The following is a 56223-nucleotide window of genomic DNA, read 5'->3' as shown; positions in this document are numbered from 1 at the left end:
GGCCTCGATCGCCTTCAGCGGATGCACCGGCTTGCCGGAAGCGATGATCATCGCGCAACCGGCCGTTGTGGCGATCTTGCCGGCATCGATCTTGGTGCGCATGCCGCCGCGCGACAGTTCCGAGGCCGCACCGCCGGCCATCGCCTCGATCTCCGGCGTGATTTCCGCAATCGTCTCGAGGAAGCGGGCTTCCGGATCGAGATGCGGCGGGGCCGTATAGAGCCCGTCGATGTCGGATAGCAGCACGAGCAGGTCGGCGCCGACCATGGTCGCCACGCGGGCGGCGAGCCGATCGTTGTCGCCATAGCGGATTTCGGTGGTGGCGACCGTGTCGTTCTCGTTGATGATCGGCACGGAGCCGAGCTTCAGCAACTGGTTGATCGTGGCGCGCGCATTCAGGTAGCGGCGTCGCTCCTCCGTATCGCCGAGCGTCAGCAGGATCTGGCCGGCGATGATCTGGTCGGTAGAAAGGCTTTCCGACCAGGCGCGGGCGAGGGCGATCTGGCCGACGGCGGCGGCCGCCTGGCTTTCCTCGAGCTTCAGGGCGCCGGCCGGCAGGTTCAATACGGTGCGGCCGAGCGCGATGGCGCCCGAGGAAACGACCAGCACTTCGACGCCCTTGCCCTTTAGCGCCGCGATGTCGGCGCACATGGCGTCGAGCCAGCTCTTTTTCAGCCCCGTCTGGCGGTCGACGAGCAGGGCCGAGCCGATCTTGATGACGATCCGGCGGTGCTTTTCGAGCGGTTTGCGGTTCGCGGCCATGTCAGGCTTGCTCCTCGCCGGCCTTGGCGGAGGAAATGACGTCGCGCAGTGCCCGCAGCGCCTCGGTCATGCCCTTGTTGGTCACGGCCGAGATGAGGAGCGGCGGCGCGCCGCAGGCTTTGGCGAGCGCCTTCGATTTCGCCTTCAACTCCTCGTCGGTGAGCACGTCGATTTGCGACAGCGCGACGATCTGCGGCTTGTCTTCGAGCCCGCCGCCGTAGGCCTCCAGCTCGTGCTTGACGGTCTTGTAGGCCTTGGCGACATCTTCCTCCTGAGCCGAAACCAGGTGCAGCAGCACCCGGGTGCGCTCGACATGACCGAGGAAGCGGTCGCCGATGCCGACGCCCTCATGGGCGCCCTCGATCAGCCCGGGAATGTCGGCGATGATGAATTCCTGCCCGTCGACGGTGGCGACGCCGAGATTGGGGTGCAGCGTCGTGAAAGGATAGTTGGCTATCTTCGGCCGGGCGCGCGTGCAGGCGGCAAGGAAGGTCGACTTGCCGGCATTCGGCAGGCCAACGAGGCCCGCATCGGCGATCAGCTTCAAGCGCAGCCAGATGGTCTTCTCCTCGCCCTCGAGGCCGGGATTGGCCCAGTTCGGCGCCTGGTTGGTCGAGGATTTGAAATGGGCGTTGCCGAAGCCGCCATTGCCGCCGGCCGCGAGCCGATAACGCTGGCCTTCCGCGACCATGTCGACGATCAGCGTCTCGTTGTCTTCCTCGAAAATCTGCGTGCCGACCGGCACCTTCAGCGTTACGTCGGCACCCTTCGCGCCGGTGCGGTTGCGGCCCATGCCGTGAACGCCGGTCTTGCCCTTGAAGTGCTGCTGGTAGCGGAAGTCGATGAGCGTGTTGAGGCCGTTGACCGCCTCCACCCAGACATCGCCGCCGCGGCCGCCGTCGCCGCCGTCCGGTCCGCCGAACTCGATGAATTTCTCGCGGTGGAAAGAGACGGCGCCGGCGCCGCCATCTCCGGACCGGATATAGACTTTCGCTTCATCGAGGAATTTCATCGGCTCGCCATTTCTTGCGTGTTCGGCTTCATCTGGGGTGAGGAAGGATAAAGCTGGAAGACCGCGCATCCTTGCTCTCTTGCAGTCGCCGCCATCGATATAGGCGGTTCCGGCAGAGGTCAAAGACTATCGCATGAAGGACCCGCCAAAGCTGAGCTCCGGCGGGTTCTGTTCGTCAAGCCGGCCGGCGCAGGTCCTCCGCCGTCAACCGCGTTTCGATATGCGCCACCATGGCATTGCGCGCGAGCGCATAGATCTGGCTGCAGCCGGTGATGCGGAAGCCGAGCTTCTCCTGCACCTTGAGCGAGGCCGGGTTGTCGGCAAAGACGCCCGAATGCAGCACCGCCTCCGGCATGCGGCGGAAGAAGCGTTCGACGGCGGCATGGACGGCCTCGCTGGCCAGGCCCTTGCCCCAATAGAAGCGGTTCAGCCAGTAGCCAACGTGCCATTCGCTCCGCCGGAATTCGATGCCGACGCAGCCGATATGGACGTCGTCGCCGGAGGTGACGGCGAGCATCCAGTCGGGCAGGACGCTTGCCGTCTGACGGTTCAGCCAGTCGAGCGCATCTTGCTGGTGGTAGGGCGCCGGCACCCGAGCCAGCATGCGCGCCACCTGGAAATCGCCGAGCGATTCGGCGATCGCCGCGGCATCGGAAAGCCGGTGCGGGCGCAGACGCAGCCGCTGCGTCTCGATGATGGGGCAGGGGCCGGGATCGGGGCGGGCGACCACCCGCGACCGTTCGGGAACGAGCGCGTTCATCGCATGCCTCCCCAGCTTCTGAGCGAAACCCAAGTCTTGCGGTCGAGCCGGTACCACTCGACGGCAATGGTGCCGCCGAGCGCCAGGCTGTCGACCATGCCGGAGCCCTGGAACTGGAAGCCGCACTTCTGGATGACCCGGCGCGAAGCCATGTTCATCACACGGCAGCGCGCATCGATCTGGTCGATATCGCGGGTGCGAAAGGCCATGTCGGTCAGTGCCTGCGTCGCCTCCGTCGCATAGCCTTTGTTCCAATGGGGTTCGCCCAGCCAGTAGCCGAGCTCGACCGTCTTGCCGTCGGCATGCGGCTCGATCCCGCAGCAGCCGAGGAATGCGCCATTGTCCGCTTTGGTGATCGCGTAGACGCACTTGCCAATCGTGCCGGGGCCAATCGTGCCGGCTTTGGCGCGTCGCACGAAATCGGCCGCATCCGCCGTCGTGTAGGGGTGCGGCATGCGCGAGACCATGGTGGCGATATTGGCGTTGTTGGCAAGATGGGCAAGGGCGTCGATATCATCTTCGTGGGGCGCGCGCAAAACGAGCCGGGGCGATAACAATATCGGGCAATCGGTCCTTGACCGCTGAGGCCTCAGCCTTTGTTCGGGAGACCGTGATTGGTCTTCCCTCAAGAGCTCGGTTTGCATGGTTCTTCCTCCAGAGACGTGAAAAGGGGAGCTGGGTATTGCCCCATCTCCCCTTTGAAGTCTGGCTTTTGAACCTTGCGGGTGCGTCAGCCGGGTCGATGAGACGCCGGCTGTTTTAGAGCGCTACCGGCTTATTCCGCTGCTTCGGCTTTCGGCATTACAGACACGTAGACTCGGCCGTTGGCCTTCGTACGGAAGTCCACGTTGCCCGCCGTAAGCGCAAAAATCGTATGATCCTTGCCAAGGCCGACATTGGCGCCGGCATGCCACTTCGTGCCGCGTTGGCGCACGATGATGTTGCCCGCAATGACGGCTTCGCCGCCGAACTTCTTCACGCCAAGGCGCTTGGACTCAGAATCGCGACCGTTGCGCGACGAACCGCCAGCTTTCTTGTGTGCCATTGGTGTTCTCCTTTAACCTTCGATCCCGGAACTCAGTTTGCAGCTTCAGCTTCAGCGGCGGCTTCGGTCTTCTTCGAAGACTTCTTCGCCTTGCCGCCGGCCGCAGCAATGTCCAGGATGCGGACGATCGTCTGATGCTGGCGATGGCCGCGCGAACGCTTGGAGTTCTGGCGGCGGCGCTTCTTGAAGGCGATGACCTTCTTGGCGCGGCCCTGGTCCACGACCTCGGCGCTGACGACGGCACCTTCGACAAACGGAGCACCGATGGTGGCATCGGCGCCGACGCCGACCATCAGGATCTCGGTGAATTCAATCTTGTCGCCTTGAACGCCTTCCAGCTTTTCGATGGTGATGACGTCGTCGGCTGCCACGCGGTACTGCTTACCACCGGTCTTGATGACTGCGAACATACTTTATCCTTTCATGTTCGGTCCGGCTCTTTGCCCGTGGACAAGGCCGTCTTTTTGTCAGTCGCTACGTTGAGCGGAGAGATGCGAGGAACCCCCTTGACCTCCGCCAGTGAACGGGCACAAACCATTACCCGCTGCGGTGCGGGCAGGCCACACCACTTCATGGCGCGGATTACGGGAGTCGCCCTTCCTTGTCAAGGCGAAAGCCACCGACTTGAAGATATTCTTCTTTCTGCCCCTTGTCAGCGGCCGAAACTGCCGCTATGAACCGGCCGCGCTTCAAAGCGCCAACCGGCCCCGCGGAGAGGTGGCAGAGTGGTTGAATGCACCGCACTCGAAATGCGGCATGGGTGCAAGCCCATCGGGGGTTCGAATCCCCCCCTCTCCGCCACACCATGCTGAAATTAAAGAATCAAATTTGTTTTTGGCTTGATTACCCCCGGATTATCCCCGCCTTATTCCATCTTTGTCCATAGACTTGAAAATCGACACTCACGCGCAAGACCTGGAAAGTGCGCGATGATGCATCCCGCTGCTCGTCGCGGCGAAAGGATAAAATGTTTCCCAAGCTCCTACTTACTCGAAAAAGCGGCCTCGCCCTCACTATGGGAACAGACTTCCCGCCATTTGACCGAAGTCGCCGACTATACTCGCACGACAGCCCGTGATCGCGCCGAACGTTGGCGTCAACGGTGCGCTTTTCCTTTACCGCGCTTGTTAAGGTGCGTCACCAAGGGGGCTGCGCTGCCCAGCTATGTCAATGGCCCGTCATCGTGACGAGAGGGGCTGGTGCTGTTTCGGGGGAGGGAGGGGGCTCCTTGTGCCGGTCGCCCTTCCGACATTCGTCGAGATTTTTTTCGCCTTCTTCACGGCCGCCACACTGGGCCACTGGGGGCGACACGCTGCTGCGACAGCTGACCGCTGAGTAGTTTCAACACACACACGCACTTCTCCCCCACCAAGCTGCCAACGACGCCTGTCCGGCCTTGTCGTGACAGACAGCGGCATCTTCACTTGCGCACCTGGCGCCGTCCGACCTGACTGGCCTTTGCGCTTAAGGGCAAGCTCCGACCTTGAGGGCCAGATTGGGGCCGGGAGCGGAAAGTCAATTTTAGAATATGGCGAGAGCGGACATCAGCTAAGCCGAGTGAGTGAGACGCCAATTGCTAGTGGGCCCGGAGGGAGGAAGCGACCACCTTAGCATAAGCCGAGATCAGAAACGAAAACAAAGCCTTATTGGACTTCTGGGTACGATTTCGAGCTTTTTTCTGTGTACGGAGTGCCGTCTACGATGTCAACATCCGCATCATTCGTACTGGCAGCAACACCACAGCCGCTTTCCTCTAGTTAATTATTCGTCGACGAGGCCGTACCTCCTGCCGCTGCCCATCAATCTAATTCCGCGCAATCTCGATCCGAATGCCTGCTGGAAATCGTCGGCCTCTAGTGCCACGATGGAAAATCCTTCACCAACTTCCTGAAACACCAGAACTTTTCCATCGTAGATTTCGAGGCCATGGTCCTCAGGAATTGGGAGGCTAATCTTTTCCATCATATTGTTCCCTAGCCGCAAGTTTCGTGTTACCGGCACACCACTCGGCGGCAAGAAGGTGACGGGGCCTATGATTGTGTTTGGACCAGCACCAACTGGTTGCTCAAGGCCGAATAACCGGTGCATTCCTCTCGGCATATCGATCTGATTTCCGGGCTGAAATGGGCCCCTATTGCGCGTCACATAGCCTGCTTCTATCCAAAATGCCGCGCACTGAACGTCCTCTTCCTCTTCCTCTTCCTCAGCTCCTCGCAGCGCACGCCACCGGTCTTCGTAGTCATCAATGACCAGTTCCAGTGGTGCCGAGTTGTTCCAAAGTTCAATTGCTGCGATATGGCTCAACTGAAATGAGCGTTGGAATTCGAGTTGACTAGTTGCAACAAGTGTTGTTCCGCACTCAATGTTGCGAACTAGTCCGCCAGCAGAAAAATTCCCTGAGCCTGCTACCATTCCAAACCTGTCATCAGCTTCATTCAAAAAAAATGCCGCCTTCATATGGAAGTCCTTCCTGGGTAGGAAGCTGGCACTTCCAGTCACAAAAGCTCCATCGTAAATTCTTACTTGCGAATTTTGCTTGCCAGCAATTAGGCGCAAAGCAGATGGGTCGGTACGGCCATAGTCAATGCCGAACAACCAACGCGTTTCTACAACGGGCCAAATGTTGTGGCCGAGCTTTAGGTCAAAATATGCGGCGCCTGAGTTCGTTGCGTACGCGAAGCACGAAAGCATTTGGGTTGATTGAACGCGTTCGTGGGCGTCAATCAAGCGACCGATTGTTGTATGCTGCTCACCCTGCGAGTGAATGAATGATTTCGCCCGCATCGCTCCCCCGGTGCTGGTTCAATTTGAAAAGCTTATCAAGTGCATCATCGTCCGAAATGGCGTCGCTCCAGCCATAGGCTTCCGCGACGGCAGCATCCAATTCAGAGTGGAGTTGCCGAAGCCAGGAGGGCCTGTCGTTGTAGAGTTTCGTCAATGTGCGGCCACGCAACTCTTTCTCAGCGGAAGCGTCAACCGCGTGGAGCTGAGGATTCAAGCCAAGCTCGGCTATGACAGGAGACGAGACAAGCTCTGCGGGATTCAACCAAGTTTCTCGCAGTTGATTTAAGCGTCTCGCAATTTCTGCAATCTTCTCAAATGGGTCGCTTCCCTCGTGCGTCGATGACTGACGTTTCGCATTCAACCCCTCAGGGAATGGAAATGTTTCGAAAACCGTACTCGGCGTGTACCGAGGGTCATTTCCGACCCCTAAGAAGGTGCAAAGACGAAGCGTCCACAATTCGTGAAAACGGCTACTAAGAATTCCCCAAACTGCATCTTCCTCCGACGCAATTGCGATCACCATATTATCAGGAAGTATACCGGAAGATACCCACCTGAATATCCTATGCTTGGATACACGTGGAGTGGCGATATACTTTGTCTTGTTGGCGAGTGCTTGCCGCATCTTGGGACGACCATTCCAATGCTGCCACCAGGTCTCTAGAGCTTCCCTCTGATTCATGTGTCTACGGTGCAGTCGGACTGGTTCGATGCATTTGAACGCCTCACCATAAAGCGAGGCTTCGAACTCAGATTTGCCATAAAAATCAATGATGTATCTGTCCAAAGGGCGATTTACCACTTCGTCCCCAACGATATAGGGAACCACAACATCAGAATTTGGCCTACCGTTTGGATTTCCAGCAATTCGGAGCAGGTCTCTAGCTACGCCCCCGGGAAGAACGAAGCTTGCTTCCGGTAACCCCAAGCGTTCAGCATCACGTCTGTTGATGCTCCCTCTTGGAACGACACCTTGGAAAGCTATGCCCAGATTGTCTGGCAGCTTAAGAACTGAAGAAAGATTAACGCCAACCCGTCCCGACCTGCCCGTAAGATCGGGATAAATTTCATCCACTATCTCACCATTTAGCAACACTGACTCGGATGACGAATTGGCGAAGCACACTATCGCAACCCGAACGGCAGCTCCCTCAACCGCCCACGGTTCGTCGTCCCAAGCCCGAAAAATACTCGAAGTTTCAGTAATGGATCGGAGAACACGCTGGTTCTTCCCGCCCGAAATCGAATTCGTTGCCACTAATCCTACTCGTGTGGGCCCAAAACTTAGCACCTGCTGCGCTTTGTGAAACCAAAAGCAAACGAAGTCCGCGCCGTTCGGCACAGCATTCCCATACACCGATCTGATCTTTGATATGTACTCAGCACCAAGTTCGGGCAATAGCTTTCGACCGCCCAGGAACGGTGGATTCCCGATAATAGCGTCCACCTTCGGCCAAATTGCCTCGGTGCCATCTTCATTCAGCAAGGCATCCCTGTTCTCAATTGTATTGAGCGGCTTCAAAATCGGGTTTTGGCTTGCCGAAAATCCATTCTTTAACATCCATTGGATTTCCCCTATCCAGACGGATACGCGTGCGAGTTCAGCTGCATAGGGATTGATCTCAATGCCCTGAACGACTTCGGGCCCGATACGTGGGAACCCACGCGGAAGGCCTAAGGCTTCAGCCTCAACTTGGGCCCTATGCTCAATGTCCTTCAATGATCGAAGTGCAAGATAAAGAAAGTTTCCGGAGCCGCACGCAGGATCAAGAACGCGAAAATCACCCAACCGGTTCAGGAATTGGTCTAGCAGTGTCTGGGCTCGGTTTCTGGCTTTCGTTCGTGTGCCTCCTGTTCCAATGGAGGCCTTTTCCATCAGGCTGGTAATCTCTGCCTTGGTCCTTTCCCACTCTGCCGTCAACGGCTCAACAATCACCGGATCAATGATCATCATGATCTTGTCACGGTCGGTATAGTGGGCACCTAGCTGGCTCCGCTTTTCAGGATCAAGGCCGCGCTCAAACAGAGTACCAAGTATGGACGGATCAATGTCGCCCCAATACTGTGCGGCAGCATCTCGAACGATCCCTATTTCGCTCCTTGTTAATGCTATTACAAAGTCATCATCGAACAAACCGCCGTTAAACCATGCAATACGCTCGAAACCAACGCGCCCACCTGACTTCATCGCCGCAAAGAGATCACGGGCGAATGCCTCGAATTCACCCGGCTCTTCAAGTGCTCGGTCTAGCATTCTGGAGAATATATTGTCCGGGAGAAGCTTGACGTCCTCCGCGAACATGCAAAACACGAGACGGTTGATGAAGTGCGCGACAAGTTGCGGCGCGTGTCCACGTTCACGAAGCGAACCCGCGAGCTTTGCGAACTCTGCCGCAACCTCTTCGGTCAACTGCTGCCGAGTTTTCTTGGGTCGAAGTGCCTCAGGATCAGAAAAGACGGCCTTGAGCCACGCTCTCTTTTTCGCGTCTCCGAGGTCAGAGATCGGAATTTCGTATACCTTTGAAACAGTATTCGTCCAGTTGGTGTGGATACGGATCAAGCTACCGATATCTGACACAACGAGCAGAGGCGGATTGTCGAGCGCAACGGCATATCGCTGAAGTTGAGCAAAAGCGGCGTCTAAGTTCGCTTTTGCCCCTTTATACTCCCAGGCGAAGAAGCCGCGCTTAAAGACGTCGGCGAACCCCCTGCCTCCGGTGGTTTTTGTCGCACCGACCTCAAATCCGTAGTCGACGCCTGATGGATCAACGTCTGCGGGTGTGGGCTCACCTAGCAAGCGGCAAAGGTCCAAAAAATGCGCTTGGGCAGCAGCACGCTCCTTGAGCGCGGAGTCCCGCCACTTTCGAATGAAATCTTTCGCTTCCATAGCCTCACATTGCCAAGTGAAGTCCGCAGTTAAATCAGATTCTCAATACAGCGAGAACCGCCTCGTGTGAGGGAGATACCATCAACGTCGCCATGCGCAGTAGCACGCGGGTCGCAGTAGGAACCTAACCGCGCTTGACCCTACCTACAGGTCCGCCTTGCCTTTGTTTTGATAGTCGGCAAGGATTCTTATTCGGCGGAACACGGATAGAAAAATCTTCAGCGTCTTTAGGTCGCTGCCCGTCCGACGATTAATTTCCGCAATTTGCGTCGGGGGAATTTGCAGCAACTCGGCCATTTCGAGGTTTGCGCCTCGAACAAAGTCTAGATTATGCTGAAGAAGTTCCAGCTCCTTTTTCTCAACTTCAATCCTAAGAAGCTTTCGATCTGCCAACTCCCGATGAATGTTCGAGTAGGTGTTATTTGCTGCATCGATTGACGCGCAGACACTCTTGACTACACGAGAGATCAAAAATGACACCGTTACCGCGACTGCAATTAGCTCTATCCAGCCCGGGGAGGCATATTGAAGCGATTTGATTGCAGGACGTTGCCGCTTTGGAACCGTGTATTTTAGGTGATTATAGAAATTTACCGCGCTATATCCGCCGCGCCAAGGGAAGGTTGCGTAGGCCTGATCAATTCTTGATCTAGTGTATTCGTCGTCATGCGGCATAAGAGAGAAAAAAGCAAAATATACCTGTTCATAAGCGCGAGGAAACTTGTACAGGTCTTCTAAATCCCATCTCCGATCTATCCGGATTTTATAATATCCTTCCAGTAAGTCTTCTGCCACGCCCGCCCCCCGGCATCCTGTTAGACCATTCCTTGCCCCGAATTCCAGGGGGCACAGACCCATAGATAACTCGCTGCATCTATGGTTGCAGTCAACGAACCTCTATGCCTTTCCACGGGATTTATCGCTTGCAACTCAACATGAGGTGATAACAAGGCACGTTCACGTCGAACGCACGCTCCTCCTTCGCGTACGTGTAATTTCCTTAAGCTCCAAGTCTTGCACTCGCCACCCTAGAGCAATTCCGCTCTAGTCGCGATTGCGCTTTGGAAGATGAAGGTGGTATCTTGCGCTTCGCCACACGCAAAGCACGAGACGCGACTTTGTCCAACATAAATCGCAGCGACATATTTGATAAAAACTTGAACTTTCTTCTAGGGTCAGGAGCATCCTACGGACTACTGCCGACATTAGCTGTTAAACTCAAAAAAAAGGACGCCGGGAAGTCTCATACCCTTGAAACATTAGCGACCCAATTTGAAGGTAATCGCAAGATAAAGACGCTTATCTTTTCTTGGTACGTGAAAGAGGTGATTAAGCCAGCGTCAGACTTCCAGATCGGTGATTATTCGTCGCTCAACGCAATTCAATGGGAAGTTCTGGAAAACTACGAGCGCTTTCTCAAAACCGTGTTGGCGCTGACCGCAAAGAAACGAGAGCAGAACAGAGCCAACATTTTCACAACAAATTACGATGGTTTGATTGCACACGTATCGGAAAGGATGCTGCGGCATGGCTACGCAGATTTTATTCTAAATGACGGAGGCTCTGGCTTCATAAAGCGGAATATGTACGCCAAGAATTTCAACAGATTCTTCCGAGACCAGGGTGTGTTTGACCGACACAGCAAGAGCATCCCACAGGTAAACCTCCTTCAGCTGCACGGTTCGGTGTATTGGTTTAAAGACGGCAGCGACAACATCGAAATTTCCTACGACCTCGCTCGTGCACAGGCCCGAATGTCAGAAGTGCCGTGCATCGAGAATGAACTTTTCGACGCAGTGCTGAATGATGGAGAAAAGAGCGACGCTGATATCGAATCTCTTGATGTCAACATCCCTGACGCTCAGATTGATGAATTCTGGAAGCAATACGAGCAGCTCCCAATTGTTAATCCTACAAAATGGAAATTTCACGAGACGGTTTTTGAAGAACACTACTATCAAACTCTTCGCCTTTTGAGCTACGAATTAGAGAAACCGAATTCGGTATTTGTTGTATTCGGATTTTCATTCGCTGACGAACACATTTTAAACTTGGTAAAGCGATCCCTTTCTAATCCGACTCTAAAAATGTTCGTTTGCTGCTTTAACAATAAGGAAAAATCTTCTCTTCAGCAAAAATTTGAAGGATTTGACAACGTCGAACTCATTTGCGTGGACGGGGACTTAGATTTTAGAGCTTTCAATGAGCAAGTTTTTACCGTTGAAGCACGCTCGGATGAAGCTGGATCATGACAATTACCATTGGAGAAGTGATTGCTGTTGTTGGTGTCGATGTTACATTGAGAGCGTTTGAAAATTCTAATTTGGAGACGCATTTTTACAACGGCAAACGCTACAAGGGAGTGTCGATAAGGGAATTCATTGCGATTGAGCACGGGTTTCGGGATATCGTTTGCATCATCGAAGGTGAATACCTCGATGAACGAAATGCCGAATACGACGGAGCACAGCAGCGCTACATTCGAAAGCTCAAGGTCCGGCCGATTGGCTACTTTGAAGCTGAAGACTTTAAGGATGGCATCAAGTTCCTCCCCAAAATTAGCGACTCCGCACGCCTGCTTTCAGAAGCAGAAATCGGCCGCATTTTCGAAAGCAAGTCCAGCAAAGACTTTGCCATCGGCACGCTGTTGAAGGAAGGAATCGAGGTATCTTTGCCTTGGCAGAAGGTCTTTAACACACATTTCGGGATATTCGGTAACACGGGGAGCGGAAAGTCAAATACGCTCACAAAGCTATTTACGGTACTTTTCGATAATAAATTCGATGAAATATCTGGAAAGAGTAATTTTATATTCCTCGATTTTAATGGAGAATACACTGCCGATCAGTTAACAAGTGTCGACCAAAAGAACGTCATTCGACTGTCGACCAGGAAGAATTCCGAAGACAAGTTCCATCTGCCGGATACCGAGTTTTGGGATGCAGAAACACTTGGTATATTGTTCCAAGCCACTGCAAACACCCAAAGACCCTTTCTTCGCCGCGTGATTTCGGGCAGAGCGAAATTCTTATCAATCCCCAACAGCTTGTCGCGATACATCGTTTCGAGCTTCAAGAAGGTACTTTGCTCCAAGGAACCTAAACTCGAAGCGCTGGAACTGTTGAAAGCTCTCGCCAGAAATTTGGACGCCGATCAAAGCCTGCTGAGTGATTTGAACAAAGTTTCTCTCAGAAAAGGGAAGGACATAGACTCCTTTCATTTCGTCGATAACGACAACACTTGGAAGTTTTTAAGTTCTGATGACGCTTTTTACGCAGCGCGTTTTGGAGATGCAATCAATAAAATCTCGGAAAGCAGCCCAAGCGGCTTCCAGGAACTACTAGTTCGGTCGGATTTGCAAATAATACGCGACGTGCTTCACGGGTCCGCTCAATATGAACACATCCATCCTTTGCTACGTCGTATTGACGCAATGAAAGACGACTTCGCGAAGGTAATTTCCGTATCTTCCGAAGTTATTTATACAAAGACCGTGACCGTGATCTCACTTCGGGATTGCAGGCAAGAAGTAAAGAAAATATTGCCGATCTTGATTGCTAAACATTTTTACGAATTGCACAAAGCGCGGGTTTCATCTCCACCAGACTCAACGATGCACGTGATCATAGACGAGGCGCATAATATCCTTTCACAGCAGTCGATTCGTGAAGCCGAAAGCTGGAAAGACTATCGCCTGGAGTTATTCGAGGAGATTATCAAGGAAGGGCGAAAGTTCGGCATGTTCATAACTTTAGCAAGCCAGCGTCCTGCAGACATCTCCCCAACGATCATTTCTCAGTTGCACAATTTCTTTATCCACCGCTTGGTCAATGATCGAGACTTGGCCCTTCTTGAGAATACGATTTCTACGCTGGATAGTGTTTCTCGCAGTCAAATTCCGAATTTGCCTCAAGGTGCTTGTGTGATAACCGGAACAACGTTTGATATCCCGATGTTAGTGCAGGTTAATAGGCTTCCGGATAACAAAAAACCAGACAGCAGAGATGTCGATTTAGAGGAACTGTGGAGCTAGTTTGATTCATCGGACTTAAGGAGGTCATCCAGCACACCCAGTTGATAGACATGCAAAGATTGCACTTTGTTGAACAACTCTCTAACTATCGGAATACTCGGCGCAGTAGTTACCAAATCCTCTCTAATAGGGGAAATGCGCTGGTAAATTTCTAGAGAGTAATATGGACCGTTCCATACGAAATCTTCCGGCTCAGCGTCGTACCACTCCTGCCTTTGAACCTGCTTTACGACATACCTATTCTTTTGGTGTTTGGCCTCATATGCCTTGTCCACTTTTTCATTGCTTACATCATCATATTCGTGAGTTAAATCCCATTTGATCTGCTGCTTTGAAGTAAGTTCAGTGAGCTTCGAAACGGCTCTGATCCAGTCATGTTGCGTATAAACCATTATTTTGCTTTCTCTTCCTCAATCGAGGTGCTGACGTGCAGGCTGATCTCGTTCAGCTCTCTAAAAAGCTCCCACATCGCGTCACATTCGTTGAGTAGCGTGCCTGCTGATCGATTCGCAGAAAGCCACTTTGTGACTTTTCGATTTTTGGAGATTATCGACTTCGCGAGCTTTCTGTTTTTAAAGCCGTTCAACCGCTTGAGAGCGGCGATTTGGACCGAAACTTCAGAGAATACTTGCGCACTTATAGCCTGGTCGGCGGGCAATTCGGCGATTTCCCCGAGCTGTGGAGCTAATTTATCGATTTTCCTGCGTAAATCAGGCAAGCGCATACGAGTGAAGTAGCGATCAGAAAGCCGTTTAACGCCTAGCGCAGCGTACCCTGAGAACACTAACCCCAGGTACCCGATGAAAAAACCAATCAAAGACAGCCAATCGATCAGCCGATAGGTGTCAAATTCTGGTGGCAAAGGTCTGCTGAAGTACCAGCCGATTAGAAACAGCGCTGGCGCAACCAAAAATGTAAAGATGAATGCGGTCACTGCACATCCGAAAGATTTAGCGGATCGATCTCATACACGCTACTTACAATAGAGTTGCAAGCTCGAAAAGACGGTAGGCGATCTCGCTAATCAGTGCCAACCGAAAATTGGTGGCCTCGGCAGGGGTCGCCAAAGCCGCCGATAAGCTATACCTTTTACGAACAATGTGTTCCGCGGCAATTTCGCGCCTACAGGGCTCAAATTTTGTAATTGGACAATCGACGCAGCGGGCGGAGCCCTTACGGACGCGTGCTATTCATTCGGCCTGTAGGAGAAATTCGCTGCTCCAATTCTGGAAGCTCTATCTGACTGCCGCGTGCGGCAGCTAGTGGTTAATAAGTTGGGAACCCCGAACGTCCGAAATGACGGCGCGTAACGGTCGCTAGCCTTCCTGCTTTTCGAGCGTCCCGGATCCGTCATAAGATATCTTACTTGCCGCGACGAAACGGCTGTGAACGAGGGGAAAGCGCGTGGCGGAGACAGCATCGCAATGCGACAACATGTTCGGCAAGAGGCTCTACCAGATTCGCGCGCGATGCGCGTTGCCGATCCTGGCGCGGCAAGCTGCATCGCGCAAACCGATCTATTATGAAGCGTTGGCCGTCGAGCTCGCGATGCCGAACCCTCGCAACCTTAACTACGTGCTTGGCAGCATCGGTACGACGTTGAATGAGCTGTCGCGCAAGCACGGCTGGGGCGAGATACCACAGATCCAGTCGTTGGTGATCAACCAGCACCGGCGACTGCCCGGGCATGGGTTCGAAGGCTTTCTTGCCGAGAAGATGAGCGTTTATCGCAATCTCTCGGTGATGGAGAAGCGCGCCTATCTCGACGCCTATTGGCATGAGATCTACGCCTACCCTATTGGGCCGATGTTCTCGAAGCGTGCAAGCTAACTCCCGCCTCGCCCGAGGCCCGCGACATCGTCGCGAAGGCCAAGACTGGGCGGAGCGGCGGCGGCGGTGAAGGCGAGGAACACCGGCGCCTCAAGAACCGGGTGGCGAACAGCCCGATCCTCGTGGGACTTCCTCTGACCGCACGAGCGACCAAGGAAGCACCCTTGCCCTCGGGCGACAAGATCGACGTGCTGTTCGATGCGCCAGGCCGGCTCGTCGCCGTCGAGGTCAAGTCGAGCATCTCTAATGATGTCGACCTGACGCGCGGGCTATTTCAATGCGTAAAGTACCGCGCTGTCATGGAAGCCGAGCGCGGTGTCAGTGGTGCTCGGCATTCGGTTGATGCCCTGGTGGTGGTCGGGCGACGCTTCCCCGCCGCCCTGCGCGCGTTGCAGAACAGCCTGGGCGTCCAAGTCGTGGAGATACTGGATCGCCACTGAGCCGGCGGCAGCCATCCGAGATCGTCTTACAGGGTCCCGGTGCACCTCTGCGCGAGACCGGCTCAAACGCCACAACGAACGGCCGGTTTCGGGAAGCGGCAGGCCGAGTCAGAACGACCGCGATGGGGGCGCCTTGCTGCCATTCGCGAAGCGGTGACAAGGAAGGTCACCGCTAGACAGGATAGGTCAATCGTGGCGTCCTCAAGCCGCAGTGGCAATGATCCGGTGGGTAAAGTCGGGGTTTCCTGATAAAGATTACTCTAAAGCATTGATATAAATAGGATGATGACGGTGCACATCACCGCCTAACTCTCTGTTCGTCTGTCATCCTGTTCGCCAAAAGACCAGCCACCCGTGGGCGGATCGGTTATCAAGGCACGCCGCCATCGTGGCAAGCCCTTCAAGCAGTCAGACACCTTGGTCGTGCGGTTGAAATCAGGCAAACGGGCCAAGTGCTTATTTTTCAATAACTTGCGGCTGACCACACCCGGCCCATGGCCTTAGCGCCTGGCCTGGTTGCGCCCCACCTTAAGCCGTTGTTTCTGTTCACGTTGGCCCGTTCGCCCGGTCTGTTTGCAGGTGCTGTCACCGTCAATGTAGCGTCGCCATACAGGTTCCAGCCGTTCGCGCTCGTAGCCAGAACGCTTTACCTGCGCGCCATCGAGGCGGATTTTGCGCGGGAAGACGTTGAAGGGCTTCAGAAGCCGGGACAGAGCGTGGGCCGTGATCGGCTGGCCCCTCCTAAATTCAGCCCACGGACGATCTTCGATCTCAACCAGCGCCTCCACAATCGTATCTGTCCATAGCGAATCGGCCTTCTTGCGCGCGAAGATGGCCCGTAGATCCTGAAGGAGCATTTCAGCTTCACCTTCATCGTCATCACGTGACGATAGTTGCCGGGCTGAGATTGCAGCCCGATCCGGCCAATCCCCTCCGGCGATTTCGGCGATGGCCAGGAGCGGGGTCCAGTTGTCGCGGGCGCGGTCGGAGAGCGCGTCAGGCACCTTGGGATCTGCTTCCTCCAAAAGGGTCATGTGATCTTCTGCCCATCGTGCCGCCTTTCGGCGCAATTCTTCGTAGGCATCATCACGGACAGGCACCCGCACAACGCTGACGGTCTTCAGCTTTCGACGGAGCTCGATAATGATGGAGCGATCTTCAAGCGTAGGATCAAGGCGTCCGATCGCGGCGAACGCCTTGGGGCACCATGTTGAAAAGGGCGTCGGTATATTGTTGTCGCCAACGCATCGCAGGACATGCGCCTGCGACCGCCTATGGCCGGAGTTCAATACTCCGCGCAGTTCCGATTTTTCGGATATGAAGGTGTCCGCCTCATCGATCAGCAATGTCGGTTTCCAGAGATCGATCGACCGGAAAACAGTCGCAGGCGTCACGTTGGCCGCCGACAGCGGCTTCGGCACGAGGAGCTGAAGGACCGATAGTAGGTTGGTCTTGCCGCACCGCTTCGTCGGACTTGAGATGAACAGGATGGGTGAGTGCTGAGCGGCATCGTGCGCGTGGGAGTGCATCACCCAAAGCGCCAGCGCTTCGGTCGCACCCTTCGGCAAATCCATATGGCGGTTAAATACGGCCACAATCTCATCGAGAAGCACTCTGCCGTCCACCGGCCCGTTCCACGGTTTGACGGCAGCAAGAAATGTATCTTCGTCATCATCGGCGGTGGGCTCGTAGAGCGGTGCATCTGTTAGCTGGCGCTTCAGTTCTTGATATTGTGGCATGATCTCAACTCGTCATTCCAATCATTGCCGGGTGTCACGGGTGCCGCAATCCTGACCTTGTGTCCGGCTGAGGTAAGGCGACCTGCCAATTGCTCAGCCGCTTCGATGCCCGGCTTGTCGGCATCAGCGGCGATGATGACCTCAGAGCATTTAGGCGGCGCAATCTTCGGCAAGTTCGTTGCCGACAGCGCTGCTGCTCCCGGAAAGCCGGTGATCTGCATTGCGCTGAGCACCGTCTCAATGCCCTCACCAAGAATGAACGGCTGTTCTGGATCGGCGGGCTGGAGGACGACTAGCCCGCCGGCAAGCTCGCCATATATGCGCCGGACCTTGCCGTGTATGCCGACCCCATTACTCCTTGCGTCGGCCGTCAGGTACGTCACATGGACCCCAATGATCCGGCGGTCCTTGTCGGTGATGGGTGCGATCATCGCGGGAAGCATTTTGCCGGTGATAAAGTGCATCACGCCTGCGCTGACCAGTTTCAGCACCGACGGCGACGAATTGATTCCTCGTCGTCGCAAATAGGCCTTCGGCCGTTCAGTTGACTCCTCAGCGGCATCCAGCAGTTCCCTAGCGATCTGCTCGGTGCCCGTGGTGCCAACATCCTCCGCCGGACGGATCCTGGCCCCATTCCTTTTCGTCGGCAGAAGGCCCTGTTGTTTGAGGGCGTCCATAATCGCGTCATGCGAGCAGCCAGCGTGGCAAAAGAATACAACCCTTTTCCGGCCGGCGCTGACATGCAGCGATGGCTTCCTGTCATCATGTGCCGGGCAACGACACATACCTGTTCGCTGATTGCCGCCGAGCGCGTTAATGATAGAGTTCGCTGCGGTCATCAGAGTGCGCCCTTCGTGTCTCGGGCGGAAATGCGCGCCTGCTGCCAGTCTGCGATCTCATGGGCCAACCACACCTTCCGGCGATCAGAAATCCGCACGGGTGCCGGATATAGGCCTCGCCGTATCAGTTCGGCCCTTTGGGTTTTTCGAAGCCCGTCCAAGACAGGCAATTCAGACTCGCGCAGAACGCGCTGCGGTTCGGTGGTCTCGTTCATGATGGGTTTCCTTATCAAGCATCCGCTCGACTTAACGAGCGTTGCTGTGACCCATATCGCGAGCTCGAGCAGAGTTCTTCCGCAACAAATCCGGGATTTAGAGGCAGGCTGATACGGCTTTGAGCCGTAACCTATAGCCGGCGCCCTCAGGTAGTGGAGAATTTACTGTCACCGCTTCTCTAAGCGTCGCTTGATAGTAGAAGCGTCCAGATTTCTTTTCCGGAGTTTCACAGCGGTTTCTTCAGATACTTTCCTTCGTGCCGCTCCCTTCGGCATACCTTCAGCGATGAGTTTTTTCTCCTTGTTTCGCGCCGAGCGCAGTGCAACATTTTCGTTGACTCGATCACGCCCTTTCACCGGCGGCCGTCCGCGCGGCTTCGGCGCGCACTTGGCAAGTTCCAGCAGAGCACGCGCCGCCTTGGTATTCAGGACGACCGTCTTTTCGCCAGCATCTTCCGTGTCAGCCAATATGCGCTCAACGAGTTCAAGCAGATCATCTTGATGCCAACTTCTCACGCAGCGTCCTCCTAGACCTGGATAGGGCAAGCCACTATTCCGCAGTCCTCATCGGAACCACCTTGCCAACTGGCGCAGGGTTCGCGCAAAAACGCGACCAATCGGTCATCAACCGCACGCGCTTTTCAAACAGGTCGCCACGGCGATAGGCGCGCTCAACGGCATTACCGATTGTATGTGCCAGCGCCTGCTCGACAATGTGATTTGCATAGCTGGTCAACTCCGCAGCCCAGTCGCGGAAGGTGGAGCGGAATCCATGAACGGTAACGTCATTGCGGTCCAAGCGCTTCAACACCGCCGCCATCGCCATATTGGACAAGCCGCTCGAACGCGCACCTATGAATACGAATGGATTGTCCTTCTCACGGGGAAGGGAGTTGAGAATTAGGGCGGCACGATCTGACAAGGGAACACGATGTTCCTTGGATGCTTTCATGCGGCCTGCGGGGACGGTCCAGACCTTTCCATCAAGGTCAATTTCGTCCCACGTCGCGCCAATAACCTCGCCTGTCCGTGCTGCTGTCAGGATCGTAAACTCCAGCGCCTTGGCCGCAACACCCTCCCGCTTGGCCAACTGCGCCATAAAGGTCGGAAGCTTCGAATACGGCATTGCTGGGTGATGCTCGACGCGCTGTATCTTGCCACGTGCGGGTAGCACATTTTGCAGATGACCACGCCAACGGGCCGGATTCTCACCGTCGCGATACCCGCGCGTCGTGGCCCAATCCAATACGTTCTCTATGCGACCGCGAATCCGGTTAGCGGTTTCAGGAATTGCCATCCAAACACTTTTACCGGGCCGATTGGGGTGTTCACGCTCCAAGGCTTTCAGGACAAGGCCCGTGTCTACCTGCGCAATCGATACCTTGCCGAAGACCGGGAATACATAGTCCTCCATGGTGGAGAGGAACTGTGCTGCCGCCTTACGGTTGCGCCAGCGTGGTTCGTTCTGATCGAAATATTGACGAGCTGCTTCCTCAAAGGTGACGGCCTTTGCAGCTTCAACGGCACGAGCTGCCCGCTCGGCACGCTTCACATCGATCGGGTCTATGCCATCAGCAATTTTCTGTCGTGCCGCCCGTGCACGCTCACGAGCTTCCTTGAGGCTAAAATCATCAAGCGATCCCAGTCCGTGAAAACGCTCCCGCCCGTTTAGCTCATACCGGAGCAGCCAGCTCTTGGTGCCGGTGCGACCAACCTGCAAATAGAGCCCACGTGTCTCGGGATCACGGTAACGACCCGGTGCATTCAGCTTCGCGATTCGCTTCGTATTCAGTGCCATCAATTCATACTCCCACTATTTGGCCCCCGTTTCAACCCCCGGATTGACCAGCGGAAATAGGCGAGCTCTATCGGCAGTTGCCGACGAAGACATAATGGAAAAAATCCAATGTTACAATGCCTTAGAAAGCATATAACGGCAGTTACCGGTATCTACCGAGTTAGGCGGAGGCAGCCCCCCTCTCCGCCATAAATCACGCCCAAGTTTAAACAGGTTCACCGCCGCGTCGTGCCACCGCACGCGGCCGCCACCTTGCTCCGACTCAGGGCGTCGGCAGCCCACCCCGCCCAGAGTTCCGCCGGCGGCAGCCAGATCCATCCTCCGGCCGGATCGCCGACGACCTCCGACTTGCCGGCCGCGGCGCAGGCGGCGGTCAGCAGGCAGATCCAGGCAGCGCGTCTTTCGTGGTCGGTTTCGGTGGTGATGTTCTGCAGCAAGCGGCCATTGTGCCAGCCGATGAAATCGAGGAGGCGAGCGATGACACCGGTCTCGGCCGCTTGCGCATAGAGCCAGTCGAACTTCTTGCGTTTCGCGGCTTTTGATATGGCGAAACGCTCATCGGCGAGAAGAACCCCGAGAAAGGCGTTGGGGAAGGCCTCGATGATTGCGGCGCCGGGGATGACGGCTCGGCCGATCGGTGCGGCAGCGGCCAGGTGGCCAACTTGTGCGGCGGTCTCGGCGGCGGCTTTTCTGAGAGCGAGACCGTGGCCGAAGTGACTGAGGCCCGGCTTGCAGCGTCGCTGGAAGGCGCCGCGGGTCAAGAGGCGCTCGCACAGGCGGTCGAGCCTGTCGGGGGCGTCCGGCGGCGTCAAGGGGCCGTCGATGGCGATCATTGCGAAAGACGTCGAGAGGGGGATGTGCCGCTGCCGCCGCTCCCAATCGGTGTGGGTCCTTGCGGAGCCGACGGCCTCGCCGAGGCTCCAGGCGATGCCGGTGGTCGGGCGGGACCGGGCGTAGCCGACGTCGATGCCGAGCAGCTTGTCGAAGCTCATCCTTTCCGCTCCCGTTTCCGCCCAGTCTATGCGTTTCCGCTCAGCGCCTGTTGGCGCGCAGCCATGCCTCCAAGGCGGCAATGACCGACAGTCTGAGACTGGCGCCGCGGGCGAGTGCGCCGGAAAGCGCGCGGCCCTCGGCTTCGCATCCCATCTCCTGCATCACGTCCTCAGGCGTCATGCGGCGCCGGTCCATGATCGCCTTGATCTCGGCGATGGTGGAGGCAAGCAGGTAGCGGCCGCTGGCGATGGGTGTTTGCGCCGGCCGCGGATCGGAAGACGTCGGCGCAGGGGAGGTCAGTCTCGGGGCGAGTGGCCGCGCGCCTTTGGCGGCAAGCCAGATCAGGAAGGCGTCGCGTTCGGCATCCGTCGCTTTCGCCCAGGAATTCTTGAGCTTCTCGATGCGGGTGCGCTCCGGCTCGATGCCGGCGAGGACGAAGGCCTTGCGCGCCGAGCCGATCTCACCGGCGAGCAGGGCGCGATAAATGTCCGGGAAATCGGTCTTCAGCCGCTGCAGGTGGGCGTCATCGCGCCTCGTCTTCTTCGACATCATGGACCTCGACACTCGATTTCGATGGTCCTCTACCGCGCCTGAGCGGCGAGGGCGAGGAAAAACATCGGCCAGCTGGTTGGTCGGCGTCGATTGGCGAGGTTGCGGCGGACCTCAAGCTCTGCACAAGCCGGCCCTTTCATCCTGGCGCCAACAGCCGGAATGATTCGTGGCGAAGGAAGGACGATGAATGTCTGACATTGTTGAGCACTATAGCGACCCGCAGGATGCGAGCGTGGCTCTCTACCTGATGGAAAACGACGGCGACGAACTCACCGATATTCTGGTCGCCGCGCTGGAAGATGCGTTCCGGATCCTCGATGAGGATTGGTCTTTCCAGACGATGCACTGAAGGCGGTCGGCGCTACAGCGCCGCGCGTCTTATCAGACGCGCAAAGGTCGCTGTAGCACTTTGAATTGCTGCATGGCTTTGTCCTTAAATCGAGGTCGATTTAAGGAGACATGCAGTAGCCGCCCTGCAACAATCGCTCCACGGATGCGGCCACCCGCAGCAGCGTTCCGTCGAAGCCGTTTCGAGCCATCAGCATCAGCCCCGCCGGCAAGGCAGTGCCGGGCATCGGCAGCGTGATGGCCGCCAGGTCGAACTGGTTGGCGACCTCGGTGTTGCGCAACAGCAGACCCTCGACACGGCGATATGCCTGCCTGTCCTGCTCCACGGAGGCGAACGGGACAGCGGGGATCGGCGTCGTCGGCAGCAGCACGAGGTCGAAGGGCGCGAGGCGCTCGTCCATCGCGCGGACGAGCGCACGCCGCGTCAGCAGCAGGCTTTCGATGGCCGCGTCGGGAACGGCGAGACGGCGGCGGAGCGGGGATTTGGCGCGCGCATCGACCGGCGCGTTTTCGTCGGGGAGCCAGTCCGCATGGATGCGGCTTGCCTCGAGCCCGGCGAGGGAGCCGATTGCGGTGGCTTCGGCGAAGCGGCGCAGGAGATCGTCGAGGTCGCATGCGGCAATTGTTGCGCCCGCGCGCGAAAGCCTCTGCAGGCTTGCTTCGAAGGCCGCGGCGATATCGGACGCGAGGTCGTCGAAGAGCACACCCTTCGGGATCGCGAGCTTCAGCCCGGCAATCGGCAGCGGCGTCAGCGGTTCGGATGGCTCGCCGGCCATGATCGCATCGGCCGCCGCGCAATCGGCGACGCTCAGCGCCAGCGGGCCGATTGAATCGAGGCTGGGCGACAGCGGAAAGGCACCGTCGAGCGGCACGCGGCGGGCGGTCGGCTTGAAGCCGACAAGCCCCTGCAGCGCAGCCGGAATGCGCACCGAGCCGCCGGTGTCGGAGCCGATGGCGATTTCGCTCGTGCCTTCCGTCACCGAAACACCCGCTCCCGAGGACGAGCCGCCGGGGATGAGGCTCGCGTCCCGCGCGTTGCCGGGCGGCGGATAATGCGGGTTGAGGCCGACGGCGGTGAAGGCGAATTCGGTCATATGGGTCTTGCCGATGATCACCGCGCCGGCGGCGCGCAGGCGCCGGACGATCGTCGCGTCCGCCGCTGCGGGCGGCGCGCTGCGCCGGATGATTGAACCGGCAAGCGTCGGCTCGCCGGCAACGTCGAAGAGATCCTTTATCGAGACGATGCGGCCGTCGAGCGGACCGAGACCCGTTCCTTCCCGGCCCCTGCGATCGGAGGCATCCGCTTCGGCGCGGGCGGATTCGGTATAGAGCTTCATGAAGACGCGTTCGTCGCCGAGGCGCTCTCCCAAGCGGGTGAGAATGGCTTCGAGCCGATCGCGGGACTGGGCGTTCGAACGGGTCAAGGCAAAGACCTCATAGGTGCCGCGGCCGACGCATACCGGATTTTTGGGATCAGATGGGTGCGAGCGGCAGGCGAGTGCAACCGTTTATGGAATTGCCGCATTGTTATAGAATGCAAGCGGCAAGGATTTCCAGAGACCCAGGAAGACGTCGATGCCGAACCGGAAATCTCCTGTCACTCTCGACTCTACGGCAATCCAAGCGGTGAAATACGACGCGCCGCGCCGGATGTTGAGAATCTGGTTCGTCGGCAACCACCGACCTTATCATTACCTTGACGTACCGGTGCATGTTTACGAGGAACTCCTGAGGAGGATTCGGCCGGCGGCTATTTCAACCACCACATACGCGACCATTACGATTTCCTTTTCATCCCGCTGCCGCAACCTTCCTCCCCGCAGGCGGGGCGAAGATGCCGGCAGGCAGATGAGGGGCACCGACATCGGCGGAGGTTCCCTTCGGGAACTCCGCTTCCTTCACAGAACTGTCGCCAATCCGTTCAAATAGTTTCATGCGCCTGTAAAGCCGCTGACATGCATGGCGCCAATGGTCCGCTTGCGAGAACGAGGATTCGCGGACCGGAGGCAGGATTTGGCGGCTGTTCGAGACACGCTTACCAGGCGTTCCTTTCTCCTATCGGCTGGCGCTGCCGGTCTCGTCGCTTCTTCCGGGCTTGCGACCCCCTTTTACGCTAGGGGCTACGGCCGGCCGGAGTTCGTTCACGGCGTGCAGTCCGGCGATGTCGATACACGGTCGGGAATGATCTGGACGCGGGTCGACCGGCCGGCGCGGGTCGCGGTCGAATATTCGACCACCGAGAGCTTTTCGAACGCCGCCCGGCTCCCCGACATCGATGCGACGCCGCAGACCGATTGCGCGGTCAAATCCAGCCTCGACAATCTGCTGCCCGACCAGGACATTTTTTACCGCTTCACCGCCACCGATCTCTATGACGGCAACCGCGTTTCCGAGCCGATCGTCGGCCGCTTCCGCACCGCGCCCCTGCGCCGCCGGTCGGTGCGCTTCGTCTGGTCCGGCGATACCGCCGGCCAGGGCTGGGGGATCGACGAGGTCGGCATGAAGACCTATTCGACGATGCGGCTGCACGAGCCGGATTTCTTCATCCATTCCGGCGACACGATCTATGCCGACAACCCAATCCCCGACGAGATCAAGCTGCGCGACGGCGGCATGTGGAAGAACCGCATCGTGACGCCGGAGAAGCGCGATGTCGCCCGGACGCTCGAGGAATATCGCGGCCAATGGAAATACAATCTGCTTGACAAGCACGTGCGGGAGCTCAATGCCGCCTGCCCGACCTTCTATCAATGGGACGACCACGAGGTCCTGAACAACTGGTCGGCCTCGACGGATCTTCGCGACGATCCGCGCTATCCGGAGAAGGACGTGGCGGTCTATGCATCGCGGGCGGCGCGCGCCTTCCACGAGATGACGCCTATCCGTACCCTGCCGACGCAGCCGGGGCGGATCTTCCGCAAGATCGCCTATGGGCCACTGCTCGACGTCTTCTTCGTCGATCTGCGCTCCTATCGCGGCGCCAACCAGGGCGGCGAGGCCGGCCTCCTGGGCTGGCGCCAGACGGACTGGCTGAAACGCGAACTTGCGACATCCAGCGCCACCTGGAAGGTGATCGCCTGCGACATGCCGATCGGTCTCGTCGTCTGGGACGACTATTCGAGGAAGCGCGGCTCGGACGCGATCGCTAATGGTGACGGAGGTGCGCCCAAGGGGCGCGAGACGGAATTTGCCGATCTGCTGCGCTTCATCCGCGACAATGCAATCGACAACATCGTCTGGCTGACGGCCGACGTGCATTACACGGCCGCGCATCACTATGACCCGTCGCGCGCCGCCTTCAAGGACTTTTCGCCCTTCTGGGAATTCGTCTCCGGGCCGCTCCATTCCGGCACCTATGGACCGAAGGAGCTCGACATGACCTTCGGACCGGACGTTCGGTTCATCAAGGCGTCTGGCGGTGGCATCGACAGCAACCTGCCGCCCTCGGCCGGCCTGCAATTCTTCGGCATCGTCGACATCAGCGGGCAGACGCGGCAGCTGACCGTGCGGCTCATGGACCGGCAGGACAAGGAGCTTTGGCGCGTGACGCTCGATCCGGCGGCCGTTGGGTGACTTGCTTTTTGCAAACCTGCTCCGCGCGCCGGCCCCCTTTCGCTCGTGCAAAAAAACCTGTATGAGCGCGGCAACTGAAAAAGCGGTGCCCGCCCTGACGCGCGCGCCCAGAACTTTCCGAGACAAAAAATGAGCATTCGTAACATCGCGATCATCGCGCACGTTGACCATGGGAAGACCACGCTCGTCGACGAACTTCTGAAGCAGTCGGGCTCGTTCCGCGAAAACCAGCGCGTTGCCGAACGCGTCATGGATTCCAACGATCTGGAAAAGGAACGCGGTATCACCATTCTCGCCAAGGCGACCTCGGTCGAGTGGAAGGGAACGCGCATCAATATTGTCGACACCCCCGGCCACGCCGACTTCGGCGGTGAGGTCGAGCGCATCCTGTCGATGGTGGACGGCGCGATCGTGCTGGTCGATGCCTCCGAAGGCCCGATGCCGCAGACCAAGTTCGTGGTCGGCAAGGCGCTGAAGGTCGGCCTGAAGCCGATCGTCGCGATCAACAAGATCGACCGGCCGGACGGCCGCCACGAGGAAGTCATCAACGAAGTCTTCGACCTCTTCGCCGCGCTCGACGCGACCGACGAGCAGCTCGACTTTCCGATCCTCTATGGTTCGGGCCGTGACGGCTGGATGAACGTCAATCCCGGAGGTCCGAAGGACCAGGGAATGGGCCCGCTGCTCGATCTGGTTCTGAACCATGTTCCCGAACCGACGGTGGCGGAAGGGCCGTTCCGCATGATCGGCACGATCCTCGAGGCAAACCCCTTCCTCGGCCGCATCATCACCGGTCGCGTCCACTCCGGTTCCGTCAAGCCAAACCAGGCCGTGAAGGTGCTCGGACAGGATGGCAAGCTGCTCGAATCCGGCCGTATATCGAAGATCCTCGCCTTCCGCGGCATCGAGCGTCAGCCGATCGAGGAAGCCCATGCCGGGGACATCGTCGCGATCGCCGGTCTCACCAAGGGCACCGTCGCCGACACCTTCTGCGATCCTTCGGTGGCCGAGGCTCTGACGGCCCAGCCGATCGACCCGCCGACCGTCACCATGTCCTTCATCGTCAACGATTCGCCGCTTGCCGGCACCGAGGGCGACAAGGTCACCTCGCGCGTCATTCGCGACCGACTGTTCAAGGAAGCGGAAGGCAATGTCGCGCTCAAGATTGAGGAATCGTCCGAGAAGGACTCCTTTTTCGTTTCCGGCCGCGGCGAATTGCAGCTCGCCGTTCTGATCGAAACGATGCGTCGCGAGGGCTTCGAGCTTGCCGTCTCGCGTCCCCGCGTCGTCATGCACAAGGATGACAACGGCCAGCTTCTCGAGCCGATCGAGGAAGTCGTCATCGACGTCGACGAGGAGCATTCCGGCGTCGTCGTGCAGAAAATGTCCGAGCGCAAGGCCGAAATGGTCGAACTGCGCCCGTCGGGCGGCAACCGCGTCCGCCTCGTTTTCTTCGCCCCGACCCGCGGCCTGATCGGCTACCAGTCGGAGCTCCTGACCGACACGCGCGGCACGGCGATCATGAACCGGCTGTTCCACGACTATCAGCCCTACAAGGGCGAGATCGGCGGCCGCATCAACGGCGTGCTGCTCGCGAACGAGCCGGGCGAGGCGGTCGCCTACGCGCTGTTCAACCTCGAAGACCGCGGCCCGATGGTGATCGAGCCGGGCGAGAAGGTCTATGAGGGCATGATCATCGGCATCCATACCCGCGACAACGACCTCGAAGTCAACGTGCTGAAGGGCAAGAAGCTCACCAACATGCGCGCCGCCGGCAAGGACGAGGCGGTCCGCCTGACGCCGCCGATCAAGATGACGCTCGAGCGGGCGCTCTCCTGGATCCAGGACGACGAACTGGTGGAAGTGACGCCGAAGTCGATCCGGCTTCGCAAGCTGCATCTCGATCCGCATGAGCGCAAGCGCTTCGAAAAGGCCCGCACCGCCGGCGCCGCGTAATTTCGAGAAAATCGACAGCTGCATGAGGACCCCGGAGCGATCCGGGGTTTTTTGCTGTGTGTGCCTTTCGCGGCCGGCTTGCGGATAAAGTTAAAATCACGTTAACCTTCTCATGGATGCCGCTAAAGTTGCCTGTGGGTTAAGCTTGGCCGGCAGACGGGCGGGATTCCGGTTCGCCGAGCCGTGTGTTTAGAGTCAGGTCATGAAGACTGTTTCGATCGAGGTCAGGCCCGGGGAGCCGCATGAAGCGGCGGCGATTGCCGATGTGCATCGCGCATCCTGGCTACAGGCCTATGGCGGTCTCATCCCGCACCGCCCGCTGGTGAAGATGGTCAACCGGCGCGACGAGACCTGGTGGCGAAAGGCGACGCGCGGTCCGGCGACACTGCTCGTCGTCGACGTGGCGGGAACGATAGCCGGCTATGCCACGCTTGGCCTGAGCCGGGCGCGAGCGCTGCCGCAGGAAGGCGAGATCTACGAAATCTATCTGCGCCCGGAATATCAGGGCCTCGGGCTTGGGCGGAAGCTCTTCGGCGAGGCGAAGAGCTTGTTGAAATCGCTCGGCTGCGAAGGGCTCGTCGTCTGGTGCCTGGAGGACAGCGAACTCGCCTATAACTTCTTCCTCTCGGCCGGCGGGCGCGACGTTGCCGAGGGCATGGAAGACTTCGGTGAGAAGTACCTGAAGAAGGTCGGCCTCGTCTGGAAATAACGACCTCCAGGGCAAATGCATTTCGCCGCAAGCCCTCATGCATCCCGGCGCTGCCGAAGATGATATCTGGCTGCTATTGCCAAGCGGCTCCGGGCAAGGCGTCTGGCCACCGACTTTCCTCCGGGACAAAATCCGCTCTGCCCATATTTGGCCGTGTCGCCTGCCTATGGCAATTCCGCCCGGCTGGACGAAAGTCATGTTGCATCGCCGCATGTTTCCCTTTATCCGACGGGCGACTTCTTAAACGGCCCTGGAGGTGCTCATGCGGATCGACGCGATTTCCATTGGAAAGAATCCACCCGAAGATATCAACGTGATTGTGGAAGTGCCGGTCGGCGGCCATCCGATCAAGTACGAGATGGACAAGGAAGCCGGCACGCTGGTCGTCGATCGCTTCCTCTACACGCCGATGACTTATCCGGGCAATTACGGCTTCGTCCCGCACACGCTTTCCGATGACGGCGATCCGATCGACGTCTTGATCTGCAATACGCGGCCGCTGGTACCGGGCTGCGTCATCAATGTCCGCCCGATCGGCGTGATGATGATGGAAGACAATTCCGGCCAGGACGAAAAGATCATCGCGGTCCCGTCGGCTCACCTGACCAAGCGCTACGACAAGGTCCACGACTATACCGACCTGCCGGAAATCACGCTCAAGCAGATCGAGCACTTCTTCGAGCACTACAAGGATCTGGAGCCCGGCAAGTGGGTGAAGATCTTCGGCTGGAAGGATGCGGGCGTCGCCAAGCAGCTGATCCGCGAAGCGGTCGAGCGCGCCAAGGCGAAGAAGTAATTATGTTGCCGCGCCGGCGATCTCGGCGAGGCGCTTCTGTAGAACCTCCGGATCGGCCTCGATCCGGAGGATTTTTTTGCGCTGCGTGGCGCCGGAGACGAGGGAGATCCTGTTCCTGGCGATGCCGAAGGATTGGGCTAGCAGGGCGATTAGCGCCTGGTTCGCCTTGCCCTTTTCCGGCACGGCGCGCACCCGCACCTTGAGGTGCTCCTCGCCGTCGGCCGCCGTTTCCAAACCGTCGATCGCGTCTCGGCCGCCGTTCGGCGTCAGCCTCACCGCCAGGCGCGCATGGTCGCCGAAGCCAGCCAGAGCTCGCCGGCCCATGTCAGCGAATGAGCGCCGGCGCGATCGTCGTGTTCAGGAAGAGCTGGATGAAATAGAGGATGACAAGCACGACGAGCGGAGAAAGATCGACGCCGCCCATGTCCGGCAGGAAACGGCGGATCGGCCGGTAGAGCGGTTCGGTCAGTTGGTAGAGCGAGCGGCCGATCATGTTGATCGCCTGGTTGTTCACGTTGATCACGTTGAAGGCGTAGAGCCAGGAGAAGATCGCCGACGCGATGATCAGGAACCACGCGATATTTATGATGAAGTTCAAGGTACCGATGACAGCAATCATGCCAGTCTCCAAATCTATGTCGCCAGACATGTAGACATTGGGAACGAAACGAGCAAGTACGACGCTCGCACCCCGCGCCATCATGTTTAACGATGCGGGGCGTTGTTATCCCCGGAGAGTGCTTCCGCCATGTCGGCCGTCCACACTGCGCATCGTTTCGCCGCCTTCCGGCATGTCGGCTACCGACGCTATTTCGTCTCGCGCTTCCTTGCCTATTTCGCCGTGCAGATCATGTCGGTCTCGGTCGGCTGGCAGATTTACGACCTGACGCGGGATCCTTTCGCGCTTGGCCTGATCGGCCTTTTCCAGTTCCTGCCGTCGCTTCTCCTCATCCTCGTCACCGGCAGCGTGGCGGATCGCTACAATCGCCGCGTCATCATGGGGCTCTGCATGCTCGTCGGCACGCTCTGCGCCGCGGCCTTGCTGGTGCTGACGGTCACCGGCTTGTTCGCGTCCTGGCCGGTCTATGCGATCCTCATCGTCTTCGGCATCGAGCGGGCCTTTCTGACGCCGGCCGCGCAATCGCTGGCGCCCAATCTCGTGCCGGTCGAGGATCTGCCGAATGCGATTGCCTGGAATTCGAGCTCCTGGCAGACGGCGACGATCGTCGGACCCGTGGCGGGTGGCCTGATCTACGGCCTGGGCCCGATGGTGCCCTATACCGTCAGCCTCTGCTTCTTCGCGGCTGCGGCGCTGATGGTGTTTGCCGTGCCGAAGCCCGCCCAGCGCTCGCCCGCCTCGGCGCAGAACTGGCAGACGATCACCGCCGGCTTCCGCTACATCAAGGCCGAGAAGGTCGTGCTCGGGGCGATCTCGCTCGACCTCTTCGCGGTGCTGCTCGGCGGCGCGGTGGCGCTGATGCCGGTTTTCGCGCGCGATATTCTGGTGCTCGGCCCATGGGGGCTGGGCCTGTTGCGCGCTGCCCCGGGCGTCGGCGCCGTCGGCATGGCCATCTGGCTCGCCGCCCACCCGATCTGCAACCGGGCAGGTCTCTCCATGTTCGTCGGCGTGGCGCTCTTCGGCCTAGCCACGATCGTCTTCGGCCTGTCGGCGACGCCGTGGATATCGATCGCCGCGCTCGTCGTCATGGGTGCGGCGGACATGATTTCGGTCTATGTGCGCGAAAGCCTGATCGCGCTCTGGACGCCGGACGAGCTGCGCGGCCGGGTGAATGCCGTCAACGCGGTATTTGTCGGCGCCTCCAACGAGCTTGGCGAGTTTCGCGCCGGCACTATGGCGGCCGGCTTCGGCGCCGTCTTTGCCGTCGTCTTCGGCGGGCTCGGCACGCTGCTGGTGTCGCTCATCTGGGCGACCGGTTTCCCGCAATTGCGCAGGATCGACAGGCTCGACGTGCCGGAGAGGCGCTCGACTGCATAATTTCGGCCGGCGCAGCGAAAATGCAGAAACGGCCCCTCATCCCGCTGCCGCGACCTTCTCCCCGTGTTGACGGGGAGAAGGGGCGACGCCGCGCCGGCCCAAGTCCCCTCTCCCCGTCAAAACGGGGAGAGGGTTAGTCCTCGGGTTAAACCCGAGGAGAGGGGCATTCATCATCGGGCACACGAGGTCCCGCCGCTGTTTCGCCGCGCAAAAAGATCAGCTCGAGAAAATTCTCCATCCAGGTGCGCAAGGGGTGGTCGTGGATCATCCGGCCTTCGAGATGCGCCTTGCCGAATTGGGCGCCGGGCAGCACGAAGCGGTGGGCGCCGTGCACGACCCAGCGATGCATCATCGCGCGCGTCAGTTCGCCGTGGAACTGGATGCCCCAGGCGTTCTCGCCGTAGCGAAAGGCCTGGTTCGGATAGGTGTCGCCGGTCGCCAGCAGTTCGGCACCCTTCGGCAGATCGAAGCCTTCGCGGTGGAAGTGGTAGACCATGGCCGGCCAGTCGAGCAGCGCCTTGCCGGCCTCGGTGGCCTCAAGCGGATACCAGCCGATTTCGGTCATGCCCTGGTGATGGGGGGCGACCTTGCCGCCGAGATTGCGGGCGAGCATCTGGGCGCCAAGGCAGATGCCGAGATAGGGCTTGTTTTCGAGGAGCGGCACCGACAGCCAATCGATCTCGCGGCGAACGAATTCCTCCTCGTCATTGGCGCTCATCGGCCCGCCGAAGATGATCGTACCCGAATGACCCTCGAGCGTCGGCGGCAGCTCGTCGCCAAGCGCCGGGCGGCGGATATCGAGGGAAAAGCCCTTCTGCTCGAGAATATGGCCGACGCGGCCTGCGCTCGACCGCTCCTGGTGGAGGACGACGAGGATCGGTCTGTTGGCGTCGCAAGCTTCTCGCGGCATCGTCAGCTTTCCTGTTGTGCCTCGTTCTCCTCCTCAACCATGTCGATCTTGGCCGCTGCCTCCCGCCGTTTCAAGACCCGGTCGCGCCCGGAGACGCCAAGGAGATCGGCGATCCGCCAGATTGCGTGATCTTCCATTTCGCTGCGTGCGCCGTCGGCATAGACGATGTCCCACAGCATGCCGACGAGTTCGATGCGCTGGTCCTCGGAGAGGTGGCGCTTGATCTCGGAAGTGAAGCGGTAGAAGTCGATCGCCTCGCTTTCGGCGGTTTCGCCGGCCGCGACCAGCGCGTTGAGCGCAGCATCGTCGAGCCTGTAGTGCTCCTTGATGATCTTGCGCAACGTGCGGCGTTCCGACGAACGGATGGCGCCGTCCGCCTCCATCACCTGAAAACAGAGCCCGATGACCGCCACGCGCGGATCGTCCTTGTCGATTCGCGCACCCGTACCCGTCAGTTCTTCGAGAAACCCTCGAAACCGTTCAAACATGCCTATGCCCGCAACCCTTGAGACCAGAACTCAGAACAGCCGGAAGGTGGCCTTGCTGCCTTCTTCCACCACCCGCTCGCGCACGCCGGGATCGTCCGGCGGACGCCCGAAGAACGGTGCGGCCTCCTCGTCCGCGGCAGCGGTTTCCTCGCTCTTGGTGGGCGGAACCAAGGGTTCTTTCCGCTCGGGCACCTTTATCGGGGCAGGTGTCGGCGACGGGGGTTCCGCTTCCAGCACGGGAGGGCCTGCTTCAGGCTTGATCGCAGCCGGGGCCGCCGGCGCGATCGCCGGCTGGTCGGGTGCTACCGGAGGCAGGCTGCGGATGGCATCGTCGGGGCTGAGGCGACCGTCCTCGGTGGGGCCGGCAAGCGGCGACGGGGGTGCCTTCCATTCGAAGGCGTCGAGCCGGCCGCTGACCGGCGAGACCGGCAGCCAGGTCGGCGAGGTCACGCCATCGGCGGTCCAGGCCGGGTCGCGCGGGCTTCTGAGCGCCTGCGCCATCCAGTGGCGGATGCGGCCCTCGTCGCCGGTGTCGGCCTCTTCGATGTCGGCAAGCAGCAGGAAGATGCTCTCGCTCGGTGCCAGCCGGACGGCGGCTTCGGCCTTTTCCCGGGCAAGCGCCAGTTCGCGTGCCTCAAGAGCTGCATCGGCGACCGTTGCCAGGCTGACGGCATTGTTGCCGCGGAGCGTTTCCAGCCTTTTGGCGCGCTTCAGCCGGTCGACGGCGGAATCGCCGCCGCGCGCCCGGACGTAAAGCCGGGCCACGTCCGGATGCGGTTCCTGCTTCCAGATTCTTTCGAGGACAGAAGCGCCCTTGCGCAGATTGTCCTCGCGAAACAGCGCCTTGGCGGCGACGAGCGCCGCCGGCACCAGCCGATCGTCGAGCTTCAGTGCGGCGAGCGCGTCGTCGCGGGCGGCCTTCGGATCGGCCTCCAGCTTGCTCGTGGCCCGGGCGGTGAGCAGCACGGCCTTCTTGCGGTTCGCTTCCTTCTTGTCGAGAACATTGGCGGCGCGGCTCTGGTCGAGAAGGTGAATTGCCTCGTCCCACTCGCCCGCCTGGCTACGCTGGTCGAGGGTCGCAAGTGTCGCCCAGGAAAGGTGCGGCGCCTTTTCGGCAGCCCGTTCGGCATATTGGCGGGCGGCCTCGTTGGCACCCAGCCGCTTGGCTTCGAGATAGAGCCCGCGCAGACCAAGCTCGCGTGTCTCCTCGTCGTCCGCCATCAGCTCGAACTTCTTGCGCGCATCGTCATATTTGCCTTCGATCAGCGCCGTCTGCGCCTCCAAGAGGTGGATGAGCGGCTCCTGGTCGACGCGGATCAGGCCGCGCGCGCGGCTGGCCATCTTGCGCGCCAGCGCGGCGTCGCCGGCGCCCGCTGCGATCAGGCCGGTCGAGAGCGCCTGGTAGCCGCGATCGCGCTTGCGGGCGCGGAAGTAGCGCGTCACCGTATAGGGCGACAGCCAGATCGTGCGGATCAGCCAAAGGACGATCAGGATCGCGGCGACGACCGAGATCAGGATGGTGGCGGCGCGCATCAGGCTCATTTCGATGCGCTGGCCCTGCCAGATCAGCGACAGCTCTCCCGGCCGATCCGCCAGCCAGGCAAAGCCGAGTGCGAGCGCAAGGACGAGCAGGATGAAGAACAATATCCGGACCATCTAGTCTTGTTTCCTCCCCTTAGCCTTGGGTGCCGTTTCGCGTCATGGTCGCCGCCACGGCCGCACCGATCGCGGTTTCGACGCGCAGTCGCCGGTCGAGCTTCTCTTTGAAATTCTGGCCCGCCGCTTTCGCCGCGTCAGGAAGGCCTTCCCATTCGAGCGAAGCGCCCTTGAGGTCGCCATTGTTGAGCTTGTCTTCGATGCGGGCGATCATCGCCTCCGGCGTGTCTCCCTCGACGCTGCCGACCGGCCGGACGCGAATGCCGGACATGGCGCTCGAGATGAGCCGGGCAAAAATGCCTTCGTTCGGGTCCGGCTGGTGCAGGGCGTCGAGCATTGCGGTCGCCGTTGCCGGAAACGCCTCACGCAGATCCGTCCGTGTGGCGACGCCGGTCTTGGCGTCCTCGGCAAGCGCTTTCACCGCAGCGTCTTCAGGCGCGATGCTGCGCAACGCGTCGAGTTCGGCGAGAAACGGCCCGCCGCGATCGATTGCGGTCTTCAGCGCGGTGACGGCGACCGCTTTGGCCATTTCGATGTCGTTCACCGGCTCATTAAGCTTTTGCTCGGCCTGGTCGATGCGGCCGGCGAGTTCGGCCTTGGCGGTGTCCGCCGATTGCCGGGCGTCGGCGAGATCGGTTTTCAGCGCAGCGATTTCCTTGGTCAGGTTGGCGACCTCGGCCTGGAGCGCCGTCACATCGGGTGCGTTCGCCGCCGAGGGGGCCGCCTGTTCCAGCGCGGCGAGGCGGCTTTCCAGCGGAGCGAGGACGACCGCCTCTGCCGCGGCCGTCGGCCGCGACCGGAGCTCGGCCTTGATCGCCTCGATTTCACCCATCAGGTTCTGCTCGACCGATCCGTTGCCGCGATCCGGCCCCGGTGCCGGTACATAGCCGGCATATTGCAAGACGCCGGCGCCGAGAAGCGCGACGAGGCCGCCAAGGATGCCGGCGGCAAGCGCCCCGGCGCTCGTCCCCTGCCTTCTCTTCGGTTCGGCTGTCGCGCCGCTGCTCAGATGCGGGGGCTCCTCGTCGAAAGCGGCGGCAGCCGCGTTGGCGCGTTCCTCCTCGGTTTCCGCTTTCCGTTCGGCCTCTTCTTCTACGGCCTTCTCCGCTTCGACGTCGTCCGCCGCAGGTCCGGTCGCGTCCGGGGCCGTTGTCGCCGAGATCTCCGCCGGCTCGTCGGTCACCGGCTCCTGGCTGGCGATCGATTCCGTCTCTTCGGTGACGGTTCTCTCCGCCTCCAGGTCGATCGTCAGCGGTTCCTTTTCCGGTTGCGAGCGGCGCGGCGGCTTCTCCGATACCATAGTGACCTCTTACCGTTCTGTCGGGCTCTGAAAGCCAAACCTAGTCAGGGAAGCGCAACAGGGAAAGTCCCCGGGCCTCGTTTTTGCGGCATTTGCCTTAGATGAGCTGACCGACGGCGGGAAGCCAGCGGAAAATCGTCGCTGCCTTTGCTGATCCCGCCTCAAAGGATCTTCAGCAGGCTTTCCTCGTCGGGCGCAGGTGCCACTTCTGCTGCAGCGCCGCTGGGCAGCGCCTCTTTGACAGTGGCGCTGAGGCAGAGGTAACGGGTGGAAAAGTCGGCGCAATCAACGCCGCTGTCGCGCATCAGCGCGGCAAGCCGCCTAGCCGTTTCGCGTGAGTAGAGCAGCACCGCGTCGAACGGGCCGGAGCGGGTGAGGGCCGGCAGCGTTTCCGGCGGATGGTCGACAGGAATCATGCGGTAGCATTCGACGGTCACGTGATCGATCGCCCGCTGACGAAGCGAATGTTCGAAGCCATCGGCGCGCGGCAAGCCGGCGAAATAAAGCAGAGATCCGGTTCCGGGGCCAAGAAAGCCGGCAACCGTTTCCGCCAGCGCTTCGCCGGTTCCCACGCCGACCCGGACGTCAGTGAAGCCGAGATCGGTGGCGACGGCCGCCGTCGCCGCACCGACGGCGAAAAGCGGCGTCGATAGATGCGCTTGAAGTGCGGGACCGAGCTCGGCCAGAACACGGATCGCCTCGGCGCTGGTCACGGCAATCGCGTCATGGGGCCGCTCGAAGCCGGCGCGGAGCGCGGCGACAAAATGCTGCGCCTGAATCAGCGGCAGGACGGTGGGCTGGTGTCCCATCGCTTCGAGCTTCAGCGCCGTTCGTTCGGCTGCCGGGCGAGGACGGGTGACGAGCACGCGCATCGGTCAGGTCCAGCTCGAAAAGAACCCCGGTCCGGCCTTGGCACGGATCTGTTCGCCGGCCTTGCGCCCAAGTTCCGCCGCCTCCGCAGCCTTGCCGTCGATTTCGACGCGATGCGAGGTGGCGCCGTCGGGCGTCAGGATCATGCCAAAGAAGCGGATATGGGCGCCGTCCGACTGCGCGTAGCCGGCAATCGGCGTGCGGCAGGAGCCGTCGAGCGACGCCAGGAAGCCGCGCTCGCAGGCGACCGCCTCATGGGTGCGCGGGTCGTCGATTGCGGCAAGCAGCGTATTTACCCGGTCGTCGCCGACGCGGCTTTCGATGCAGATCGCGCCCTGGGCGGGGGCCGGCGGAAACGCCTCAGGATCGAGCAGTTCGGTCGGCACGTCGGTCATCCCGAGCCGCTTCAGCCCGGCATAGGCGAGCAGCGTGCCGTCGACCTGGCCTTCGGTGAGCTTGCGCAGCCGCGTCTCGACCTGGCCGCGATAGGTGATGACGTTGATGTCGGGCCTCAGTCGCCGGATCAGCGCCTGGCGGCGCAGCGACGACGAGCCGACGGTGGCGCGCTCGGGCAGATCCACAAGCTTCGGGGCTGTTCGCCCGACGAAGGCATCGCGGATATCCTCGCGCGGCAGGAAGGCGGAGAGACACAGCCCGTCGGGCAGCTTCGTCGGCATGTCCTTTGACGAATGGACGGCGAAGTCGAGATCGCCCGACAGAAGCTGCTGCTCGAGCTCCTCGGTGAACAGGCCCTTGCCGCCGATCTCGGCGAGCGGCCGGTCGGTGATGCGATCGCCCTTCGTCGACAGCACGACGACTTCGAACATTTCCGGCGGCAGGCCATGGGCGGCGGCCAGGCGGTCGCGCGTCTCATGAGTCTGGGCGAGCGCCAGCGGGCTGCCGCGCGTGCCGATGCGGAAAGGTTTTGTTTGCATCCTTGGCCATCCGTTGTTACTGCAGGTTTCCTTCGATCGGAAACGATCTGAGAAAAAACCATGCAGCACTTCAAAGCGTTACAGCGTCCTTTGTGCCTCTGAAAGACGCACTGCGCTGTAGGAGTTCCGTGTACCCACCTTTATTGGTTACCGCAATCTTTGAGTATACCACGTCATGTCCCCGCCCTTGCGCATCCTCGGCATTGAGACAAGCTGCGACGAAACCGCGGCTTCCGTCGTGCTGCGCGACGAGGAGGGCGGCGGCCGGATTCTTGGCGACGTGGTGCTGAGCCAGCTTGAAGAGCACAGCGCCTATGGCGGCGTCGTGCCGGAGATCGCCGCGCGCGCCCATGTCGAGGCGCTCGATGCGCTGATCGAGGAAGCGTTGCTGCGGGCCGGGGTGACGCTCACGGACATCGACGCGATCGCTGCGACGAGCGGTCCCGGCCTGATCGGCGGCCTGATCGTCGGGCTGATGACCGGCAAGGCGATCGCCCGAGCGACCGGCAAGCCGCTCTACGCCATCAACCATCTCGAAGGCCACGCGCTGACGGCGCGGCTGACGGACGGACTTGCCTTTCCCTATCTGATGCTGATCGTCTCAGGCGGCCACACGCAACTGATTCTGGTCAAGGGCGTCGGCGACTACGAGCGCTGGGGCACGACCATCGACGACGCGCTCGGCGAGGCCTTCGACAAGACGGCGAAGCTGCTCGGCCTTCCCTATCCGGGCGGGCCTGCGGTGGAACGGGCGGCCCGAATCGGCAATCCCGAGCGCTTCGACTTCCCCCGGCCGCTCGTCGGCGATGCCCGGCTCGACTTCTCCTTTTCCGGCCTGAAGACGGCGGTGCGGCAGGCAGCGCAATCGCTGGAGCCGGTCACCGAACAGGATATCGCCGACATCTGCGCCTCGTTCCAGCGGGCCATTGCGCGGACGCTGAAGGATCGCGTCGGCCGCGGGCTGAAGCGGTTCAAGGGCGAATATCCATCGGTCGATCGGCCGGCGCTGGTCGTTGCCGGGGGCGTGGCCGCCAACCAGACGCTCCGGCAAACGCTGCAGGCGCTCTGCGACACGCACGGCTTCCGCTTCGTCGCGCCGCCGCTTCAGCTTTGCACGGACAATGCGGCGATGATCGCCTGGGCAGGCGCCGAGCGGCTGGCGGCGGGGCTGCCGGCCGACGGGCTCGATGTCGCGCCGCGTTCGCGCTGGCCGCTCGACAGCGAGGCCCGGGCTTTGATCGGCTCCGGAAAACGCGGCGCCAAGGCATGACGGACAGAAGATGAGTGCTAACCAAACGATCGTGCCAAAGATCGCCGTCGTCGGCGCGGGCGCCTTCGGCACGGCCCTTGCGGCTGTTGCGGCGGCAAAGGCCAATGCGGACGTGACGCTGCTTTCGCGCCGCGAGGAAGTGGCGGCGGAATGCCGTCTGACCGGCCGCAACGAAAGGGCTTTGCCCGGCATCGCGCTTCCCGCTGGGCTTGGCTTTTCCGCCGATGCCGCGGCGCTGGCGGGAGCCGATATCGTGCTCTTTGCCATGCCGTCGCAGGAACACAGGACCGCGGCGCAGACCTACGGCGCGGCGATCGGCGCCGATGCGACGATCGTCACCTGCGCCAAGGGCATGGAGCAATCGACCGGCCGGCTGCTGACCGAGTTGCTTGCAGACGAATTGCCGGGCCACAGGATCGGCGTCCTTTCCGGGCCAGGCTTCGCCGCCGACATCGCCAAAGGCCTGCCGACGGCGATGGTCGTCGCCGCTCCCGACATGGCAATTGCGACGCAACTGGCCGAAGCACTGTCCGGACCGACCTTCCGGCTCTACCCGTCGACCGACCGCATCGGCGTCCAGCTCGGCGGCGCGCTCAAGAACGTGCTGGCGATTGCCTGCGGCATCATCGAAGGGGCGGGCCTCGGCGATTCCGCCCGCGCGGCGCTGATCTCCCGCGGCCTTGCGGAAATGTCGCGCTTCATCGCCGCACGCGGCGGCGAGGCCGATACGGTGCGCGGCCTGTCGGGCCTCGGCGACCTGGTGCTGACGGCGACCAGCCACCAGTCCCGCAACCTGCGCTTCGGCATAGCACTCGGCAAGAACGGCCGTGCCGACGGCAGCGGCGGCGAGCTCGTCGAGGGCGCCTTTGCCGCGTCGGTGGCGGGGCGCGTGGCACAGGACCTCGGCATCGAGATGCCGATCACCGAAGCCGTCGCCGCCATCATCGACGGCAGGCTCGATGTGCGCACTGCTCTCGAACAATTGATGTCGCGGCCGATCACCCAGGAGTGACGCCGGCCCGCGCATTCTCATAGGAGGAACCATGCTCTTCGCACTGCTCTGCACGGATAAGCCGGGCGCCCTGCAATTGAGGCTCGACACGCGGCCCGACCATCTCGCCTATCTCAACGACCTCAACGCCAAGGGCGTCCTGAAGATCGCCGGCCCCTTTCTCGGCGCCGACGGCAAGCCGACGGGAAGCCTGGTGATCGTCAAGGCCGAGACGATCGAAGAAGCTGAGGAGATCGCCGCGGCCGATCCCTATGCCAAGGCGGGCCTCTTCGCCAATGTCGAGATCAAGGCCTACAACTGGGTCTTCAACAATCCGGACGCGTGAGGGAGCGATGGCCCACTGGCTCTATAAATCCGAACCCAACAAATGGTCCTGGCAGATGCAGAAGGATGCCGGCGAGAAGGGCACCGAATGGACGGGCGTGCGCAACTATCTGGCGCGCAACAACATGCGGGCGATGAAAATCGGCGACAAGGGCTTCTTCTATCATTCCAACGAGGGGCTGGAGATCGTCGGCATCACCGAGGTCTGCGCCCTTTCGCATCCGGACTCCACCGCTGACGGCGATGCCCGCTGGGACTGCGTCGACATCCGCGCCGTGATCGACATGCCACGTCCGGTCTCCTTGAAGGAAATCAAGGAAAACCCGAAACTCGCCAAGATGTCGCTGGTGACCTCGATGCGCCTCTCCGTCCAGCCGGTGACCGAGGACGAGTGGATCGAGGTCTGCCGCATGGGTGGGCTCGACAACCCGCCGAAGTAATTGCTCTCGGCGCACGCCCCCCCGAGTCTCCAATCTTGAAAACGGATCCGGAAAGCTTCATCCGCGCCAATACCGGCATTCTCTCGCCGCCGCATGTACCGGAGATCCGGCTGCATCTGGCGAGCGAAGCGCATGACCTGTGGCTGAAGACCGAGGAGGAACTGGAGGCGATCGGCCTGCCGCCGCCCTTCTGGGCCTTTGCCTGGGCGGGCGGGCAGGGTCTCGCCCGCTATGTCCTCGATCATCCGGAGGTGGTGCGCGGCCGCCGCGTCGTCGATTTCGCCTCCGGCTCCGGTCTCGTGGCGATTGCCGCCATGCTGGCCGGCGCCGCCGAGGTTCTCGCCGTGGATATCGATCCCTGGGCCGAAACGGCCGTGCGGCTCAATGCGGATCTGAATGGCGTTGAAGTGAGGTTTCTCGGCGAGGACATCATCGGCCGCGAGTGTGAGGCCGACGTCTATCTCGCCGGCGACGTCTTTTACGACAAGGGCTTTGCCGATCTGCTGCAGCCTTGGTTCGAGGCGCTCGGGAGCGCCGGTGCCGCGGTTATCGTCGGTGATCCGGGCCGCGCCTATTGCCCGCGCGAGCGGCTGGCGGCGCTTGCGACCTATGAGGTGCCGGTCACCAGGGCGCTCGAGGACAGCGAGGTGAAGCGGACCACGGTTTGGCGGTTTGGGGCCGCCGACACGAACGTTGGAGCGTGATTGGATCCTTACCGTCAGCGCGCGCGGTAGTCGTCGCGGGCGACCGGGATTCACCCCCCTCTGCCCTGCCGGGCATCTCCCCCACAAGGAGGGAGATCAGCCAGAAGCACAGATGCTGCCCCGCCGCTCCGCCGAAGTTGCCGACTCCGGCCGTAAACCCGCAACGGCGCTGATCGGGCGAGACATCGCCGCTTGCCAATCTCCCTCCTTGTGGGGGAGATGCCCGGCAGGGCAGAGGGGGGTATTAGCACCGCTTCCTGATTTTGGCGCTTTCCTACCCTTCACATCGCTCTACGGCCGGACGACACACACACCGTGCTCCCAGGCGCAGGCGCTGGCATTGGTCTGCGGCGAGACGACGATGATTTTCGGGCGCTCGGCCGGCGGGGCGGCCTCAAGGTTATCCCCGGCGACATAGGAATAGCTGCCGGTCTGGCTGAAATAGATGCCGGTGCCCACATCCTCATAGGCTGAAAGATTGCCGGCATAGGTGCCGAGGCCGGGGATATCGGAGGGGAAATCATAGCCGCCGTCGATGTCGCCGCTATAGCGGCCGGCGCCGTAGCCCCTTCCGTCAATGACGATCCAGGGGCCTCGATTGCGATCACGCCGCACGAAGTGCGGGGGCCAGTGCTTGCGTCGGACATGGCGGGTGCGGGTCTGAACGTCGCGGAGGCCGCCCGTCTCGAAGGACGAGAAATCATCGATGCTGGAATTGACGGAGCGGTGGCGCCGATGGCCGGCGAAATGGCGGAGGTGCCGCGCCTTGCGCCAGGCGCGGTGCGGCGGGCGATCCTTGAGCCGGACATGCCGCACGCGCGTCTCCACGTCCTGGAGGCCCCTGTCGCTCCCGGCGCTCGCAGGCAGGCCGGCGGGGATTGCCAAGGCCAGGGCCAGGAGTAGAACTTTGGTCGCGTGGACCGCGCGCAACAGATTCATTCTGCCATGCCCCTCGGATGCGGTTAACGAACTCTTAACCGCATCCTGATGTAAGCGCTGCCAAATGTCACGAATTTGATTGGCTTTTTCCGGCCTTATCGTTAACGGCGGGATGTCTCCGGCAGACCGGAAAATGCCGCTTTTCGTCTAATCGATTTTATTTATTTTGCACTGCAAACATACTTGTCGTTAAGCAATATGGTGATTAAAGGTCCGAATGACTGAATTGCGCACAATCGGGTGCGATACCGGATTAGAATAGTCTAGTTAAAGGGCGAGAAATCCGGTCATTTCGTGAGGTTCCGATGACGGATGTCACAAGAAGCCGGCCGCTCTCGCCGCATCTTCAAATCTACAAACCAATTCCCACCATGGTCATGTCGATCATGCACCGCATCACCGGCGGCGCACTGTATTTCGGCACGGTCATAGTGGCCTGGTGGTTGATCGCCGCCGCCTCGGGTGCGGCCTATTACGATTGGGTGAACTGGCTGTTTGGCACGCTGATCGGCAAGCTCGTGCTGTTCGGCTACACCTGGGCGCTGATGCACCACATGCTGGGCGGCCTGCGCCATCTCGTCTGGGACCTCGGCTACGGCTACGAAAAGCACTTCGCGACGAAGATGGCCAAGGCGACGCTCGCCGGATCGGTGACGCTGACGCTCGTCATCTGGATCATCGCTTCTCTGCTTCGCTGACAGGGGAAACACCATGGATATGCGCACACCCCTCGGCAAGGTTCGCGGCCTCGGCTCGGCCAAGGAAGGCACGGACCACTTCTGGCGCCAGCGCCTGACGGCCGTTTCCAACATTCCGCTGTTGATCTTCTTCGTTTTCTTCGTCGCCCGCTACGCCGGCGCGCCGCATGCAGAGCTCCTCGCGGCGCTCTCCAATCCCTTCGTCGCGGTGATCCTCGGTCTCGTCGTGACCTCGGCGCTCATCCACATGCGGATCGGCATGCAGGTCATTATCGAGGATTATGTTCATGCGGAGGGCGTCAAGATTGCGCTTCTCATGCTCAATACATTCTTTGCGATCCTGATCGGCGGGCTCTGTCTTTTCGCCATCCTGAAGATCGCTTTCGCAGGATAACTCGCCATGGCATCGATCAGTTCACCGGCTGCAAACGGCAAAGCCTATCAATATGTCGATCACGCCTTCGACGTCGTCGTCGTCGGCGCCGGCGGGGCGGGCCTGCGCGCCACCCTCGGCATGGCCGAACAGGGCCTCAAGACCGCCTGCATCACCAAGGTCTTCCCGACGCGCTCCCACACGGTTGCAGCACAGGGCGGCATCGCCGCCTCGCTGCAGAACATGACGCCGGACAGCTGGCAGTGGCATCTCTACGACACCGTCAAGGGCTCCGATTGGCTCGGCGACGTCGACGCCATGCAGTACCTGACCATGGAGGCGCCGAAGGCGGTCTACGAGCTCGAGCACTACGGAGTGCCGTTCTCGCGCAACGAGGAAGGCAAGATCTATCAGCGGCCGTTCGGCGGCCATATGCAGAATTATGGCGAAGGTCCGCCGGTGCAGCGGACCTGCGCAGTCGCCGACCGCACCGGCCATGCGATCCTGCACACGCTCTACGGCCAGTCGCTCAGGAACAACGCCGAATTCTTCATCGAATATTTCGCCATGGACCTGATCATGGCCGAGGACGGCCGCTGCACCGGCGTCGTCGCCTGGAATCTGGACGACGGCACCATCCATCGCTTCGCCGCGAAGATGGTGGTGCTGGCGACCGGCGGTTACGGCCGCGCCTATTTCTCGGCGACCTCGGCGCACACCTGCACCGGCGACGGCGGCGGCATGATCGCCCGCGCCGGCCTGCCGCTGCAGGACATGGAGTTCGTGCAGTTCCACCCGACCGGCATCTACGGTTCGGGCTGTCTGATCACCGAAGGGGCGCGCGGCGAGGGCGGCTATCTCGTCAACTCGGAAGGCGAGCGCTTCATGGAGCGTTACGCTCCGTCGGCCAAGGACCTCGCCTCGCGCGACGTCGTCTCGCGCTGCATGACGCTGGAAATCCGCGAAGGCCGCGGCGTCGGCAAGAACAAGGATCACATCTTCCTGCACCTCGACCATCTCGATCCGGCGGTGCTGCACGAGCGGCTGCCGGGCATCTCGGAATCGGCGAAGATCTTCGCCGGCGTCGACGTCACCCGCGAGCCGATCCCGGTGCTGCCGACCGTTCACTACAACATGGGCGGCATCCCGACCAACTACTGGGGCGAGGTGCTGAACGCCGACGCTCAGAACCCCGAGCGTATCGCGCCCGGCCTGATGGCGGTCGGGGAAGCCGGCTGCGCCTCCGTGCATGGCGCCAACCGGCTGGGCTCCAACTCGTTGATCGACCTCGTCGTCTTCGGCCGCGCCGCGGCGATCCGCGCCGGCCAGATCATCGACCGCCAGGAATCGATCCCGGCGCTTGATGCGGCCGCCTGCGATCGCATCGTCGAGCGGTTCGACCGGCTGCGCCATGCCAAAGGCGGTACGCCGACGGCGGTGCTGCGCGACAAGATGCAGCGCGCCATGCAGGAAGACGCGGCCGTCTTTCGTACCCAGGAATCGCTCGAATCCGGCTGCCGGCGGCTATCGGAAATCTGGAAGGAACTTTCCGACATCAAGGTCACCGACCGCTCGATGATCTGGAATTCCGATCTCGTCGAGACGCTAGAGCTCGAGAACCTGATGGCGAACGCTATCACCACGGTCTACGGCGCCGAAGCGCGCAAGGAAAGCCGCGGCGCACACGCCCGCGAGGACTACAAGGATGGTCCGCTCGGCGGCCGCGACGACATGAACTGGCGCAAGCATACGCTGGCCTGGGTCAATGACGCCGGCGACGTCCGGCTCGAGTATCGTCCGGTGCACACCGAGCTGATCGCCGACGGCATCGATCCGAAAAAGATCGAGCCGAAGGCGCGGGTATACTGATCTCGAGGACTAAGGCACATGGTTGAACTCGCTCTCCCGAAGAACTCGCAGGTTAATGAAGGCAAAGTCTGGCCGAAGCCGGTCGGCGCAACCAATCTGCGCGAATACCGCGTCTATCGCTGGAACCCGGACGACGGCAAGAACCCGCGCATCGACACCTATTACATCGACATCGACGACTGCGGCCCGATGGTCCTGGACGGGCTGCTGTACATCAAGAACAAGATCGATCCGACGCTGACGCTGCGGCGCTCCTGCCGCGAGGGTATCTGCGGCTCCTGTGCGATGAATATCGACGGCACTAACACGCTCGCCTGCACCAAGGGCATGGAGGAGATCAAGGGCACGGTGAAGATCTACCCGCTACCGCACATGCCGGTGGTCAAGGACCTGGTGCCGGATCTCACCAATTTCTACGCCCAGCACCGCTCGATCGAGCCCTGGCTGAAGACAGTGTCGCCGACGCCTGCCAAGGAATGGCGGCAGAGCCACGAGGACCGCCAGAAGCTCGACGGGCTCTACGAGTGCATCCTCTGTGCCTGCTGCTCGACCTCCTGTCCGAGCTACTGGTGGAACGGCGACCGCTATCTCGGTCCCGCCGTTCTCTTGCAGGCCTATCGTTGGCTGATCGACTCCAGAGACGAGGCGACCGGCGAGCGGCTCGACAATCTCGAGGATCCTTTCCGTCTTTACCGCTGTCACACGATCATGAACTGCGCCCAGGCCTGTCCCAAGGGGCTGAATCCGGCCAGGGCGATCGGCGAGATCAAGAAGATGCTGGTCGAGCGGCGGTTCTAAAGCGTCCCGGGCTCAAAAATCATCGAAATTGGACGGCGGGCAGAGGGCCCGCCGTCTTGCTTTTCACAACTCTCGCATCGACGTGTCGGTAAGTGAATTGAAAGCCGCCGCGAGGCGCATAGGTATTAGAGGGTGGAGGGTCGCTGATGCTTCTCGCTCGCCTGCTTGTCGCAACTGCCGTAAGCTGTCTCCTGCCGTCGGCGCGAGCAGCCGAGCCGCAACACGCGATCCTCGCCGGCGGCTGTTTCTGGTGCGTCGAGAGCGATTTCGATGACGTGCCGGGCGTTGTCGAGACGATTTCCGGCTATGCCGGCGGCAGGAGCGAAAATCCGACCTATCAAGATTATGCGAAGGGCGGCCACCGCGAGGTGGTGCGGATCAAGTTCGATCCCGACAAGGTCTCTTATGCGGAACTCGTCGGCGTGCTGTTCCGCACGACCGACCCGACCGATGGCGGCGGCCAGTTCTGTGATCGCGGCTTCTCCTATTCGACGGCGATCTACGCGCTCGATGAGCAGCAGGCGATGCAGGCGAAGGCCGAGAAAATCAAGGCCGAGGCGGAACTCGGCCGGCCGATCGTGACGCCCGTCGAGGGCCCCGCGAAGTTCTGGCCGGCCGAAGACTACCACCAGGATTTCGCGACGCGGAATCCGATCCGCTACTGGTATTACCGCAATGGCTGCGGCCGCAACCGGGCGGTCGAGGCCCTTTGGGGTGAGCGGGCCTATGCCGGCGTCAGCCATTAAGCTTTCGCCGCAAGCGTTTCCATCGTGCAACAGCCAAGGCCGAAACGTGGTGCCTTGATCTCACGGGTGGATTTGCTGTAATTCGGCCTTTATTATCGCATTGCATCATCGTTCGAGGACAATATAGGGGGTAAAGACATGCGGGTTTTTCATGCGGCGGCGGGGCTTGTTATTGTGCTTGCGCTGACCGGATGCCAGCGGACATCCTTTGGCGGCTTCGGTTCCCAGGATGTTTCTGCCGCGCCTGCTCCCCTGCAAGCGCAGCCGGTGCCGTCGGTCTCGGCGGGCCAGCTGCCCGATCCGACGACGAGCACCTCGCAATTCCCTAGCGCTCCGACAGGCACCCCGGCCGGCGCGCCCGCGGGCACGCAGGTGGCCGCCGCCACCAACGCCCTCGACGTGACGAAGGAATCCATGGTCGGCAACTGGCGCGTTTCGAGCGCCGGCAGTTCCTGCGACATGTTCCTGACGCTGACCAATCTCGGCAGCGGCTCGCGCGGCGGCACGCGCGGCTGCGCCGGCGAACTGACGGCGATGGGATCGTGGGAAGTGGCCGGTAAGCAGGTCGTGCTCAAGGATCGCAGCGGCAATCCGATCGCCCGCCTCTACAAGACCGCCGATTCGCGCTTCGACGGCTCGACCAATGGCGGCCAGCCGGTGAGCCTCAGCCGCTGACCTATTCTCGGTCCGGCTTTCCGGACCTCGAGACGGCCTGTCGTCGGGGTGGGGCTTCCGCCTGCAGCCTTAAGTCTCACCTCCCAAAACAGCCCCTGGTCTATCCAGGTGCACCGTGCTCAATCCTGACGACAGTATTCTCCACAGACTCGAAGCGCTCGTTGCGGGCGGAGAGCGGCAGCGTGACCCGGCGCAATTTGCAATCGCAAGACGGCTCGACCATCTGACCGCGGAGCTCATGGCCAGCCGGCCGTCGCGCAAGGCGAACGCGCTCGGCTGGCTGTTCGCGGCCCGCAAGAAGGACCAGGCGCCTGTCAAGGGTCTCTACATCCATGGCGGCGTCGGCCGCGGCAAGACCATGCTGATGGACATGTTCTTCGACGCGGTGCCGATACAGCGCAAGCGGCGCGCCCATTTCCACGAGTTCATGGCGGATGTGCACGAGCGCATCTACAAGCACCGGCAGAGGCTGAAGAACGGCGAGACCAAGCAGGCCGATCCGATCCCGCCGGTCGCTTCCGAGCTCTTTGCCGAGGCGCGGCTCCTGTGTTTCGACGAATTCTCGGTGACCGACATTGCCGATGCGATGATCCTCGGACGCCTCTTCGGCGAACTCTTCGCAAAGGGCTGCGTGCTCGTCGCGACCTCGAACGTGGAGCCTTCCGAGCTTTATCGCGAGGGGCTCAACCGCGGGCTGTTTCTGCCTTTCATCGATCTCCTGAAGGCCCATGCGGAACTCATTTCGCTCGACACGGACACCGACTATCGCCTGCGCAAGACGGACGGAAATCCCGTCTGGCTGTCGCCGCTCGGACCGGAAGCGGAAGCCGCGATGGATCGCGCCTGGTATGTGGCGACCAACGGCGCGCCCGCCGGGCCGGCGGAGATCGGCCGGAAGGGGCGGAAGATCCGCGTGCCGGATGCGGTCGGCGACTGTGCCCGCTTCACCTTTGCCGATCTCTGCGCCCAGCCGCTCGGCGCGGCCGACTATCTTGCCATCCTCTCGCACTACAGGACGATCTTCCTCGACCACGTTCCGCATCTCGGGCCGCATATGCGCAACGAGACGAAGCGCTTCATCATGCTCGTCGACGCGCTCTACGACCAGGGCGCCCGTCTCTTCGCCTCCGCCGCTGCCGAACCGGAACGGCTGCTGATCGCCAAGAAGGGCATTGAAGGCTTCGAATTCGACCGGACGGTTTCCCGTCTGATCGAGATGCAAAGCGAGGAATATGCCGCGCAACATACTGAAAACACGGCCTTTCCATGACGTAACGATGACTGACAATCTTACCTTTACGTAAGAATTTTTTGATCTAACCGATTGAATTTGCTCTATCAGAAACTATGGATTGATATTTTGCCATTTGCCGTTTAAGGGCTTTCCGCGAGGGTTTGGCGTTTGCCGCGTTTCAGGCCTCGATCATGGATCACAAAGGAAGCACTTTCATGGCGCGCAACAAGATCGCACTTATTGGTTCAGGGATGATTGGTGGCACGCTGGCGCATCTCGCCGGCCTGAAAGAATTGGGTGACATCGTTCTGTTCGATATCGCCGACGGCATCCCCCAGGGTAAGGGCCTCGACATCGCCCAGTCCTCGCCGGTCGAAGGTTTCGACGCATCCCTGACGGGCGCAAGCGACTATGCGGCGATCGAAGGTGCCGACGTCTGCATCGTCACCGCCGGCGTTCCGCGCAAGCCCGGCATGAGCCGCGACGACCTGCTCGGCATCAACCTGAAGGTCATGGAACAGGTCGGCGCCGGCATCAAGAAATATGCTCCGAACGCCTTCGTCATCTGCATCACCAACCCGCTCGACGCCATGGTCTGGGCGCTGCAGAAGTTCTCCGGGCTGCCGAAGAACAAGGTCGTCGGCATGGCCGGCGTGCTCGACTCCTCGCGCTTCCGGCTCTTCCTTGCCCAGGAATTCAACGTTTCGGTTCAGGATATCACCGCCTTCGTTCTCGGCGGCCATGGCGACACGATGGTGCCGCTCGCCCGCTATTCGACCGTTGCCGGCATTCCGCTGACCGACCTCGTGCAGATGGGCTGGGTCACCAAGGACCGTCTGGAAGAAATCATCCAGCGCACCCGTGACGGCGGCGCTGAGATCGTCGGCCTTCTGAAGACCGGCTCGGCCTATTACGCTCCGGCCGCTTCCGCGATCGAAATGGCCGAAGCCTACCTCAAGGACAAGAAGCGCGTGCTCCCCTGCGCAGCGCATCTATCCGGCCAGTACGGCGTCAAGGACATGTATGTCGGCGTGCCGACGGTCATTGGCGCCGGCGGCGTCGAGCGCATCATCGAGATCGACCTCAACAAGGGCGAGAAGGAAGCCTTCGACAAGTCGGTCGCCGCCGTCGCCGGGCTTTGCGAAGCCTGCATCGGCATCGCGCCCAGCCTGAAGCAGTAATCGCCTCACGTCGGGCGGACATCCAGATCCGCTCGGCCTCCTCTTTGTTTTTGCCGCATTGGTGCGTAGGTGCCCCACCTGCCCGCACAATGCTCCCAGACAGGAAAACAACCATGAACATTCATGAGTATCAGGCCAAGGCTCTCCTGAAGAGCTATGGCGCGCCGGTCGCGGAAGGTGTCGCGATCTTCTCCGCCGACGAGGCTGAAGCCGCTGCCAAGTCGCTCCCGGGCCCGCTTTACGTGGTCAAGAGCCAGATCCATGCCGGCGGTCGCGGCAAGGGCAAGTTCAAGGAACTTTCCGCCGACGCCAAGGGCGGCGTGCGTCTCGCCTTCTCGGTCGATGAAGCCAAGGCTCATGCCAAGGAAATGATCGGCAACACGCTCGTCACTGCGCAGACCGGCGCTGCCGGCAAGCAGGTGAACCGCCTCTACATCGAGGACGGCGCCGACATCGATCGCGAACTCTATCTTTCGCTGCTCGTCGACCGCTCGGTCGGCCAGATCGCCTTCGTCGTTTCGACGGAAGGCGGCATGGACATCGAGGCTGTTGCGCACGACACGCCGGAAAAGATCGTCAACGTCGCGATCAACCCGGAAGCTGGCGTCACCGCCGCCGATCTCGCCAAGCTCACCTCGGCCCTGAAGCTCGAAGGCGAAGCCAAGGCTGACGCCGAAAAGCTCTTCCCGATCCTTTACAAGGCCTTTGTCGAGAAGGACATGAGCCTGCTCGAGATCAACCCGCTGATCGTCATGAAGAACGGCCGCATGCGCGTTCTCGATGCCAAGGTCTCTTTCGACGGCAACGCCCTGTTCCGCCACGACGACATCAAGGCGCTGCGCGACGAAACCGAAGAAGACGCCAAGGAAATCGAGGCCTCCAAGTGGGATCTCGCCTATGTCGCGCTCGACGGCAACATCGGCTGCATGGTCAACGGCGCGGGTCTCGCCATGGCGACGATGGACATCATCAAGCTTTACGGCAAGGAGCCGGCGAACTTCTGCGACGTCGGCGGTGGCGCCGGCAAGGAGAAGGTCGCGGCAGCCTTCAAGATCATCACGGCCGACCCGAAGGTCGAGGGCATCCTCGTCAACATCTTCGGCGGCATCATGAAGTGCGATGTCATCGCTGAAGGTGTCGTTGCGGCCGTGCAGGAAGTCGGCCTCAAGGTTCCGCTGGTCGTTCGTCTCGAAGGCACGAATGTCGAGCTTGGCAAGAAGATCCTGAACGAATCCGGCCTGGCGATCACCGCCGCCGACGATCTGGATGACGCTGCCAAGAAGATCGTCGCTGCGATCAACGGCTAACTGAAGGACCAGACCTCATGTCGATTCTCGTCAATAAGAACACCAAGGTCCTCGTTCAGGGCCTGACCGGCAAGACCGGCACCTTCCATACCGAACAGGCGCTTGCCTATTACGGCACGCAGATGGTCGGCGGGATTCACCCGAAGAAGGGCGGCGAAACCTGGACCGGCTCCAAGGGCGAAACCCTGCCGATCTTCACCTCGGTTGCCGAAGGCCGTGAAAAGACCGGTGCGGACGCATCCGTGATCTATGTTCCGCCGGCAGGCGCTGCGGACGCGATCATCGAGGCGATTGATGCGGAAATCCCGTTCATCACCTGCATTACCGAGGGCATCCCGGTTGCCGACATGGTGCGCGTCAAGGCTCGCCTCGACCGCTCCAAGTCGCGCCTGCTCGGCCCGAACTGCCCCGGCATCCTGACGCCGGAAGAATGCAAGATCGGCATCATGCCGGGCTCGATCTTCCGCAAGGGCTCGGTCGGCATCGTCTCGCGCTCCGGCACGCTGACCTATGAAGCCGTGTTCCAGACCTCCAACGAGAGCCTCGGCCAGACGACGGCCGTCGGCATCGGCGGCGACCCGGTCAAGGGCACGGAGTTCATCGACGTGCTCGAGATGTTCCTGGCGGACGAAGCCACGACCTCGATCATCATGATCGGCGAAATCGGCGGCTCGGCCGAAGAGGATGCCGCGCAGTTCCTCATCGACGAGGCCAAAAAGGGCCGCAAGAAGCCGATGGCCGGCTTCATCGCGGGCCGTACCGCGCCGAAGGGCCGTACCATGGGCCACGCCGGCGCCGTCGTTTCCGGCGGCAAGGGCGATGCGGAATCCAAGATCGCTGCGATGGAGCAGGCAGGCATCCGCGTGTCGCCGTCGCCGGCCCGTCTCGGCAAGACGCTGGTCGAAGTCCTCAAGGGCTGATCGGAAGACTTCTGCCCGGGTCGGGGCGATTCGGCCCGGGCAGCCTGCGGCCCGCGTGTTTCCTTGGCTGATTGAAGATCAGGACATGCGGTAACGAAATGCCACGGTGGTTCGGGCGCGTCCTTCCGATGTGCGGCGCCGTAGGAAAGGGCGCCAGGCGCGCCGAACGAACATGAATGACCGGGATACCCGGCAACCCAACTCAGTCAGGAGGCGGACAGAACAGTCCGCGTGAGACCATGACAAGGCAAGAGGCCAACGAGCAATTCCAGCTCACTTCGTTTCTGGACGGCGCCAATGCCGCCTATATCGAGCAGCTCCATGCGCGCTACGAAGCGGACCCCGCGTCCGTGTCGGCTGAATGGCAGGCCTTCTTCAAGGCGCTCGCCGACCGGCCCGAAGACGTCGTGAAGGCAGCCAAGGGCGCCTCCTGGAAGAAGAAGAACTGGCCGATCACCGCGAATGGCGAACTCGTCTCGGCGCTCGACGGCGACTGGGGCACGGTCGAGAAGGCTATCGAGAAGAAGGTCAAGGCGAAGGCTGAAGAAGCCGCCGCAGCGACCGGTACCCTCGCCAGCGCTGCCGACATCCATCAGGCGACGCGCGATTCCGTTCGCGCCATCATGATGATCCGCGCCTATCGCGCCCGCGGCCACCTGCATGCCAAGCTCGACCCGCTCGGCCTTGCCGCCCCGGTCGAGGACTACAACGAGCTTTCGCCGTCGAACTACGGTTTCGACGAGAAGGACCTCGACCGCAAGATCTTCATCGACAACGTGCTCGGCCTCGAATACGCGTCCATCCGCGAAATGGTCGAGATCCTCGAGCGGACCTATTGCTCGACGATCGGCGTCGAATTCATGCACATGTCCAACCCCGAGGAGAAGGCCTGGATCCAGGAGCGGATCGAGGGACCGGACAAGGGCGTCGAGTTTACGCCCGAGGGCAAGCGGGCGATCCTGCAGAAGCTCATCGAAGCGGAAGGCTTCGAGCAGTTCATCGACGTCAAGTACAAGGGCACCAAGCGCTTCGGCGTCGACGGCGGTGAATCGCTGATCCCGGCGCTCGAACAGATCATCAAGCGCGGCGGGCAGCTCGGCCTCAAGGAAATCGTTCTCGGCATGGCCCATCGGGGCCGCCTGAACGTCCTCTCGCAGGTCATGGCCAAGCCGCATCGCGCCATCTTCCACGAGTTCAAGGGCGGCTCCTATGCGCCCGACGACGTGGAAGGCTCCGGTGACGTCAAGTATCACCTCGGCGCTTCGTCCGACCGCGAGTTCGACGGCAACAAGGTGCACCTGTCTCTGACGGCGAACCCGTCGCATCTCGAAATCGTCAACCCGGTGGTCATGGGCAAGGCGCGCGCCAAGCAGGACCAGATGGCAACCGTCTTTGAGGGCGATATCATTCCGCTGCGCGAGCGCGTCAAGGTGATGCCGCTGCTGCTCCACGGCGATGCAGCCTTCGCCGGACAGGGCGTGGTTGCCGAAATCCTCGGGCTCTCCGGCCTGCGCGGCCATCGCGTCGCCGGCACCGTCCACTTCATCATCAACAACCAGATCGGCTTCACCACCAACCCGGCCTTCTCGCGGTCCTCGCCCTATCCGTCGGACGTCGCGAAGATGATTGAGGCGCCGATCTTCCACGTCAACGGCGACGATCCGGAAGCCGTCGTCTACGGCGCCAAGGTGGCGACCGAGTTCCGGATGAAGTTCCACAAGCCGGTGGTGGTCGACATGTTCTGCTACCGCCGCTTCGGCCACAACGAGGGCGACGAGCCGGCGTTCACGCAGCCGAGGATGTACAAGGCGATCCGCGCCCACAAGACTGTCGTCCAGCTCTATTCGGAGCGACTGATCGCCCAGGGCATCATCACCGAGGGCGAAGTCGAGAAGATGAAGGCCGACTGGCGCGCCCATCTCGAGCAGGAGTTCGAGGCCGGCCAGTCCTACAAGCCGAACAAGGCCGACTGGCTCGACGGTTTATGGTCGGGCCTGCGCACCGCCGACAACCAGGATGAGCAGCGCCGTGGCCGGACCTCGGTGCCGATGAAGCAGCTCAAGGAAATCGGCCGCAAGCTCTCCGAGATCCCGGCCGGGTTCAACGCGCATCGCACCATCCAGCGCTTCATGGAAAACCGCGCCAACATGATCCAGACCGGCGAGGGTGTCGACTGGGCGATGGCCGAGGCGCTCGCCTTCGGGACGCTCGTCACCGAGGGTACGAAGATCCGCCTATCGGGCCAGGACTGCGAGCGCGGCACCTTCTCGCAGCGCCATTCGGTCCTCTACGACCAGGAGACCGAAGAGCGCTACATTCCGCTCGCCAATCTGTCGCCGAGCCAGGCGCGCTACGAGGTCATCAACTCGATGCTCTCCGAAGAGGCGGTGCTCGGCTTCGAATACGGCTATTCGCTCGCCCGTCCCAACGCGCTGACGCTCTGGGAAGCCCAGTTCGGCGACTTCGCCAACGGCGCGCAGGTGGTCTTCGACCAGTTCGTCTCGTCCGGCGAACGCAAGTGGCTGCGCATGTCGGGCCTCGTCTGCCTGCTGCCGCACGGCTATGAAGGCCAGGGGCCGGAACACTCCTCGGCCCGCCTCGAGCGCTTCCTGCAGCTCTGCGCGGAAGACAACATGCAGGTCGCCAACGTGACCACCCCGGCGAACTACTTCCACATCCTGCGCCGCCAGGTGAAGCGCGATTTCCGCAAGCCGCTGGTCCTGATGACGCCGAAGTCGCTGCTGCGCCACAAGCGGGCAATCTCCAGCCTGTCCGAGATGGCCGGCGAGAGCTCCTTCCACCGCCTGCTATGGGACGATGCGGAAGTCATCAAGGACGGCCCTATCAAGCTGCAGAAGGACTCGAAGATCCGCCGCGTCGTTCTGTGCACGGGCAAGGTCTATTACGACCTTCTGGAGGAACGCGAAAAGCGCGGCATCGACGACATCTATCTGCTGCGCGTCGAGCAGCTCTATCCGTTCCCGGCGAAAGCGCTCATCAACGAACTCAGCCGCTTCCGCCATGCGGAGATGGTCTGGTGCCAGGAAGAGCCGAAGAACATGGGCGCCTGGTCGTTCATCGACCCCTATCTCGAATGGGTCCTTGCCCATATCGACGCCAAGTATCAGCGGGTGCGCTACACCGGCCGTCCGGCCGCCGCTTCGCCGGCAACCGGCTTGATGTCCAAGCACCTGGCGCAGCTGGCCGCCTTCCTTGAGGACGCGCTGGGGGGCTGATTAAGCCCTCCACGGTCTGCCAATCGACAGAAACAGATATCTGATCAACGGAACAAAAATCATGGCAACAGAAATCCGCGTTCCTACCCTCGGCGAATCCGTCAGCGAAGCGACCGTCGGGACCTGGTTCAAGAAGGTCGGCGATGCGATCAAAGCCGACGAGCCGATCCTCGAGCTTGAGACCGACAAGGTGACGATCGAAGTGCCGGCCCCGGCCGCCGGTACGCTTTCGGAAATCGTCGCGCAGGCTGGTGAGACCGTCGGCCTCGGCGCGCTGCTCGGCCAGATCGCCGAAGGCGCCGGTGCCGCTGCAGCCGCCCCGGCCGCAGCCGAAAAGAAGCCGGAGCCTGCAGCCGCCGCTGCCGCTCCGCCTGCACAGTCTGCCGCTGCCGCACCGCAGGCGCAATCCTCGATGCCGGCTGCTCCGTCGGCCGCCAAGCTCATCGCTGAAAACAACCTCTCCGCCGACCAGATCGACGGCTCGGGCAAGCGCGGACAGGTGCTGAAGGGTGATGTGCTCGCCGCCGTCGCCAAGGGGATTTCGGCGCCCGCCGCTGAACCGGCCAAGGTCCAGGCGCGTGGCCCGGCGCCCGCCGAAGATGCTGTCCGCGAAGAGCGCGTCAAGATGACCCGCCTGCGCCAGACGATCGCCCGGCGCTTGAAGGACGCGCAGAACACCGCCGCGATGCTCACCACCTATAACGAGGTGGACATGAGCGCGGTCATGACCCTGCGCAACAAGTACAAGGATATCTTCGAGAAGAAGCATGGCGTGAAGCTCGGCTTCATGGGCTTCTTCACCAAGGCCGTCACCCACGCGCTCAAGGAGTTGCCGGCTGTCAACGCAGAGATCGACGGCACCGACATCATCTACAAGAACTACTGCCACATCGGCGTTGCCGTCGGCACCGACAAGGGTCTGGTGGTGCCGATTGTGCGCGATGCCGACCAGATGTCGATCGCCGAGATCGAGAAGGACATCGGCCGTCTCGGCAAGGCGGCACGCGACGGAACGCTGTCGATGGCTGACATGCAGGGCGGCACCTTCACCATCTCCAATGGCGGCGTCTACGGTTCGCTGATGTCCTCGCCGATCCTCAACGCACCGCAGTCGGGCATCCTCGGCATGCACAAGATTCAGGACCGGCCGGTCGCGATCGGCGGTCAGGTCGTCATCCGTCCGATGATGTATCTGGCGCTCTCTTATGACCACCGCATCGTCGACGGCAAGGAAGCCGTGACCTTCCTGGTGCGCGTCAAGGAAAGCCTTG

General features: G+C 60.9%; 55 protein-coding genes, 1 tRNA gene and 1 pseudogene (2 of these 57 only partly in view). 29 read left to right on the top strand and 28 right to left on the bottom strand.

What is annotated here, in order from left to right:
• The 6 genes and pseudogenes from proB to rplU form a co-directional block, all read right to left on the bottom strand.
• On the bottom strand, positions 1-762 hold the 5' portion of the coding sequence (gene proB, locus NXT3_RS18475) for a glutamate 5-kinase (RefSeq protein ID WP_104839828.1). 375 nt of this gene lie to the left of the window's left edge; 762 of the gene's 1137 nt are visible here — the first part of the coding sequence; its start codon is at positions 760-762; its stop codon lies beyond the left edge, outside the window.
• 1 nt (position 763) lies between these two features.
• Positions 764-1774 carry a GTPase ObgE gene (gene obgE, locus NXT3_RS18470; protein ID WP_037417924.1) on the bottom strand — a complete coding sequence of 337 codons (1011 nt, stop codon included), beginning with the start codon at positions 1772-1774 and terminating at the stop codon, positions 764-766.
• A gap of 175 nt (positions 1775-1949) precedes the next feature.
• Positions 1950-2534, bottom strand: a complete 585-nt coding sequence (locus NXT3_RS18465; protein ID WP_037417912.1) for a GNAT family N-acetyltransferase — start codon at positions 2532-2534, stop codon at positions 1950-1952.
• Positions 2531-3178 carry a GNAT family N-acetyltransferase gene (locus NXT3_RS18460; RefSeq protein WP_037417909.1) on the bottom strand — a complete coding sequence of 216 codons (648 nt, stop codon included), beginning with the start codon at positions 3176-3178 and terminating at the stop codon, positions 2531-2533. Before NXT3_RS18460 ends, NXT3_RS18465 begins: the two co-directional genes overlap by 4 nt.
• A 131-nt stretch (positions 3179-3309) precedes the next feature.
• The gene (gene rpmA / locus NXT3_RS18455; RefSeq protein WP_012709652.1) at positions 3310-3579 is read right to left on the bottom strand and encodes a 50S ribosomal protein L27; all 270 of its coding nucleotides are present in this window, start codon (positions 3577-3579) and stop codon (positions 3310-3312) included.
• 98 nt (positions 3580-3677) lie between these two features.
• Positions 3678-3989, bottom strand: a pseudogene (gene rplU / locus NXT3_RS18450) (50S ribosomal protein L21); the annotation flags it as partial.
• A 301-nt stretch (positions 3990-4290) separates the two neighbouring features.
• Here rplU and NXT3_RS18440 point away from each other — a divergent pair.
• A tRNA-Ser gene (locus NXT3_RS18440) sits at positions 4291-4380 on the top strand.
• Positions 4381-5340: 960 nt separating this feature from the next.
• On the opposite strand, the gene NXT3_RS18435 is transcribed toward NXT3_RS18440, so the two are convergent.
• The 3 genes from NXT3_RS18435 to NXT3_RS18425 form a co-directional block, all read right to left on the bottom strand.
• Entirely contained in the window at positions 5341-6363 is a 1023-nt protein-coding gene (locus NXT3_RS18435; protein ID WP_104839827.1) for a hypothetical protein, read from the bottom strand.
• Positions 6329-9250, bottom strand: coding sequence for a class I SAM-dependent DNA methyltransferase (locus tag NXT3_RS18430; protein ID WP_104839826.1), 2922 nt, complete (start codon positions 9248-9250; stop codon positions 6329-6331). The genes NXT3_RS18435 and NXT3_RS18430 overlap by 35 nt, the downstream gene beginning before the upstream one ends.
• Before the next feature lie 144 nt (positions 9251-9394).
• Positions 9395-10045, bottom strand: coding sequence for a hypothetical protein (locus NXT3_RS18425; protein WP_158665358.1), 651 nt, complete (start codon positions 10043-10045; stop codon positions 9395-9397).
• Positions 10046-10311: 266 nt separating this feature from the next.
• Here NXT3_RS18425 and NXT3_RS18420 point away from each other — a divergent pair, with 266 nt between their 5' ends.
• Both NXT3_RS18420 and NXT3_RS18415 read left to right on the top strand, forming a co-directional pair.
• The gene (locus tag NXT3_RS18420) at positions 10312-11502 is read left to right on the top strand and encodes an SIR2 family protein (RefSeq protein ID WP_199773310.1); all 1191 of its coding nucleotides are present in this window, start codon (positions 10312-10314) and stop codon (positions 11500-11502) included.
• Positions 11499-13283, top strand: coding sequence for an ATP-binding protein (locus NXT3_RS18415; RefSeq protein WP_104839824.1), 1785 nt, complete (start codon positions 11499-11501; stop codon positions 13281-13283). The genes NXT3_RS18420 and NXT3_RS18415 overlap by 4 nt, the downstream gene beginning before the upstream one ends.
• Here the strand turns inward: NXT3_RS18415 and NXT3_RS18410 are convergent.
• Complete coding sequence (locus tag NXT3_RS18410; protein ID WP_104839823.1) at positions 13280-13675, bottom strand: hypothetical protein; 396 nt, start codon at positions 13673-13675, stop codon at positions 13280-13282. The two genes, NXT3_RS18415 and NXT3_RS18410, sit on opposite strands and share 4 nt — an antisense overlap.
• Positions 13675-14217, bottom strand: coding sequence for a hypothetical protein (locus tag NXT3_RS18405; RefSeq protein WP_104839822.1), 543 nt, complete (start codon positions 14215-14217; stop codon positions 13675-13677). The genes NXT3_RS18410 and NXT3_RS18405 overlap by 1 nt, the downstream gene beginning before the upstream one ends.
• A 470-nt stretch (positions 14218-14687) precedes the next feature.
• Here NXT3_RS18405 and NXT3_RS18400 point away from each other — a divergent pair, with 470 nt between their 5' ends.
• Together NXT3_RS18400 and NXT3_RS18395 are read left to right on the top strand one after the other, a co-directional pair.
• The gene (locus NXT3_RS18400; RefSeq protein ID WP_158665357.1) at positions 14688-15113 is read left to right on the top strand and encodes a hypothetical protein; all 426 of its coding nucleotides are present in this window, start codon (positions 14688-14690) and stop codon (positions 15111-15113) included.
• Between the two features lie 164 nt (positions 15114-15277).
• Positions 15278-15553: a hypothetical protein gene (locus tag NXT3_RS18395; protein ID WP_158665356.1), complete on the top strand. Its 276-nt coding sequence runs from the start codon at positions 15278-15280 to the stop codon at positions 15551-15553.
• A gap of 500 nt (positions 15554-16053) precedes the next feature.
• Here the strand turns inward: NXT3_RS18395 and NXT3_RS18390 are convergent, their stop codons facing one another.
• The 7 genes from NXT3_RS18390 to NXT3_RS18365 all read right to left on the bottom strand — a co-directional run bounded on the left by NXT3_RS18390 (position 16054) and on the right by NXT3_RS18365 (position 21686).
• Positions 16054-17292: a DUF3631 domain-containing protein gene (locus tag NXT3_RS18390; RefSeq protein ID WP_104839819.1), complete on the bottom strand. Its 1239-nt coding sequence runs from the start codon at positions 17290-17292 to the stop codon at positions 16054-16056.
• Positions 17271-18131 carry a toprim domain-containing protein gene (locus NXT3_RS18385; protein WP_104839818.1) on the bottom strand — a complete coding sequence of 287 codons (861 nt, stop codon included), beginning with the start codon at positions 18129-18131 and terminating at the stop codon, positions 17271-17273. Before NXT3_RS18385 ends, NXT3_RS18390 begins: the two co-directional genes overlap by 22 nt.
• The gene (locus NXT3_RS18380; protein ID WP_104839817.1) at positions 18131-18346 is read right to left on the bottom strand and encodes a helix-turn-helix transcriptional regulator; all 216 of its coding nucleotides are present in this window, start codon (positions 18344-18346) and stop codon (positions 18131-18133) included. The genes NXT3_RS18385 and NXT3_RS18380 overlap by 1 nt, the downstream gene beginning before the upstream one ends.
• 168 nt (positions 18347-18514) lie before the next feature.
• A complete protein-coding gene (locus tag NXT3_RS31725; RefSeq protein WP_158665355.1) occupies positions 18515-18862 on the bottom strand; it encodes a hypothetical protein in 348 nt (115 codons plus the stop codon).
• Between the two features lie 34 nt (positions 18863-18896).
• Positions 18897-20144, bottom strand: coding sequence for a tyrosine-type recombinase/integrase (locus NXT3_RS18375; RefSeq protein ID WP_104839816.1), 1248 nt, complete (start codon positions 20142-20144; stop codon positions 18897-18899).
• A gap of 215 nt (positions 20145-20359) precedes the next feature.
• Positions 20360-21136 carry a DUF429 domain-containing protein gene (locus NXT3_RS18370; protein WP_037417828.1) on the bottom strand — a complete coding sequence of 259 codons (777 nt, stop codon included), beginning with the start codon at positions 21134-21136 and terminating at the stop codon, positions 20360-20362.
• A 40-nt stretch (positions 21137-21176) separates the two neighbouring features.
• Positions 21177-21686 (bottom strand): hypothetical protein, encoded by a 510-nt coding sequence (locus tag NXT3_RS18365; RefSeq protein ID WP_097526219.1) that lies wholly within the window; start codon positions 21684-21686, stop codon positions 21177-21179.
• A gap of 190 nt (positions 21687-21876) precedes the next feature.
• Between NXT3_RS18365 and NXT3_RS18360 the strand changes: the two genes are divergently transcribed.
• Positions 21877-22038, top strand: a complete 162-nt coding sequence (locus NXT3_RS18360) for a hypothetical protein (protein WP_097526141.1) — start codon at positions 21877-21879, stop codon at positions 22036-22038.
• Positions 22039-22138: 100 nt separating this feature from the next.
• On the opposite strand, the gene NXT3_RS18350 is transcribed toward NXT3_RS18360, so the two are convergent.
• Entirely contained in the window at positions 22139-23461 is a 1323-nt protein-coding gene (locus NXT3_RS18350; protein ID WP_104839815.1) for an amidase, read from the bottom strand.
• 151 nt (positions 23462-23612) lie between these two features.
• On the opposite strand from NXT3_RS18350, the gene NXT3_RS32465 reads away from it, so the two are divergent.
• From NXT3_RS32465 to ppa, 5 genes are all read left to right on the top strand, one after another.
• A complete protein-coding gene (locus tag NXT3_RS32465) occupies positions 23613-23966 on the top strand; it encodes a KTSC domain-containing protein (protein ID WP_337442162.1) in 354 nt (117 codons plus the stop codon).
• An 84-nt stretch (positions 23967-24050) separates the two neighbouring features.
• Positions 24051-25610, top strand: coding sequence for an alkaline phosphatase D family protein (locus NXT3_RS18340; RefSeq protein WP_104839814.1), 1560 nt, complete (start codon positions 24051-24053; stop codon positions 25608-25610).
• 129 nt (positions 25611-25739) lie between these two features.
• Positions 25740-27566, top strand: coding sequence for a translational GTPase TypA (typA, locus tag NXT3_RS18335; RefSeq protein WP_097526144.1), 1827 nt, complete (start codon positions 25740-25742; stop codon positions 27564-27566).
• A 202-nt stretch (positions 27567-27768) separates the two neighbouring features.
• Positions 27769-28275 carry a GNAT family N-acetyltransferase gene (locus tag NXT3_RS18330; RefSeq protein WP_097526145.1) on the top strand — a complete coding sequence of 169 codons (507 nt, stop codon included), beginning with the start codon at positions 27769-27771 and terminating at the stop codon, positions 28273-28275.
• Between the two features lie 262 nt (positions 28276-28537).
• Positions 28538-29071: an inorganic diphosphatase gene (gene ppa, locus NXT3_RS18325; protein WP_037417814.1), complete on the top strand. Its 534-nt coding sequence runs from the start codon at positions 28538-28540 to the stop codon at positions 29069-29071.
• Here the strand turns inward: ppa and NXT3_RS18320 are convergent, their stop codons facing one another.
• Together NXT3_RS18320 and NXT3_RS18315 are read right to left on the bottom strand one after the other, a co-directional pair.
• On the bottom strand, positions 29072-29395 hold the full coding sequence (locus tag NXT3_RS18320) for a DUF167 domain-containing protein (RefSeq protein ID WP_097526146.1): 324 nt from the start codon (positions 29393-29395) through the stop codon (positions 29072-29074).
• 1 nt (position 29396) lies between these two features.
• Positions 29397-29690, bottom strand: coding sequence for a YggT family protein (locus tag NXT3_RS18315; protein ID WP_012709685.1), 294 nt, complete (start codon positions 29688-29690; stop codon positions 29397-29399).
• 129 nt (positions 29691-29819) lie between these two features.
• Here NXT3_RS18315 and NXT3_RS18310 point away from each other — a divergent pair, with 129 nt between their 5' ends.
• Positions 29820-31067: an MFS transporter gene (locus NXT3_RS18310; protein ID WP_104839813.1), complete on the top strand. Its 1248-nt coding sequence runs from the start codon at positions 29820-29822 to the stop codon at positions 31065-31067.
• Positions 31068-31212: 145 nt separating this feature from the next.
• Here the strand turns inward: NXT3_RS18310 and NXT3_RS18305 are convergent, their stop codons facing one another.
• The 6 genes from NXT3_RS18305 to hemC all read right to left on the bottom strand — a co-directional run bounded on the left by NXT3_RS18305 (position 31213) and on the right by hemC (position 37226).
• Positions 31213-31977 carry a glutamine amidotransferase gene (locus NXT3_RS18305; RefSeq protein ID WP_097526148.1) on the bottom strand — a complete coding sequence of 255 codons (765 nt, stop codon included), beginning with the start codon at positions 31975-31977 and terminating at the stop codon, positions 31213-31215.
• A gap of 2 nt (positions 31978-31979) precedes the next feature.
• The gene (locus tag NXT3_RS18300) at positions 31980-32465 is read right to left on the bottom strand and encodes a tellurite resistance TerB family protein (protein WP_037417803.1); all 486 of its coding nucleotides are present in this window, start codon (positions 32463-32465) and stop codon (positions 31980-31982) included.
• Positions 32466-32495: 30 nt separating this feature from the next.
• Entirely contained in the window at positions 32496-34121 is a 1626-nt protein-coding gene (locus NXT3_RS18295; protein WP_097526149.1) for a heme biosynthesis protein HemY, read from the bottom strand.
• A gap of 19 nt (positions 34122-34140) precedes the next feature.
• Positions 34141-35421, bottom strand: coding sequence for a COG4223 family protein (locus tag NXT3_RS18290; RefSeq protein WP_104839812.1), 1281 nt, complete (start codon positions 35419-35421; stop codon positions 34141-34143).
• Positions 35422-35582: 161 nt separating this feature from the next.
• Complete coding sequence (locus tag NXT3_RS18285) at positions 35583-36293, bottom strand: uroporphyrinogen-III synthase (protein WP_104839811.1); 711 nt, start codon at positions 36291-36293, stop codon at positions 35583-35585.
• A gap of 3 nt (positions 36294-36296) precedes the next feature.
• Positions 36297-37226 carry a hydroxymethylbilane synthase gene (hemC, locus tag NXT3_RS18280; RefSeq protein WP_104839810.1) on the bottom strand — a complete coding sequence of 310 codons (930 nt, stop codon included), beginning with the start codon at positions 37224-37226 and terminating at the stop codon, positions 36297-36299.
• A gap of 175 nt (positions 37227-37401) precedes the next feature.
• Between hemC and tsaD the strand changes: the two genes are divergently transcribed.
• The 5 genes from tsaD to NXT3_RS18255 are packed head-to-tail and all read left to right on the top strand — an operon-like array spanning position 37402 to position 40976.
• Complete coding sequence (gene tsaD, locus NXT3_RS18275; RefSeq protein WP_097526153.1) at positions 37402-38496, top strand: tRNA (adenosine(37)-N6)-threonylcarbamoyltransferase complex transferase subunit TsaD; 1095 nt, start codon at positions 37402-37404, stop codon at positions 38494-38496.
• Positions 38497-38506: 10 nt separating this feature from the next.
• A complete protein-coding gene (locus NXT3_RS18270; protein ID WP_097526154.1) occupies positions 38507-39508 on the top strand; it encodes an NAD(P)H-dependent glycerol-3-phosphate dehydrogenase in 1002 nt (333 codons plus the stop codon).
• Between the two features lie 31 nt (positions 39509-39539).
• Positions 39540-39833 (top strand): YciI-like protein, encoded by a 294-nt coding sequence (locus tag NXT3_RS18265; protein ID WP_037417790.1) that lies wholly within the window; start codon positions 39540-39542, stop codon positions 39831-39833.
• Positions 39834-39840: 7 nt separating this feature from the next.
• Positions 39841-40272 (top strand): EVE domain-containing protein, encoded by a 432-nt coding sequence (locus NXT3_RS18260; RefSeq protein WP_037417789.1) that lies wholly within the window; start codon positions 39841-39843, stop codon positions 40270-40272.
• Positions 40273-40307: 35 nt separating this feature from the next.
• On the top strand, positions 40308-40976 hold the full coding sequence (locus NXT3_RS18255; protein WP_037417788.1) for a class I SAM-dependent methyltransferase: 669 nt from the start codon (positions 40308-40310) through the stop codon (positions 40974-40976).
• A 291-nt stretch (positions 40977-41267) separates the two neighbouring features.
• Here the strand turns inward: NXT3_RS18255 and NXT3_RS18245 are convergent, their stop codons facing one another.
• A complete protein-coding gene (locus NXT3_RS18245; protein WP_097526155.1) occupies positions 41268-41915 on the bottom strand; it encodes a hypothetical protein in 648 nt (215 codons plus the stop codon).
• Positions 41916-42220: 305 nt separating this feature from the next.
• On the opposite strand from NXT3_RS18245, the gene sdhC reads away from it, so the two are divergent.
• The 12 genes from sdhC to odhB all read left to right on the top strand — a co-directional run.
• Entirely contained in the window at positions 42221-42613 is a 393-nt protein-coding gene (sdhC, locus tag NXT3_RS18240; protein WP_097526156.1) for a succinate dehydrogenase, cytochrome b556 subunit, read from the top strand.
• Between the two features lie 13 nt (positions 42614-42626).
• Complete coding sequence (gene sdhD, locus NXT3_RS18235; RefSeq protein ID WP_037417785.1) at positions 42627-43007, top strand: succinate dehydrogenase, hydrophobic membrane anchor protein; 381 nt, start codon at positions 42627-42629, stop codon at positions 43005-43007.
• 6 nt (positions 43008-43013) lie between these two features.
• Positions 43014-44855: a succinate dehydrogenase flavoprotein subunit gene (sdhA, locus tag NXT3_RS18230; RefSeq protein ID WP_097526157.1), complete on the top strand. Its 1842-nt coding sequence runs from the start codon at positions 43014-43016 to the stop codon at positions 44853-44855.
• Positions 44856-44873: 18 nt separating this feature from the next.
• Positions 44874-45653: a succinate dehydrogenase iron-sulfur subunit gene (locus NXT3_RS18225; protein ID WP_037417782.1), complete on the top strand. Its 780-nt coding sequence runs from the start codon at positions 44874-44876 to the stop codon at positions 45651-45653.
• Between the two features lie 146 nt (positions 45654-45799).
• Positions 45800-46399, top strand: a complete 600-nt coding sequence (msrA, locus tag NXT3_RS18220) for a peptide-methionine (S)-S-oxide reductase MsrA (protein WP_097526158.1) — start codon at positions 45800-45802, stop codon at positions 46397-46399.
• A 138-nt stretch (positions 46400-46537) separates the two neighbouring features.
• A complete protein-coding gene (locus NXT3_RS18215) occupies positions 46538-47074 on the top strand; it encodes a protease inhibitor Inh/omp19 family protein (protein ID WP_037389823.1) in 537 nt (178 codons plus the stop codon).
• Between the two features lie 115 nt (positions 47075-47189).
• Entirely contained in the window at positions 47190-48344 is a 1155-nt protein-coding gene (gene zapE / locus NXT3_RS18210) for a cell division protein ZapE (RefSeq protein WP_097526159.1), read from the top strand.
• Between the two features lie 179 nt (positions 48345-48523).
• On the top strand, positions 48524-49489 hold the full coding sequence (mdh, locus tag NXT3_RS18205) for a malate dehydrogenase (RefSeq protein WP_064242549.1): 966 nt from the start codon (positions 48524-48526) through the stop codon (positions 49487-49489).
• Positions 49490-49602: 113 nt separating this feature from the next.
• Complete coding sequence (sucC, locus tag NXT3_RS18200) at positions 49603-50796, top strand: ADP-forming succinate--CoA ligase subunit beta (RefSeq protein ID WP_037417773.1); 1194 nt, start codon at positions 49603-49605, stop codon at positions 50794-50796.
• Positions 50797-50813: 17 nt separating this feature from the next.
• Complete coding sequence (sucD, locus tag NXT3_RS18195) at positions 50814-51716, top strand: succinate--CoA ligase subunit alpha (RefSeq protein ID WP_097526160.1); 903 nt, start codon at positions 50814-50816, stop codon at positions 51714-51716.
• A gap of 239 nt (positions 51717-51955) precedes the next feature.
• On the top strand, positions 51956-54952 hold the full coding sequence (locus tag NXT3_RS18190; RefSeq protein WP_037417768.1) for a 2-oxoglutarate dehydrogenase E1 component: 2997 nt from the start codon (positions 51956-51958) through the stop codon (positions 54950-54952).
• Between the two features lie 61 nt (positions 54953-55013).
• Positions 55014-56223, top strand: the 5' portion of a protein-coding gene (odhB, locus tag NXT3_RS18185; RefSeq protein WP_104839809.1) for a 2-oxoglutarate dehydrogenase complex dihydrolipoyllysine-residue succinyltransferase. The gene runs 32 nt beyond the window's last position; 1210 of the gene's 1242 nt are visible here — the first part of the coding sequence; its start codon is at positions 55014-55016; its stop codon lies off the right edge, out of view.

The sequence above is a fragment of the Sinorhizobium fredii genome (assembly GCF_002944405.1).
Classification (GTDB): Bacteria; Pseudomonadota; Alphaproteobacteria; order Rhizobiales; family Rhizobiaceae; genus Sinorhizobium; species Sinorhizobium fredii_C.
The sequence above is the reverse complement of the archived record's forward strand: the minus strand, read 5'-3'. Positions and strand labels throughout refer to the sequence as shown.

Bases quoted from the DNA above. Each gene is read 5' to 3' on its own strand.
- NXT3_RS18290 (WP_104839812.1), bottom strand. From the start codon at position 35,421: ATGGTATCGGAGAAGCCGCCGCGCCGCTCGCAACCGGAAAAGGAACCG.
- NXT3_RS18465 (WP_037417912.1), bottom strand. From the start codon at position 2,534: ATGAACGCGCTCGTTCCCGAACGGTCGCGGGTGGTCGCCCGCCCCGAT.
- tsaD (WP_097526153.1), top strand. From the start codon at position 37,402: ATGTCCCCGCCCTTGCGCATCCTCGGCATTGAGACAAGCTGCGACGAA.
- NXT3_RS18265 (WP_037417790.1), top strand. From the start codon at position 39,540: ATGCTCTTCGCACTGCTCTGCACGGATAAGCCGGGCGCCCTGCAATTG.
- NXT3_RS18430 (WP_104839826.1), bottom strand. From the start codon at position 9,250: ATGGAAGCGAAAGATTTCATTCGAAAGTGGCGGGACTCCGCGCTCAAG.
- NXT3_RS18435 (WP_104839827.1), bottom strand. From the start codon at position 6,363: ATGCGGGCGAAATCATTCATTCACTCGCAGGGTGAGCAGCATACAACA.
- NXT3_RS18385 (WP_104839818.1), bottom strand. From the start codon at position 18,131: ATGACCGCAGCGAACTCTATCATTAACGCGCTCGGCGGCAATCAGCGA.
- typA (WP_097526144.1), top strand. From the start codon at position 25,740: ATGAGCATTCGTAACATCGCGATCATCGCGCACGTTGACCATGGGAAG.
- NXT3_RS18410 (WP_104839823.1), bottom strand. From the start codon at position 13,675: ATGGTTTATACGCAACATGACTGGATCAGAGCCGTTTCGAAGCTCACT.
- sucC (WP_037417773.1), top strand. From the start codon at position 49,603: ATGAACATTCATGAGTATCAGGCCAAGGCTCTCCTGAAGAGCTATGGC.
- NXT3_RS18315 (WP_012709685.1), bottom strand. From the start codon at position 29,690: ATGATTGCTGTCATCGGTACCTTGAACTTCATCATAAATATCGCGTGG.
- hemC (WP_104839810.1), bottom strand. From the start codon at position 37,226: ATGCAAACAAAACCTTTCCGCATCGGCACGCGCGGCAGCCCGCTGGCG.
- NXT3_RS18365 (WP_097526219.1), bottom strand. From the start codon at position 21,686: ATGTCGAAGAAGACGAGGCGCGATGACGCCCACCTGCAGCGGCTGAAG.
- NXT3_RS18390 (WP_104839819.1), bottom strand. From the start codon at position 17,292: ATGCCACAATATCAAGAACTGAAGCGCCAGCTAACAGATGCACCGCTC.
- ppa (WP_037417814.1), top strand. From the start codon at position 28,538: ATGCGGATCGACGCGATTTCCATTGGAAAGAATCCACCCGAAGATATC.
- mdh (WP_064242549.1), top strand. From the start codon at position 48,524: ATGGCGCGCAACAAGATCGCACTTATTGGTTCAGGGATGATTGGTGGC.
- NXT3_RS18295 (WP_097526149.1), bottom strand. From the start codon at position 34,121: ATGGTCCGGATATTGTTCTTCATCCTGCTCGTCCTTGCGCTCGCACTC.
- msrA (WP_097526158.1), top strand. From the start codon at position 45,800: ATGCTTCTCGCTCGCCTGCTTGTCGCAACTGCCGTAAGCTGTCTCCTG.
- NXT3_RS18300 (WP_037417803.1), bottom strand. From the start codon at position 32,465: ATGTTTGAACGGTTTCGAGGGTTTCTCGAAGAACTGACGGGTACGGGT.
- NXT3_RS18330 (WP_097526145.1), top strand. From the start codon at position 27,769: ATGAAGACTGTTTCGATCGAGGTCAGGCCCGGGGAGCCGCATGAAGCG.
- sdhC (WP_097526156.1), top strand. From the start codon at position 42,221: ATGACGGATGTCACAAGAAGCCGGCCGCTCTCGCCGCATCTTCAAATC.
- NXT3_RS18245 (WP_097526155.1), bottom strand. From the start codon at position 41,915: ATGAATCTGTTGCGCGCGGTCCACGCGACCAAAGTTCTACTCCTGGCC.
- NXT3_RS18415 (WP_104839824.1), top strand. From the start codon at position 11,499: ATGACAATTACCATTGGAGAAGTGATTGCTGTTGTTGGTGTCGATGTT.
- NXT3_RS18285 (WP_104839811.1), bottom strand. From the start codon at position 36,293: ATGCGCGTGCTCGTCACCCGTCCTCGCCCGGCAGCCGAACGAACGGCG.
- sdhA (WP_097526157.1), top strand. From the start codon at position 43,014: ATGGCATCGATCAGTTCACCGGCTGCAAACGGCAAAGCCTATCAATAT.
- NXT3_RS18320 (WP_097526146.1), bottom strand. From the start codon at position 29,395: ATGGGCCGGCGAGCTCTGGCTGGCTTCGGCGACCATGCGCGCCTGGCG.
- NXT3_RS18305 (WP_097526148.1), bottom strand. From the start codon at position 31,977: ATGCCGCGAGAAGCTTGCGACGCCAACAGACCGATCCTCGTCGTCCTC.
- NXT3_RS18190 (WP_037417768.1), top strand. From the start codon at position 51,956: ATGACAAGGCAAGAGGCCAACGAGCAATTCCAGCTCACTTCGTTTCTG.
- NXT3_RS18260 (WP_037417789.1), top strand. From the start codon at position 39,841: ATGGCCCACTGGCTCTATAAATCCGAACCCAACAAATGGTCCTGGCAG.
- NXT3_RS18225 (WP_037417782.1), top strand. From the start codon at position 44,874: ATGGTTGAACTCGCTCTCCCGAAGAACTCGCAGGTTAATGAAGGCAAA.
- obgE (WP_037417924.1), bottom strand. From the start codon at position 1,774: ATGAAATTCCTCGATGAAGCGAAAGTCTATATCCGGTCCGGAGATGGC.
- NXT3_RS32465 (WP_337442162.1), top strand. From the start codon at position 23,613: ATGCCGAACCGGAAATCTCCTGTCACTCTCGACTCTACGGCAATCCAA.
- NXT3_RS18270 (WP_097526154.1), top strand. From the start codon at position 38,507: ATGAGTGCTAACCAAACGATCGTGCCAAAGATCGCCGTCGTCGGCGCG.
- sucD (WP_097526160.1), top strand. From the start codon at position 50,814: ATGTCGATTCTCGTCAATAAGAACACCAAGGTCCTCGTTCAGGGCCTG.
- NXT3_RS18310 (WP_104839813.1), top strand. From the start codon at position 29,820: ATGTCGGCCGTCCACACTGCGCATCGTTTCGCCGCCTTCCGGCATGTC.
- NXT3_RS18460 (WP_037417909.1), bottom strand. From the start codon at position 3,178: ATGCAAACCGAGCTCTTGAGGGAAGACCAATCACGGTCTCCCGAACAA.
- NXT3_RS18380 (WP_104839817.1), bottom strand. From the start codon at position 18,346: ATGAACGAGACCACCGAACCGCAGCGCGTTCTGCGCGAGTCTGAATTG.
- NXT3_RS18375 (WP_104839816.1), bottom strand. From the start codon at position 20,144: ATGGCACTGAATACGAAGCGAATCGCGAAGCTGAATGCACCGGGTCGT.
- NXT3_RS18360 (WP_097526141.1), top strand. From the start codon at position 21,877: ATGTCTGACATTGTTGAGCACTATAGCGACCCGCAGGATGCGAGCGTG.
- NXT3_RS18370 (WP_037417828.1), bottom strand. From the start codon at position 21,136: ATGAGCTTCGACAAGCTGCTCGGCATCGACGTCGGCTACGCCCGGTCC.
- sdhD (WP_037417785.1), top strand. From the start codon at position 42,627: ATGGATATGCGCACACCCCTCGGCAAGGTTCGCGGCCTCGGCTCGGCC.
- NXT3_RS18215 (WP_037389823.1), top strand. From the start codon at position 46,538: ATGCGGGTTTTTCATGCGGCGGCGGGGCTTGTTATTGTGCTTGCGCTG.
- rpmA (WP_012709652.1), bottom strand. From the start codon at position 3,579: ATGGCACACAAGAAAGCTGGCGGTTCGTCGCGCAACGGTCGCGATTCT.